The organism is Dehalobacterium formicoaceticum (assembly GCF_002224645.1).
Lineage (GTDB): Bacteria > Bacillota > Dehalobacteriia > Dehalobacteriales > Dehalobacteriaceae > Dehalobacterium > Dehalobacterium formicoaceticum.
In genome coordinates this window covers 459,222-516,892 of record NZ_CP022121.1, presented here as the reverse complement: position 1 = coordinate 516,892, position 57,671 = coordinate 459,222, and the positions used below count along the sequence as shown (strand labels likewise).

Below are 57,671 nucleotides of genomic sequence, written 5' to 3'. Positions count from 1 at the left end.
TATATATTATTGATGAAGTTCATATGCTTACTACAGAAGCCTTTAATGCTCTCTTAAAGACCTTGGAAGAGCCGCCCAAGCATGTTATATTTATTTTAGCGACAACAGAACCTCATAAGGTACCGATCACTGTACTTTCCCGATGTCAGCGTTTTGATTTTAAACGTATTGGCATGCGTTTTATTATTGACCGATTGCAGCATATTTGTACGGTTGAAGGATTAAAAGTAAATGATGCGGCTCTGCAGATGATTGCTAAAAAGGCGGAGGGCAGTATGCGGGATGCCTTAAGTTTATTGGATCAATGTTTAAGTTTTTCGGAAGAAATGATTACGGAAGAGACCATTGCTTCCCTATTGGGCGCGGTAGATAATGAATTTATTAAAAATATTGTTTTGTCTATGGCAGAAAGAGATTATGGCCGCATGATTTCCTTGATTGATAGCTTAATCCAGGAAGGTAAGGATATCCGGCTTTTTCATCATGATTTAACGGAGTATTTCAGAAATTTAATTTTGGTTAAACTATCGAATAAAGCGGTTGAAAAATTAGATGTGCCGGATTTTTTACATCGGGACTTGGCGGAGCAAAGCAAGATCTTTACTGTGGAGGTATTGTTTAATATCCTGGATGTTTTAAGTGAAGGAGAAGCTCAACTTAAAAACAGCACTCAACCCCGCATTACCTTAGAACTCTCTTTAATCAGAGCGGCAAGGATACCGGAAAAAAACGATCAAGAGAATGTACAACCGGTGCAATCAGCACAACATAAAGAGCATAAAGGGCATCAACAACCGGTACAACATAAACAACCAAAAGAACCCGTAAAAAAGGAGAATGTGCCACCGGCCATACAGGTGAATATAAAATCTGTTCAAGCACATTGGCCTCAAGTGATGGAGTTGGTGAATAAAAAAAATAAAAGCACCGGAGCATTTTTAAAAGAAGGGACACCTGTGGAATTAAGACAGAATAAGATAATTATGCAGTATCTGCAACAGTTTAAGCTTCATGCAGAAACGATCGAAAAGATTGAGCATAAAAAAATTATCGAAGAGGCCTTAGGCACTGTTTTTAGACAGGAGCTGACTGTACAGAGTACGACTGATGATCTCTCCCCGGAAAAAGAGGACGAAATTGAGGCTGGGGTTCAAAAATTTTTAGGCAATGAGGTAAAAGTGGAGATCGTAGATTAGGTGATCAGAAACGATATTGAAGGAGGATTTAAAATGGGTATGGGAAATATGCAAAAAATGATGAAACAGGTTCAGAAGATGCAAGCCGATATGGCGCGCATGCAAGAAGAGTTGGCTTCGAAGGAAATTGAAGCCAGTGCCGGCGGCGGGATGGTCACAGTGGTGGCAAATGGAAAACAAGAGCTTATGTCTATTCGGATTAAGCCGGAAGCGGTAGATCCGGAAGATGTAGAGATGCTGGAGGATTTGATGCTCGCTGCAGTTAATGAAGCCTTGCGAAAATCTCAGGAGATGGTTTCGGAAGAAATGAATAAGATTACCGGAGGGATGAAGATTCCCGGTTTGTTTTAATGGAAATGGATTCAGGAAAAGAGTTCTTACTATGAATAAGGAGCGGAACAATGTTTAATTACTACCCGGCACCGGTGGCCAGATTAATTGATGAGCTGATGAAACTTCCTGGTGTTGGTCCGAAATCCGCCCAAAGGTTGGCCTTTCATTTATTAAATGCCCCGGATCGGGATGCTTTGGGTTTATCCCAATCCATCATTGATGCTCGTCAAAAGATTAAACAATGTTCCATCTGCGCCAATCTGACAGATCAGGAACCTTGCGCTTTTTGTCAGGATCAGAATCGAGATGACAAGGTGCTGTGTATTGTGGAACAGCCTCGGGATGTTATTGCTATGGAAAAGACCAGAGAATTTAGGGGTAGATATCATGTTCTTCATGGGGCAATATCCCCTATTGAGGGGATTGGTCCGGAGCAATTAACGGTGACGCAGTTATTGTCTCGTTTGAGGGAATCACCGGTGGCAGAGGTGGTCGTGGCTACTAACCTCAATGTGGAAGGAGAGGCGACAGCGCTTTATTTATCCCGACTTTTAAAGCCATTAGGGGTTAAGGTAACACGAATCGCTCATGGCCTGCCTGTAGGTGGGGATTTGGAATATGCAGATGAAGTAACCTTAGCTAAGGCCTTCGAAGGAAGAAAAGAAATTTAAGGAGACAGACCGATTGGTCTGTCTTGCTTCATGCCTGGAGAAAATAATTATGCTAAGAGATTCTTAAATATTTTAAATAAAGTTCTTGAAATTATGATATAATTGTTCTGATTTTGTGATAAGGTTTAAGTGTGTCCCAGGGTGGGAAGTATTGCTCATATTTGGGACAATTCCCCCATATAATGGTAAAAACATTAGGGGGAAAAGAGATGGAGAAAAAAATCTTTCATTTCATAAAATCTTTGAGATTTCATATGATGATTTTATTTGAACGGTTAAGGAATTTATTTTTGAAACCGGGGCCGGGGGATCCTGCACGGCAGTATGTCCTTCTGGTCAATAAGGTGCGTCAGGAATGGCAATGGGCAGAGAAGACCTACCATGAAGTAACGGAAACGGATTTAGTGGACCAAGTGATTTATTGGCAGAGCGCCGCGGAAAGAAAGTATATTCATCTATTAAAAAAGCCCGTCAAGAAGGCATAACTGCAGATTTTGAAACGATCGCATATTTGGCGTTGATTGCCCGTAATAAGAGTTATTAGGGGGTGGGCATATGAATGGGGAGACCTGGCAAATCATTTTGATTGGTATCATTGCCTTACTTTTATTGCTTCCGGCCTTGAAGTTCTTATTGACACCGGTACGATTGATCTTCAAAATATTAGTGAATGGGTTAATGGGTTTTTTGATCTTGTGGTTGATCAATATCTTTGCCGAACCTTGGGGGTTTTTTCTGCCCATTAATACTGTGACGGTATTGGTAGCTGGTTTTTTGGGGATTCCAGGAATTATTTTATTGTCATTGCTTAAATTTTTTTTGATTTACTAAGGAGCATCAAAAACGGCATCATGATAATGAGGTAAAAATTACTTTCATTATAAATATTCTGTGTATACGGAACAAAAATTATTAAAAAGGAGAACAAGTTATATGACAAAACATATGAAAACGATGGATGGAAACAAAGCAGCAGCCTATGTATCTTATGCTTTTACAGAAGTCGCTGCCATCTATCCCATTACGCCGTCATCGACCATGGCGGAGTATGCAGATGAATGGAGTGCCCTTAAGCAAAAGAATATTTTTGGACAAGTAGTAGATGTGGTTGAAATGCAATCTGAGGCCGGAGCAGCGGGAGCTGTACACGGATCTTTATCCGCAGGGGCTCTCACCACCACCTATACTGCTTCCCAGGGTTTGTTGCTGATGATTCCTAACATGTATAAAATTGCCGGGGAGTTTTTACCCGGGGTGATGCATGTGAGTGCCCGATCACTGGCTACCCATGCCTTGAATATATTCGGAGATCATTCTGATGTGATGGCCTGCAACCAGACGGGCTGGGCGATGCTCGCCTCCAACAGCGTACAGGAAGTTATTGATTTGGGAGGAATTGCCCATTTGGCAGCTATTAAATCCCGCGTTCCTTTTCTGCACTTTTTTGATGGCTTCCGCACCTCCCATGAGCAGCAAAAGGTTGAAGTTATTGAATATGAAGACTTTGCCAAGCTGGTAGATCAGGACAGCATTAAAGCTTTTAAAGATCAGGCTTTAAATCCGGAACACCCTGTGATCAGGGGTACAAACCAAAACCCGGACATCTTTTTCCAATGCCGGGAAGCCAGCAATACTCATTATGAAAATGTACCTGATACAGTAGCTGCCTATATGAAAGAGATCAGCAAACTTACCGGCAGAGAATACAAGCCTTTTGTTTACTATGGCGCACCGGATGCGGAGCATATTATTGTTGCCATGGGCTCTGCGTGTGACACCATTGAAACGGTGGTGGACTACCTGGTAGCTCAGGGAGAAAAGGTTGGTTTAATAAAAGTTCATCTTTATCGACCTTTCTCCGCCAAATATTTCTTTGATGTTTTACCGGAGACGGTCAAGAAAATTGCTGTTTTAGACCGGGTAAAAACCATCGGAGCACCTGGTGAGCCACTTTATATGGATGTTTTAAGCATGTTTTACGGAAAAGTTAATGCTCCTCTGATTGTGGGGGGACGGTATGGGTTAGGCTCCAAAGACACGGTGCCGGCAGATATTATCGCAGTTTTCGATAATCTTAAGGAACAAGAGCCCAAACACAATTTCACACTAAGTATTATTGATGATGTAACCAATACTTCTTTGATCAGCAGTCAGAATATTGACATGACCCCGGAGGGTACCATCCAATGTAAATTCTGGGGATTAGGATCGGATGGGACCGTAGGAGCTAATAAACAAGCGGTGGAAATTATCGGAGACAAAACAGATTTGTATGCTCAGGCTTATTTCTCCTATGATTCCAAAAAATCCGGCGGGATTACCATTTCCCACCTGCGTTTTGGGAAAAAACCTATTAAAGCACCTTATCTTATAACCAATTCGGATTTTGTTTCCTGCAGCAATCCGGCTTATGTTCATAAATATGATCTTTTATCCGGATTAAAAGAAGGAGGAACCTTCCTCTTAAATTGCGTGTGGCGGCAGGAAGAATTGGAAGAAAAACTTCCGGCGTCTTTAAAGAAAGATCTTGCCGAAAAGAAAATCAACTTCTATACGGTGGATGCAGTGGACATTGCTCAGGAATTAGGCCTGGGAAATCGCACCAATATGATTATGCAGTCGGCCTTCTTTAAGCTGGCTCAAGTGATTCCCATGGACAAAGCAGTGGAATATTTGAAAGAATCTGTGGAACATGCCTATGGTAAGAAGGGGCAAAAAATAGTAGACATGAATAATGCCGCTATCGATCAAGGGATTGCTGCATTGGTTAAAGTGGAGGTCCCCGCTTCGTGGAAGGATGCGGTGGATGAAGCAGCGGCAGCCCAGGATGTACCTGCCTTTGTTACCGATATCTTAGAACCCATGAATCGCAATGAAGGGGACAAATTGCCCGTCAGCGTGTTTATGAAACATGGCTGCGAAAGCGGCACCTATCCCACCCAAACTAGCAGATATGAAAAACGGGGCGTGGCTTCCTTTGTTCCCCAATGGCATCAGGAAAATTGTATTCAGTGTAACCGCTGCTCTTTTGTCTGCCCTCATGCCTCCATCCGTCCGGTGCTGTTAAACGAAGAAGAATTAGCGCAAGCTCCCGAAGGCTTTAACACCTTAGCTGCCTTGGGCAAGGAATTAAAAGGTCTTGCTTATCGGATCCAGGTCAGCCCTATGGATTGTCAGGGTTGCGGCAGCTGTGCAGCAGTTTGCCCGGCCAAGGTCAAGGCATTAACCATGGAATCTATTGAATCTCAAGCGGAAGATCAAGTGCCCAATTGGAACTATAGCACCACTGTGAGCATTAAAGATGATCTCATGAATAAGTATTCCATCAAAGGCAGTCAGTTTGCTCAGCCATTAGTGGAATTTACCGGGGCCTGTGCCGGATGCGGCGAAACCCCTTATCTCAAGCTGATCACCCAGCTCTTTGGAGATCGCATGATGATTGCCAATGCCACCGGTTGTTCCTCCATTTGGGGGGGAGCGGCGCCTTCCATGCCTTTCTGTGTCAATAAAGAAGGAAAAGGACCCAGCTGGTCTAACTCCCTTTTTGAGGACAATGCGGAATTTGGTTTTGGTATGTTCTTGGGTGCTCGGCAAATCAGAAATAAGGTTACGGATTTAATAAATGAAGCCATCACCTTAGAAATATCTCCTGAATTGAAGGACGCCTTTAGTCAATGGCTGGCTGGGAAAGACCAGGCCGAAGCGTCAAAAGAAGCAGCGGCCAAGATTATTCCTTTATTAGAAGGTCAGGATCATCCTGTTTTGAAACAAATCAGGGAAAGAGCCGACTTCCTAGTGAAAAAATCCCAATGGGCGTTCGGTGGGGATGGCTGGGCCTACGATATCGGCTTTGGCGGTGTGGATCATGTCCTGGCTTCCGGTGAAGATGTAAATATCTTTGTTTACGATACAGAAGTTTATTCCAATACAGGGGGACAATCCTCCAAGTCCACCCCAGCGGCAGCCATTGCCAAATTTGCTGCCTCCGGAAAAAAGACTAAGAAAAAAGATCTGGGTATGATGGCCATGTCCTATGGTTATGTTTATGTAGCACAGATTGCTATGGGTGCCGATTATAATCAAGCTATTAAAGCAATTCAAGAAGCGGAAAACTATCCCGGACCTTCCCTGATCATCGCCTATAGTCCTTGCATCAACCATGGTATTAAGGGCGGCATGTCCCATGCTATGGAAGAAATGAAAAAGGCGGTTGAGTGTGGATACTGGCATCTGTATCGCTACAACCCCCTCTTGAAGCAAGAAGGAAAGAACCCCTTCTCCCTTGATTCCAAGGAACCTACGGGAAGCTTTAAAGACTTCATCATGAGTGAAGTGCGTTATTCCGCTTTGGCCAAACTCTATCCTGAAATAGCGGAAGAGATGTTTAAAAAGACATCAGATGATGCAGAAGAAAGATATCAGTCTTATCTGCGTTTGGCAAATCTTAAGTAAATTTTTGTGCTTGAAACCTCTTTTTAAAGAATTATCAAATTAAGATAATGAAGGAACTATCATAAAACGGAAGAAATGTTTTGTGATAGTTCCTTCTTTTTTTTATGCTCCGTATATAAAACATTTCGATAATGAAAGAAACGATATCAATAATGAAAATATAAAGGTAACCCTTGGCATGAACGGTCTTGTTTGGCAAGAAAATCAGGATCCTTCAAATGTGAAATAAATAAGTAAATTAATTAGCTAATCAATTATTTAACATGACTATCAATTTTCTCAGGAATTCTATTCTTTTTCTGTCATTTCGAACGCAGCGAAGGGAAGTGAAGAATTTTGCCTTTTTTCCTTTAAGGGTTTAAACAATTAAACAATAGATCTTCGCTATCGCTTAGGATAACAACAATTACCTATCCAGAGCTAGTTGGATAGTCATGCTATTTAATTATTTAATTAATCAAAATATTAAACAAAACTTAAGCAAAAAAGCAAAATTTTGAATCTGGCATAAATATTGCTTATAAATAATATTTCAAACGTATGATAAAATTATGACACGGATTTCGATTTTCGGAATCAACTTACGAATTCCGGGGCAAATGATCAAGGAAACGAAAAGGGGGGCAGTTCTGGCGACGAAAGACAAGAATGCATCGTGAAAAACAATCAATAGGTTCGGGAGAATTGCGTTTGTTTAAACTTTTAAAGGGGGAAAGATGTATGGTGCAGTTTTGGGTGAATGAACAGGAAATAAATATTCAGGATGATGAAAAACGCACGTATCTTTTGGATTATTTAAGAGATGTACTAAAGCTAACAGGAACAAAAAGAGGCTGTGAAGAGGCTGTTTGCGGAGCATGTACAGTCCTGATAGACAATGAAGCCAAAAGGTCATGCCGGGCCAAACTGTCAGATCTTCAGGGAAAACACATTGTGACCGTTGAAGGCTTAGTAAAAGACGGAGAAATGGATCCTGTGCAAAAAGCTTTTGTGGAATGCAGTGCCGTGCAATGCGGGTTTTGCACCCCCGGTATGATTATGACAGCAAAAGCACTGTTATTAAAAAATCCCGATCCTTCGGAGGAAGAAATTAAGAAGGCCTTAAAGCTGAATTTGTGCAGATGCGGCACTTATCCCCGGGTGATCAAAGCCATTCAAAGAGCGGCAGTGGTAGTAAGGGGTGAGACTCCTGAACCATATGTGGCGGAAGATGCAGCAGAAAATAACGTAATCGGCAAGTCTGTGCGCCGGATTGATGTGGAAGATAAGGTCACGGGGAAAACAGTATTCTATGGGGATTATTATTTTGATAATATGTTGTACGGTAAAATGGTTTTAAGCCAATATCCCCATGCGAAGATTCTTTCGATCGATACCACCGCAGCTGAGCAAATTCCTGGTGTGCAGCTGGTCTTAACAGCCAAGGATATCCCGGGGAATAACATTCACGGCGTATTGGCCAAAGATCAACCGGTTCTGGCTGTGGACAAGGTACGTTATATTGGCGAACCCATTGTAGTGGTTTTTGCTGAGGATGAAGAAACGGCCCAAAAAGGGGCGGATGCAGTTCAGATAACTTATAAAGAATTGCCCGGCATTTTTACCATTGAAGAAGCCTTGGCTCCTGACGCACCATTGATTCCTAATCCGGAATTGGGCCCCTTCTGGAATGCTTATGCAGGGGAGAAAGGCAATATCTGTAAAGAGGTCCATATGTATCGGGGGAATATAGAGGAAGCATTTGCCCAAGCGGATGTGGTGGTAGAAGAGGAATTTGTTGTTCCGCCGGAAGAGCATGCCTGGATGGAAACAGACGGTGCTGTATCTCGCATGGGGGAAAACGGCAAGGTCCTTATTTATGCACCTAATCAAAGTCCCTTTGCGGACAGAGATCAACTAGCCCCTATTTTAAACATGGATGTTGACAAAATTGAAGTGGTTCATATGCCGGCAGGCGGAGCCTTTGGCGGCAAAACCGAGCTTACAACTCACGCTTATGTAGCAATCGCCTCTCTAAAAACAGGCCGCCCGGCTAAGATGGTGCTCACCAGAAAAGAGACTTTGCGTTTTCATCCCAAGCGCCATAGCTACAAGATGAAGTATCGGGTTGCTGCCAACAAAGATGGTAAAATTCAAGGTATGGATATTCAGATTCTTGCCGACGGCGGCGCTTACATTTCATGGAGCCCTCGTGTGGTCGAGCAATCAGTTTCCTTTAGCACAGGCCCATATTATATTCCCAACTTGAATGTCCAAGCAACCTGTGTTTACACCAACAATTTAATTGCCGGAGCCATGAGAGGATTCGGTGCCGGACAGTCTCACTTTGCCGCAGAATCCACCCTGGATATTTTAAGCAGAAAATTGAATATGGACCCTATTACCTTGCGGGAAATCAACGCTTTGGAAGTGGGCGTACCGGCAGCTACGGGACAGATATTTACCACCGGGGTTGGTTACAAGGACACTATTCAAGCCATCAAAAAAGTGGTAGAAGAGGAATTGCTGCCTTTAAAACAAAAAGGCGATCATATTGGTATTGGTGTGGCCAGCGCTTGGCGCTCTGTGGCAGGGGGCTTAGGACCGGATGAATTAGCCGGTGCGGCATTGGATCTGTTAGAGGGCGGTAAATTTATCCTAAGGGTTGCCTGCACCGAAATGGGGCAAGGATCCCATACCTCCCTTTGCCAGATGGTTTCCGAAATTTTAGATATAGATATTACGGACATTGAAGTAGATGCCGGAAATACCGGCACAGTTCCTTACGGGGGCGGGGTAATGGCTTCCAGGGGCGTTTATTTGTGGGGACATCCTACCATTGAAGCAAGCAAAAAGATGCGCAAGCTGATCCTGGAAAAAGGCGCAGCGATATTGGGTGTAGATGAGGATCGTTTATCACTCCGAAATGGCTTTATTGTGGATAAAGAAACAGGAAATCAAAGATTAAGTTTTGGGGAATTAGCAGCCCAAAGTACCGAACCTTTGAAAATATGGGTAGATTTTATGATGCCCAAATCATGTCCCGTGTCAGAGAATACCAATGAAGACCACGCCATCGACCCCAAGGATTACAATGTGCACCATACAGTAGCGTATAATACCACAGCGGTAGCTGTAGCTGTGGATCCGGAAACGGGTAATGTAACCGTGCTGAATTGTACCATGGCTTTGGATGGGGGACAGATCATCAATCCGGAAGCAGCCCGGACTCAAATTGAGGGTGCGATCATCATGGGCATGGGTTACGGCATGACCAATGATTTTGAGATTGAAAAAGGAATCAATAAAACGGACACCCTGGGCAAATGCAAAGTGCCTCGTATTAATGATATGCCGGATAGTATGAAGATCATTTTCGTCGGCGATCAGGATCTCACCGGACCTTTCGGTTCCAAAGGGGTAGCGGAAATCGGTGTACTGTCTGTAGCTCCGGCGATTACCAATGCCATCTATGATGCTGTAGGTGTCAGAGTCAACAAACTGCCTGTAAAAAAATATTTGGGGGGGTTGCTAAAAAAATAATGAAAAATTAAGGTTCTAAGATTAAAATAATAGAAGGAGGATGAACTAATTTGGAAACAGCAACTTCTCAGTCAGATGGGAGAATGGTTATTGCCAGAATGGAACGACTGCCTGTCAGTAAGTTTCATAAAAAAATGCTCGTCATTAACGGTATTGCCTGGGCTTTTGATTCCTTTGATATTGCATTGGTAACTTTTGTTGTTGCCGCCCTGAAAGGCTATTGGAACCTAACCCCGGCGGAAAGTGGGGTTTTGCTAAGTGTAGGATTGTTGGGGATGTTTTTCGGCTCGTTAGTTGCCGGTTATGCGGCAGATAAGTGGGGACGAAAATTCGTCTTTCAATGGACGATGCTGATCTTTTCTCTGGCATCACTAGCTTGCGCCTTCGCTCCTTCCTTTGCACTTTTACTGGTTTTCCGTTTTCTGGTGGGTATTGGCTTAGGCGGGGAATCTCCGGTCGTGCCTGCTCTTCTTGGGGAGTTTGCCCCTTCGCTTCATAGAGGAAAAATTCAGGGCCTGGTCAATGTTTTCTGGGGCGCGGGCTGGGCAACAGCTGCAGCTTTGTCCTTCTTTGTTATCCCCAGCCTGGGATGGCGGGCGGCCTTTGTATTCGGTGCTTTACCTGCTTTCTTTATCTTTGTTGTACGCAGACACTTGCCGGAATCACCCCGTTGGTTAATTACCAAGGGACGTGTGCAAGAAGCGGATGACATTGTGACGAAATTAGAAGCAGAGATTATTAAAGAACACGGCAAAGAATTGCCCGCTGTTGACCCGGAAGTTGTCAATAACGTTGTGGTGAAAGCGGCAACTGAGAAGGTTAAAATCAGCACCTTATTTACAGGGAAATATAGGAAAAACACGATCGTGTTATGGTGCACCTGGTTCCTGATTATGTTTGCTTATTACGGACTGTTTTCGTGGCTGCCCACTGTTTTTGTTGAGGCGGGACACACGATGCAAAAATCATTTCTCTATGTGTTGATTATGCAAATCGCTTATATGCCTAATGAAGTTATCGCCTCTTTCATGATGGACAAGGTAGGCCGCAAGAAGACCATTATTCCAAACCTGTTTGTTGCTGCCTTATGTGCTTTGGCTTACGGCTATGCCTTATCCCATAATGCATCCATGAGTATTATCCTTGTGATTGGGATTGTGACCTCATTGGCTGTTTCCGCATCAATTTGTGTCATGTATACCTATACTCCGGAATTGTATCCTACCGATGTTAGAATTACGGCGGCGGGAGCTTCCACAGCGGTGTCCCGGATTGGTTCTATGCTTGGCCCTATGATTATTGGTTTTTTCCTGGCCAGTATCGGCTTTATGGGCGTTTTCACCATTCTTGCCAGCGCCTTTATTTTATCCGCACTGATCTTCATCTTCTTCGCTGTAGAAACAAAAGGGAAGGTGCTGGAGAATTAATTCGCTGTTTTTGCCATATAGTCCCAAGTCAATGATAAAAAGATATGCAGGTAGGTTTTTCCTGGGGAAAATCTACCTGTTTTCATTTTATCAAGAAAAAAATTTGTATTAAAATGTCGAATTAGTTAAAATGTTAATATGAGATAACGATTTCTAAGCTATAGGTGGAATAGAGCTCCACCAGATTTCAAGAATGCTGTGCATTGCAGCAAATTTTAGGAGAATGCATTATGGAGATAAATGAAAAGACTTTGCTCAATACTTTGCTGGAAAGCCTTGCACCACTCGCCGGCGTAACTGGGGGTTATGCAACATTAACGGATATTGATGGGCGAAGAATTAAAACCGTAAACTCTAAAGGTGAAGAATTGCAGGATATGAAAGGTAAGATTTATGATTTAGCTCAAAAAGGTGGTCAAGAAAATAAGCCATTTATCGGGCCTTCACAGATTGAAGACGGAGCGGAGGCCTGGGTGATTCCCATCGGTTCCTATGTACTCTGTTGCAGCAATGTGGAACGGGTGCAGAGGGAAGGCAATCTGCGCAACGCTTTGGAAAAGGCTTTGCCATTGATTGCTAAGGTGGTAGGTGGGGAGGCGGTTATTTTTGATAAGCAGGGTAAGCGTATCTCCAGTTATAATCCGGACGGAAGCGTGAATCGTAAATTTATTAATAAGATCAGCAAAGCCGCTTTGAAAGCGATGCAGACGAATGAACCTGTCGTTGGGGATTCTATTTCTTTTGAAGAAGCATTGGCAGTGCGCATTCCTATTACATCCAATTTTGGGTTTGGTTTTAATAATGAGGTAGCGACGCAAAAAAACAAGCTGTTAATGGATGAAGTGAAAAAGTTTCAATTTGCCCGTTATAATTTTTCCGATATTATCGGGCAAAACGAGGCATTTTTAAAAGTAGTGGATCAGGCTAAGCACATTGCTTCCAGTAACTCCACTGTCCTAATCTATGGAGAAACAGGGACGGGGAAGGAGCTATTTGCTCAATCTATTCATAATGCCAGTGAGCGCAGAAACAAACCATTTGTTGCCATCAACTGCGGTGCTTTACCCGCTACATTAATTGAGAGCAGCCTATTTGGCTATGATGAAGGTGCTTTCACCGGAGCAAAAAAAGGAGGTGCGCCCGGGGCTTTTGAGCAGGCAGATGGTGGGACAATTTTTTTAGATGAGATCAGCGAGATGGAACTAAATTTGCAGATCAAAATTCTCAGGGTTTTGCAGGAAAGAGAAATAACGCGCATCGGCGGAAAAAAACCGCTGCGTATAAATGTGCGTGTTATATCTTCGACAAACAAGGATCTGGTGAAGATGATTTCAGAAAATAAATTTCGCAGCGACTTGTTTTTCAGGTTAAACGTGCTGCAAATTAAGGTAACCCCTTTAAGGGAAAGACCAGATGATATTTCTTTATTGGCTCGTTATTTTATTCGAAAACATAATAATTTGTTAGGAAAGTATGTTGAGGGCATCAGCAAGGAAGCGCTTAACATTTTAAAGGAATATCCATGGCCGGGCAATGTCAGGGAACTGCAAAATTGTGTGGAGTATGCCCTGAATATGATGGGAAAAGAAGAGCATCTGATTTTGCCGCAACATTTGCCCCCCGTATTTCGTCCTGATGATCAGTCTATGGAAATTATTAATCAGTTGACAGATCAAGTGGGCACATTAACCTTAGGGCAAATAGTTATGGAAACAGAGAAAATTGCCATTGAAAAAGCATTGGTCGCCGCTAAATACAAAAAAAAGGAAGCTGCTGAAATGCTGGGTATCAGTACGATTACCTTATGGCGCAAGATGCAACAGTACAATGATCAACAATGAATGATTTCGTTTCATAATTGAAAAGAGGCTCTTTTAGGTCAAGTGATTGATGGAGAAAGATTTGTTGAGGCAGACGAAGGAAAGATTTCATAAATGAAATATTCTTCTTTCAATCTTGTTTTTCGAAACAAATCTTTTTATTTATTATATGGGAAGATAAATTGAAGATGACAGCAAAATGGCCGATTTGCAAACAAAATAGGAAGGATTCAATAAAATAAATATAACAAATTCATATTGGCATAGAATTTGCTACTAACTATAGACTAGGAACACCTTTTAGTGAAGGTGATCAAATCATTACAGCAAAAGAAATCAGGAAAGCGAGGATTTGATTGGAGGAAAATAAATAAAATAATTCAAACAAATTATTTATTTAAATTAAAACATATTAATAATAAGGAGGAGTAACAAGCATGGCAAAAGGAATTAAAGCAAAAGCATTAAACGAACAGGAATTGGCATTTCTTAAGGAAAAGATGGAATGGTTGTTGGCGAACAAAGGAATTAAAGTAGAACATGATGAGGTATTAGAGATTTTGGCAGGAGCCGGGGCAGAAGTGAACGGCCAGTATGTGAAATTTCCCCAGGCTGTCATCGACAAAGCTCTGAAGGATGTACCCCGGGAATTTACCTTAGCGGGTGTGGATCCCCAGTATGATCTGAAGTTCCCCCATCCGGAAGGATCCTTCTACACCAGAACCAATACCGGGGGCATGTTCTATTTATCAGAAAACGACACTTACAACCATATCACCCTGGACCAGGTGGCGGAGTATACCAGACTGATGCAGGCTCTGGACAATATTAATTATTATTCACTGCCTTCCACCAATCCCGGGACTGATTTTCCTTCGGAGTGTATTGATATTCATACCTTTGATACCGTGATCAGAAACACGAGGAAGCATGGCTGGCTGCAGCCTTATGAATCAGAAAACGTGAACTATCTAATTGAAATGGCTGCCGCCGTAGCCGGGGGTAAAGAAGAATTAAGAAAGAGACCCATTGTCAGCCTGATCTGTTGCTCCGTTCCTTTTCTGACTTACAAGCATATGGATGCCAATATTATTTTACAGGGTGCACGGGCCGGCGTTCCTCTCCAACCCTGCTCCTTACCGGCAGCCGGAGCCAACGCGCCCATCACACCGGACGGTATAGCACTACTTGCCTGTGCGGAAGTAATGGCGATGATCATTATGGCGCAATTAATTGCGCCGGGCACCCCATGTGTGGCAACTCCTTTGCTCTTTGAAATGGATATGATGTCCACAAATACGACTCAATCTGCCATGTCCACCACCATTGGCCGGATGATTGCCATGGAACTTTTCCAGGACGGTTATGGCATTCCCGCTCATACCTATGCGACGGGCTCGGATTCCCCCATCCTTGATAGCCAAGCCGGTATTGAGCAAGCAACCCTGGCTATTATGGTTGCCCTTTCCGGCGGTTCGGTCCTGGGCGGCGCCGGACAGATTGAAACAGCGAAAACCATCAGCCCCGTTCAATTGATGATTGACAATGATCTTTTCGGGATGGTGCGTCAATTGAAAGCCGGTGTCACGGTGGATGAAGAACATGTGGGCTGGAATGAACTAGTGAACTTAAAAGAAAACGAAGCCTTTATTACCCTGGATCACACCTTTAACCATTTCAGAGACGGTTACCGGTCCAATCTTTTCACCCGTGATGCTAAGGCCACCTGGGAAGGAAAAGGAGGTAAAACCTTGGCTGAACGGGCGAAGGAAGCTTATCTGGCCATGAAGGATGATTTGAAACCTGTCAGTTTGCCGGAGAATGTGGTTAAGGAATTAGATGCCATTGTGGCTCGGGCTGATAAAGAATTAAAAGTGAGCAAATAATAAGAAAGTTGCTGCAAATCATGTATGAGGGAAAATGCTGCGGTGTTTGTGGTATTGCTGCCATAAACACCGGGCTGCTCTCTGTTATACATGAAAGGCGGGAAAAAGCAATGTTTCTGCTGACACCGATGGATCGATGTAAGCAGATTATTTTCTAAAGACGATATAATTAAGGAGGCGAAATGAATGGCTAAGAAACCTTATCAGAAAACAGAGAAATGGTGGCTGATCTCCGTAGTTCTATTTTATGTCTTGTACAACTTCCCTGGAATTCCTGCATATGGTGATGCCAATGGTGCCTTTTTGCATGGTGCATTAACATTGATTCCGCTATGGATTTGTATTTATGCAGGCCTACATTTAACGACAAAACAAAGAAAATTGGTTGATGCTGATCAAATACAAAAAGCCAGTGACCAGGAGGGAAATTAACATGTTAAGTGGCAGCACTGTTTGGATCATATTTCTTACCTATATGGCAGCCCTTCTTGGGTTAGGATTTTATGCGAACTGGAAAGAAAAAAACCGCAGCGCCAAGGACTACTTTACCGCCGGCGGTCAAATTAATTGGTTTGTTTTAGTTATGACTTACGTTGCCGCTTTGATGAGCACCTGGGTTTTCTTTGCCGGACCCGGGGGATATTACCGCGGCGGGTTGACCTTCTTTCTTTCAGAATTAAGTTATATTCCGTTATATCCTATCATCATGTATTTTGTGATGAACAAGGTATGGCTCTTAAACACGCAAAGGGGATATACCACCCCTGCTGATTTGTATGACGACAGGTTCCGGAGTCCGGCATTAAGGGTTATTTTAGGGCTATTATTTTTCTTTGTTTCCCTTCCTTATGTAAGTTCCATTTTTATAGCTTGCGCTAAGGCAGCTCAGGTAGCAAGCGGAGGAGCTGTTTCTTATAATGCCGTCATTATTGTCGTGGGTATCGGCACCTTGATCTTTGTTTCCGTAGGCGGAATGAAATCTGTTGCCTGGGCGGATACAGCCCAGGGCTGGTTATTTATCATTGCTTTATGGGCCATTGGCATCAGTGCTTTAAGTGTTGGTTTTGGCGGCTCTGTCACTAACTTGGTTTCTGCGGTATGGCAAAGTACGCCTTCATGGTTTTCCTATCCGGGGCCGAATGAATGGGTGCCCTATGCTGCTCGTTTAGGTTATCCTCTTTCTTGTGCCATAGGCTGGACCATTATGCTGCCCCACGTCTTTATTCGATCCGGATATTCCGGAGAAAACCTGAAGAGTCAGCAGAGACTGCAATATTTAGTTCCGATACTGCAGACTGTTGTTTGGACCGGGGTTATGTTTATTGGTTTATTGGCCGTAGGCTTGGTGCCTGGGCTTTCAGGTTCCGATACGGAGTTGATTATTCCTTATTTGATTAACACCGTAGTAGCTTCCCAGGGTGCTGGATTTGCCCAAGTGTTAATGACCCTCTTCATTTTAGGGGCACTGGCAGTGGGCTTGTCGACAGCAAACGGTTTCTTGCTGGTATCCGGCTCCATCATCTCTCATGATATTTTAGGTAAAACCTTTAAATTACAAGCAGATCCGAAAAAACAAATGCTGATCAGCCGGATTGTCATTGTGGTGCTTGGTTTGGCCTGTATGTGGATTGCCATGGATCCCCCTGAACTGATCTGGACGCTGATTATGTTTGCCATTGCTATGGTGATGCCCATCTTCCCGATCCTGATCTGCGCCATCTATTGGAAAAGGGCTACTGCTCCGGCTGCTGTGATTGCTTCTGTTGCCGGTATTATTACCGTACTTCTCACCTATAAATTAGGTTTCGGCGGTAACTGGTATGGATTCTTTGGCATGGTTGTGGCTGCGGTATTGATGTTTGTGGTCAGTTTGATGACCAAGCCGACTGATGATAAGGTTCTGGATGAATTCTACGGATCATTGAAGAAAGCTGAAAAAATACACTATGTTGATTGAATAGGTTGATAAGTTTGGTCAAGACTAAATAACAATTGAGGCAACCGACTTCTCTCGGAAAATATAAAAGGGCTAAAGCAGTTTTTAAGACAAGAACTGCTTTAGCACCTCAATTGTTTTAAAATCGAAAAAAACTCTTTAAGACATTTTAACTTGTTCTAAAGATGAATAATTAGATAATTGTCTATGGTAATCTAATAGTAGGCCACCGTAGTCATTGAAAAACCGGCCACAATAGATTAACCTACTTGAGAGGAAATTCAACAGGTAGGGGCTGGGAGAGATGATCACAATGAACATCAAGCAACAAATTTTAATGATGCATATTCATGAAGGGAAATCGCGCCGGGAAATTGCGAAAATAACAGGGATCAATCGGGACACCGTAGGAAAGTACATTGGACAATATGAGGAAGGGAGACAGCAATTATTGTCGAGCGGGTCGGCAGATATCCAGGCACTAGTCGACACCCTCACTTCTGCCCCCAAGTATACTGTGGGCATTCGACCCAAAAGAAAAATGACTGACGAGGTTGTGAACAGGATCCAGTTCTATCTTGACGAGAATGAAACTAAGCGAAATCAGGGGCGGCACAAGCAGCAAAAAAAAGCCATTGATATCTTTGAAGCACTGGAAGCCGAGGGTACTCAACTAAGTTACAGTACCGTTCTTCGAACCATTAGAAGCTTGGAACGGAAACCAAAGGAAGCGTTTATTAAGGCTCTGTATGAACTTGGAGACATTTGCGAATTTGATTGGGGTGAGGTTAAACTAAAAATTAATGGAAAATTTCAAGTTTTTCAGATGGCCGTATTCACAACGGCTTACGGGAACTATCGCTTTGCTTATCTGTTCACCAAACAAACAACAGAGTGTTTTCAGGAAGCACACGCCCTGTTTTTCCAGCATATCGGCCAAGTGTATCGTACCATGGTGTACGATAACATGAAAGTCGCGGTGAAAAGGTTTATTGGAACGGAGAAGGAGCCGACGCAAGGATTGCTTCAATTGTCGCTCTACTATGGTTTTCAGTATCGGTTTTGCAATATTCGCAAGGGCAACGAAAAAGGTCATGTGGAGCGAAGCGTCGAGGTCGTTCGCCGAAAAGCCTTCGCTTTTCGGGACGAATTTGAATCCCTGGAGGAGGCAAATCAATATTTGCAGGATGTGTGCACTAAGCGTAATCGTAAGTCCCATGATGAGTACAACGGCCAGACGGCGGAGGAACGATTGGAAGAAGAGCGCCCCGCATTGCTGCCCACCCTTCCACCATTTGATGCAGCTCGCGTGATTTATGGACGGGTGAACAAATATTCCACCATCATCGTTGATCAGAATCGTTACTCAGTACCGGATCATTTGGTAGGTGAATCGATCATGATTAAAGCATATGCGACCCGGGTGCGATGCTTCCATCAGGAATCCTTGGTAGCGGAGCATGTGCGATTAACCGGCAACCACGAGTGGCGGCTTGATCTGAATCATTATTTGGATACGCTAAGGAAAAAACCTGGTGCATTTGCCGGTAGTGCGGCATGGCAGCAGGCTCCTAAAAGGATAAAAGAAATATACGAAACATATTATACCAAACAAGACAAGGAATTTATACAGCTATTGCAATATATTCGAGACGATGTCCCATTTGCGGAAGTCGAGCAAGCTATTCGGGAGCTGGAGAAAATTCATCCGGCTCAAGTGACTACGGATAAAATTAAAGTGCTTTGTGCTAGGAATCGTGACGCGATGCCTGTTGTTCAACCAAATCTCTCGAAAACGGGAAAAGAGATTGTAGAGCGGTCAGCACAGCAGCTTCGCATGTACGATGACATGTTTGATACCCATACACCAAAAGCAAAGGAGGACGTTGCATGAGTAACGCGCCGCGCAAGGCGTTTAAGGAAGCGATATTGGAATATAGCAAAGAACTGAGACTCCCTATGATTCGTAAGCATTTGGATGAGCAAGTTCGGGAGTCAACGCAGCAGGATGCCAGTTATGAAGCATTTCTGGCGCAGTTACTGGAGAAGGAATGTGATGCTCGTCGGGAAGCCTCGCGGCATAATCGCATTCGTCTGGCTGAATTTACACATAAAAAGTACCTTGAAGATTTGGTCATCGCGGATTTGCCAGATGATGCCCAAAAGAAGTTAAAGCAGCTGAAAACATTAGAGTTTATTCAGGAGGGGCGCAACATTATTCTGGCGGGGAACCCGGGAACAGGCAAGACGCATGTGAGTATTGGGCTAGGCTTAAAGGCCTGCCTGGAGGGATATAAAGTATGGTTTACAACTGTTCCCCTCCTCATTAACCGGATTAAAGAATGCCGAGCAGAGCAAACTCTTCGAGCCTTCCAGAACCGCTTTGAAAAATATGATTTGGTTATTGCCGATGAAATGGGTTATATATCTTTTGATAAGGAAGGATCTGAATTATTGTTTACCCATTTGTCGCTGAGGGCTGGTCGCAAATCGACAATCATCACAACCAACTTATCCTTCGAACGATGGGGTGAAATTTTTCAGGATCCCGTGATGACGGCGGCCATGATTGACCGGTTGACGCATCAGTCATACATCGTCAACATGAATGGAAACTCGTACCGCATGAAAGAAACGAAGGAGTGGTTACAACAACAGCAACTGGCATGAAGAAAAAAACAATAACCCTGTATAAAGGTTTATCATGTTTTTGATAAACATTTATACAGGATGTAACAAGCGATAGCGCGTTAGCATTCATCGTGAAACAATGCTCTTTGAAAACTAAATATGCTTATGAAACGACTAAATTTTTTTTCTTAGTGGCCGAAAATTAAATGACTATATGGCCTAATTTTAAGTTGACAAATACATAGATAATCCTTAATCTTTATTAATGAACCTAAATGGAGTCATATATTTTGGTATAGGAGGTGGCCAAGTGTTGCACATGGAAGCATATTTTAGACCAGGGACCATAGAAGAAGCATTGAACTTATTAGCAGAAAACAAGGGGAAGATACTGGCCGGCGGGACAGATTTAATTTTGGATTTACAAAAAAAGGAGATGCCGGGCACCATTGTGGATGTGGGTGGGATCAGAGATCTTTGCCAAATTAAAGAAACAGAAGATCAGGTGATCATGGGCAGCGGAGTTACCTTTACCCAGGCGGAAACTTCCCCCATCATTAAAAAGCATTTAAGTAAGTGTATCCTAAGGTCGATACATCAGGCTGAAGTACTGTTTGGTTTTCAGGGACCGGAGTTCCTGAGAATGCAAGAATGCGAGAAAAAATTGTTCTTTGAAAATTACACAGTGAAGCAGTAAAAGGTAACTCAGCGAGAGCTGAGTATTACAAAGAAATGCTTAGGATTCATCATCTAAGAGTAATCAGTAGGTTATTTGGTCAGTAGTCATGAAAAGATGAAAACCAAAGACCAAAAGAAGAAAGCAGTGCAAACATGCATTGCAAAGCAAGGTCAAGGTAAAAAGAGCGTACGGTGGATGCCTTGGCGCCAAGAGTCGAAGAAGGACGTGGTAAGCTGCGAAAAGCTTCGGTAAGCCGCAAGCAGGCGAAGAACCGGAGATGTCCGAATGGGGAAACCCGGCTGGAGTAGTATCCAGTCATCAAGCACTGAATAAATAGGTGTTTGAAGACAACCTGGGGAACTGAAACATCTAAGTACCCAGAGGAAGAGAAAGAAAACTCGATTCCCCGAGTAGCGGCGAGCGAAACGGGAAGAGCCTAAACCGGTTGCTTAGGCAACCGGGGTTGCGGGACTTTCATGAGAAGTATGGAAACCTAGCCGAAGAGGTCTGGAAAGACCCATCACAGAGGGTAACAATCCTGTAGGCGAAAGGCGGAAATGCTCGAAAGTATCCCAAGTACCGCGGGACACGAGAAACCCCGTGGGAATCAGGGGGGACCACCCCCCAAGGCTAAATACTCCTTGGCGACCGATAGTGAACCAGTACCGTGAGGGAAAGGTGAAAAGAACCCCGGGAGGGGAGTGAAAAAGAACCTGAAACCGTATGCTTACAAACTGTCAGAGCACTTTAAATGTGTGATGGCGTACCTTTTGTAGAATGGACCGGCGAGTTACGATAACGAGCGAGGTTAAGTCGAGAAGTGTATTTGTCAACTTAAAATTAGGCCATATAGTCATTTAATTTTCGGCCACTAAGAAAAAAAAATTTAGTCGTTTCATAAGCATATTTAGTTTTCAAAGAGCATTGTTTCACGATGAATGCTAACGCGCTATCGCTTGTTACATCCTGTATAAATGTTTATCAAAAACATGATAAACCTTTATACAGGGTTATTGTTTTTTTCTTCATGCCAGTTGCTGTTGTTGTAACCACTCCTTCGTTTCTTTCATGCGGTACGAGTTTCCATTCATGTTGACGATGTATGACTGATGCGTCAACCGGTCAATCATGGCCGCCGTCATCACGGGATCCTGAAAAATTTCACCCCATCGTTCGAAGGATAAGTTGGTTGTGATGATTGTCGATTTGCGACCAGCCCTCAGCGACAAATGGGTAAACAATAATTCAGATCCTTCCTTATCAAAAGATATATAACCCATTTCATCGGCAATAACCAAATCATATTTTTCAAAGCGGTTCTGGAAGGCTCGAAGAGTTTGCTCTGCTCGGCATTCTTTAATCCGGTTAATGAGGAGGGGAACAGTTGTAAACCATACTTTATATCCCTCCAGGCAGGCCTTTAAGCCTAGCCCAATACTCACATGCGTCTTGCCTGTTCCCGGGTTCCCCGCCAGAATAATGTTGCGCCCCTCCTGAATAAACTCTAATGTTTTCAGCTGCTTTAACTTCTTTTGGGCATCATCTGGCAAATCCGCGATGACCAAATCTTCAAGGTACTTTTTATGTGTAAATTCAGCCAGACGAATGCGATTATGCCGCGAGGCTTCCCGACGAGCATCACATTCCTTCTCCAGTAACTGCGCCAGAAATGCTTCATAACTGGCATCCTGCTGCGTTGACTCCCGAACTTGCTCATCCAAATGCTTACGAATCATAGGGAGTCTCAGTTCTTTGCTATATTCCAATATCGCTTCCTTAAACGCCTTGCGCGGCGCGTTACTCATGCAACGTCCTCCTTTGCTTTTGGTGTATGGGTATCAAACATGTCATCGTACATGCGAAGCTGCTGTGCTGACCGCTCTACAATCTCTTTTCCCGTTTTCGAGAGATTTGGTTGAACAACAGGCATCGCGTCACGATTCCTAGCACAAAGCACTTTAATTTTATCCGTAGTCACTTGAGCCGGATGAATTTTCTCCAGCTCCCGAATAGCTTGCTCGACTTCCGCAAATGGGACATCGTCTCGAATATATTGCAATAGCTGTATAAATTCCTTGTCTTGTTTGGTATAATATGTTTCGTATATTTCTTTTATCCTTTTAGGAGCCTGCTGCCATGCCGCACTACCGGCAAATGCACCAGGTTTTTTCCTTAGCGTATCCAAATAATGATTCAGATCAAGCCGCCACTCGTGGTTGCCGGTTAATCGCACATGCTCCGCTACCAAGGATTCCTGATGGAAGCATCGCACCCGGGTCGCATATGCTTTAATCATGATCGATTCACCTACCAAATGATCCGGTACTGAGTAACGATTCTGATCAACGATGATGGTGGAATATTTGTTCACCCGTCCATAAATCACGCGAGCTGCATCAAATGGTGGAAGGGTGGGCAGCAATGCGGGGCGCTCTTCTTCCAATCGTTCCTCCGCCGTCTGGCCGTTGTACTCATCATGGGACTTACGATTACGCTTAGTGCACACATCCTGCAAATATTGATTTGCCTCCTCCAGGGATTCAAATTCGTCCCGAAAAGCGAAGGCTTTTCGGCGAACGACCTCGACGCTTCGCTCCACATGACCTTTTTCGTTGCCCTTGCGAATATTGCAAAACCGATACTGAAAACCATAGTAGAGCGACAATTGAAGCAATCCTTGCGTCGGCTCCTTCTCCGTTCCAATAAACCTTTTCACCGCGACTTTCATGTTATCGTACACCATGGTACGATACACTTGGCCGATATGCTGGAAAAACAGGGCGTGTGCTTCCTGAAAACACTCTGTTGTTTGTTTGGTGAACAGATAAGCAAAGCGATAGTTCCCGTAAGCCGTTGTGAATACGGCCATCTGAAAAACTTGAAATTTTCCATTAATTTTTAGTTTAACCTCACCCCAATCAAATTCGCAAATGTCTCCAAGTTCATACAGAGCCTTAATAAACGCTTCCTTTGGTTTCCGTTCCAAGCTTCTAATGGTTCGAAGAACGGTACTGTAACTTAGTTGAGTACCCTCGGCTTCCAGTGCTTCAAAGATATCAATGGCTTTTTTTTGCTGCTTGTGCCGCCCCTGATTTCGCTTAGTTTCATTCTCGTCAAGATAGAACTGGATCCTGTTCACAACCTCGTCAGTCATTTTTCTTTTGGGTCGAATGCCCACAGTATACTTGGGGGCAGAAGTGAGGGTGTCGACTAGTGCCTGGATATCTGCCGACCCGCTCGACAATAATTGCTGTCTCCCTTCCTCATATTGTCCAATGTACTTTCCTACGGTGTCCCGATTGATCCCTGTTATTTTCGCAATTTCCCGGCGCGATTTCCCTTCATGAATATGCATCATTAAAATTTGTTGCTTGATGTTCATTGTGATCATCTCTCCCAGCCCCTACCTGTTGAATTTCCTCTCAAGTAGGTTAATCTATTGTGGCCGGTTTTTCAATGACTACGGTGGCCTACTATTAGATTACCATAGACAGAGAAGACGGAGCCGAAGCGAAAGCGAGTCTTAATAGGGCGGAAAGTTCGTTGTTGTAGACCCGAAACTTGGTGATCTACCCATGGTCAGGGTGAAGCTCAGGTAAGACTGAGTGGAGGCCCGAACCGACTTACGTTGAAAAGTGAGCGGATGAATTGTGGGTAGGGGTGAAATGCCAATCGAACCAAGAGATAGCTGGTTCTCCCCGAAATAGCTTTAGGGCTAGCCTCAAGAGATGATTTATGGCGGTAGAGCACTGTTCGAGCTAGGGGCCTAACCAGGTTACCGAACTCTCACAAACTGCGAATGCCATAAATTTATCTTGGGAGTCAGACTGTGGGGGATAAGCTTCATAGTCGAAAGGGAAACAGCCCAGATCGACAGCTAAGGTCCCAAAGTGTGTGCTAAGTGGAAAAGGATGTAGAGTTGCTAAAACAACCAGGATGTTGGCTTAGAAGCAGCCACCATTTAAAGAGTGCGTAATAGCTCACTGGTCGAGTGACCCTGCGCCGAAAATGTAACGGGGCTCAAGCACACCACCGAAGCTTCGGATTCAAGAAGCTTCTTGCTTCTTGAGTGGTAGGGGAGCGTACTGAACACGAAGAAGGTTTACCGGAAGGAGAGCTGGAGAGTTCAGTAGTGAGAATGCCGGTATGAGTAAGCGAAAAGGCAGGTGAGAATCCTGCCCGCCAAAAACCTAAGGGTTCCTGGGGAAGGCTCGTCCGCCCAGGGTAAGTCAGGACCTAAGTCGAGGCGAAAAGCGTAGATGATGGACAATCGGTAAAGATTCCGATACCACCTGGATCCGTTTGAAGGAAGGGGTGACACAGGAGGGTAGGTCAAGCGCACGGTTGGTAGAGTGCGTCCAAGCCTGTAGGGAGAAAGATAGGAAAAACCGTCTTTCAAAGATCCTGAGAGGTGATGGGGAGCGAAAATAAGTAGCGAACTGACTGATCCCACACTGTCAAGAAAAGCCTCTAACGAGGAGCCAGGTGCCTGTACCGAAAACCGACACAGGTAGGTGGGGTGAGAATCCTAAGGCGCGCGAGAGAACCCTTGTTAAGGAACTCGGCAAAATGACCCCGTAACTTCGGGAGAAGGGGTGCCTTTGTAATGTGAAGTTTATAACAGACTGAGCATGAAGAGGCCGCAGAGAAAAGGCCCAAGCGACTGTTTAGCAAAAACACAGGTGCCTGCAAAGTCGAAAGACGACGTATAGGTGCTGACGCCTGCCCGGTGCTGGAAGGTTAAGAGGAGAGGTCAGTCGAAAGACGAAGCTTTGAATTGAAGCCCCAGTAAACGGCGGCCGTAACTATAACGGTCCTAAGGTAGCGAAATTCCTTGTCGGGTAAGTTCCGACCCGCACGAAAGGCGTAACGATTTGGGCACTGTCTCAACAAGGGACTCGGCGAAATTGTAATACCGGTGAAGATACCGGTTACCTGCGACAGGACAGAAAGACCCCGTGGAGCTTTACTGCAGCCTGACATTGGATTTTGGTATATCACGTACAGGATAGGTGGGAGACTAAGAAGATGGGACGCCAGTCTCATTGGAGTCGCTGGTGGGATACCACTCTTGATGTGCTGAAATTCTAACTTCAAGCCGTAAGCCGGCTGAAGGACATTGTCAGGTGGGCAGTTTGACTGGGGCGGTCGCCTCCCAAAGAGTAACGGAGGCGCCCAAAGGTTCCCTCAGCGCGGATGGAAATCGCGCGAAGAGTGTAAAGGCAGAAGGGAGCTTGACTGCGAGAGAGACATTTCGAGCAGGGACGAAAGTCGGGCTTAGTGATCCGGCGGTACCGAGTGGAAGGGCCGTCGCTCAACGGATAAAAGCTACCCCGGGGATAACAGGCTTATCTCCCCCAAGAGTCCACATCGACGGGGAGGTTTGGCACCTCGATGTCGGCTCATCGCATCCTGGGGCTGTAGTAGGTCCCAAGGGTTGGGCTGTTCGCCCATTAAAGCGGTACGTGAGCTGGGTTCAGAACGTCGTGAGACAGTTCGGTCCCTATCCGTCGCAGGCGGAGGAAATTTGAGAGGCACTGTCCCTAGTACGAGAGGACCGGGATGGACAGACCACTGGTGTACCAGTTATCCTGCCAAGGGTACAGCTGGGTAGCTAAGTCTGGCAGGGATAAGCGCTGAAAGCATCTAAGCGCGAAGCCCCCCTTAAGATAAGATTTCCCACAGCGCAAGCTGATAAGACCCCAGAAAGACGAACTGGTAGATAGGCCGGGTGTGGAAGGGCAGTAATGTCCGGAGCTGACCGGTACTAATAGGTCGAGGACTTGACCTTAAAAAACAGTAAACAGTTGGACAGTAGACAGTGGATTGGAAAAGCCAATGTCTACAAAGACTGGAGACTGAATGAAACCTAAGCATAAAAGACTTCACTGTGTAGTTTTGAGAGAACAGTTGTAGATTGTTCCAGGTAGTTGATGGTTAGCTAATTATTTTCCTAACCACTAACCAACTAACAAACTAACCAACTGAATACTTTTTCCTGGTGATGATGGCGGAGAGGCCCCACCTGTATCCATTCCGAACACAGAAGTTAAGCTCTCCAGCGCCGATAGTACTTGGGACGCAGGTCCCTGGGAGGGTAGGTCGTTGCCAGGTTCTAATTTATAAAAGCACACTATTTGGTGTGCTTTTTGGCTATATCAGAAGGTATAAGTTTAGGGGACCAGGTAGGTTCCCTTTTTTGTTTTATTTAGCAAGGAATATAATGGCAGTTGCTTATTGAATAAACAAATGTGGTAAATAATCCAAAATCATGATAAACTTATATGTAAATTATGTAATAATGCCAAGGGATTGGAATATTTTATACCTTGAATACAAAAAAGCCAGAGAAGGTATGCTTAATACCATCATCATAAGAAAGCATAAACTGCTTTTGAGGATCTGAAGGCTATTCAAAAGAAGGTGATTAGTTTGATTAATAAGAAATATACGATTTCGACTGACTTACAGAAATACATATATGAAACTTATTTTAATCAGGTTTTTAAAATCGCATTATCTATTACTCAGGATATTTCATTAAGTGAGGAAATATGCCAAGAGACATTTATAACTTGTTTTCAAAAGTATTACCAGTTTAAGGATCCTCTAAAAATGGGTCCTTGGTTATCGACAATAACATTAAATATAGCTAGATCCATGTTAAAGAAAAAAAGCAAAATCATCCCGATGGCATTAGAAGAAATTGCTGAAAAAAATAATGTAGAATATAATACACCCGAAAGCATATATCAAACTTATGAATTACAAGAAGAATTATTATATGTAGTTGGGAAATTATCCATTGAGTTGCAAGAAGTAGTGATTTTAAAATATTACCATGATCTTGAAATAACAGAAATTGCTGAAATGATTGGGGTACCCGACGGCACCGTCAAATCCCGATTATTCCGTGCCCGAAAAAAATTAAAAGAAATAATTGATAAGAGTGAAACTTTATTAAGTTTAAAATTGAGGGAGGGATGAGAATGAATAAGGACATTAGAAATGATATAGAAATAGATAATTTTATCCAAGATAATTTAAAAGTAGCGATTAATAATCAACGGGTACCGGATGAAGCCAAAGATAGAATAATGCAGGAAATAGGTATAGAGTGCAAGACTATCCGACACGTTTTCGTGAAACGGTTTACGGCGTGTGCTGCTGCAGCTTTATTAATTTTTTTTCTGGCTTCAATATTATCCCCTAATATTGGAGCTGCTTTAAATATACGGTTATTTACAAGGGTGGAAACTTTTTTGGAAAATACAATATTTAATATTTCTGAGGTATATCGCCAAGATACAACTATTACGAATAACAAGATGAATCCGCCTCCAATAAATAAGGAGACAGAAATTCAAAAAACATTAGAAGATGCTAAAAGAAAACTGCCATTTAAGCCCTTTATGCCAGGATGGCTCCCGGAAGGAGTTACCCTAAAAGATGTTGAGGTTATTGGTGAAGAAGATATTGTAAAGATTATTTTAAAATATTCTGATAAACAGCTAATGATATCTGAAATGGGCTTATGTGATAATGTCTCTTTGGGAGTAAGTTTTGATATAGAGGATACTGTTGTTGAAAATACAATGGTTAGGGGGATAGAGGGCACTATTATAAAGCTTAAAAATGATATGGTAATACTAAAATGGGCTGATCAAGGGGTATTTTATAGTATAGAAGGTTACTTAACACCCGATGAAATAAAAAAAATTGCAAATAATCTTCAAAATTAGTGAACCTAACATGGGGGTTAATTATCTAATATATAGAAACTAATTTTGAAGGATGATGATCATGTTCAAAAAAACAATTGCTTTAGGAATTTCTGTATGTGTCTTTATGTTACTTTACACGAGCAATGTAATAGCTGCACAACCAAGAACAGTTCCCCCTCCACATCATGATTTTGTAGAAAATTCAATAGATTTAAGGTCACTGAGATTATTAGGTCTTGGAGATTGTTTAGTGATACAGAATGGTTCTGCAGCCAGTGTTGTTGTGAATGGAATTACTACCGCGTTGTTTTCAGTAGATGAATTATCAGTTAGACCATATTTGCAAAGATGGACCGGGTCCTCCTGGGTTGATGTTACATCAAGAACCTTTAAGCAAAATAATACAAGCCAAGTGGAAGGAATGTATTCTTATTCAGTTTCACGAGGATACTATTATAGAGTTAAATGTCACCATTCTGCCTCTGATAACGGCATCGACGAATCAATCTATTCATACTCAAATAATATTTTAATTGAATAAATTTACATTTTCTTCGAAATAATATACGATCTCCAGGAAGACGGAAAGGGGTGAGAGTATTCTATTTTGATCAGCTAATTGTTATGAACAGGTCACGTTTTTCTTTCGCATCTTTAATTTGTAATATAACCAGTTTATGGATGCGAAAGACCGGAAACATTATTTTCTTTCATGGAGGTAAGGGCCTTTTTTTAGAAGTATAACATAATAAACGACCTCCAGGAGGACAGAAAGGGGGGGAAAATTCTGTAATATTAGTTGTTTTGGCTAAATTAAGTGAATATACCGTTGCGGCGGAGCCGCGATTCCGGTGTGGCGGGAGCCACCTGTCCGGGATGAAAAGCCAACCAGCGTTTATGCCGCGAAAGCCTCTTGACAATGAGTTCCGGCATGTTAGGCTGATGCGCCAGGCATCAACCATGCTCGCATGGGGGATGCCTCTGATGCCTGAAAATATGCCGGTGGAGGCTCGTTGTCAAGAGGATCGTGGAATAAATGCGGCAACTGGTTTTCTTATTCCGGAATAGTGGCTCAGTCAAAAACAGAAAGGTGGCTCACTTTGACCGGACAGGTGGCTCAAAACAGTCCAGATTACTCAATTAAGATAAAAAGATTAATTAGGGAGGTAAATTTAAAATGTTAAGAATTATGTCTAAAAAAATTCAAATCTTGTATTAATTATGTTTTTAGTGAGTGTCTTATTTACCGTCGTTTTTGTTCCAAATGTCTTTGCATCTGAAGATCAAACATATGATGAAATTTTTGAGGCATATGGTTTGAAGACTGTATCTGAAATTCCGAATGGTGTTAATCCAATAGAAATTAAAAATGAAAAAGAACTGGTTTATTTTTTAGAATTAATTAACAAAAGTATAGACGACCATGCTAAGAAAGAAAAGAAACCGATTGTTATTGATTTATCAAAAAATATAAATTCAGATGCTTCGACATTTGCCACGAGAACTTATACAGTTGACTCTTACCAAATTGGGGTTCCTTTATATGGTAAAGTAGATTTAAAGGTAACAGTTACAGATGATGGCTACCGAGTTACGAGAGCTTTAGCATTCACAAATATAACAGGATTTACCTTGGGGTTTGACTGGGATGAGACGACTCGTGGCGCAGAAATTTATTCAAATGGTAGGGATGTTTACGCTTGGGCTGAAGGGGAATTAGAATACTATCTTTTAGTTAATGGGACAGTAAGATTATATTCAAAAACAATAAGTCTGGATGGTTATTTAATGATATTCCACTAAAATTAGTTTTAATACATTTTAACCGATTATAATGGATAAAGATTTAAAATACCTTCTCAGTTAAAATTGTGCTGGGAAGGTATTAATATTAAAAGCTAATCATAACAGGGAGGTTAAATAGGTGACAATTAACATTAGTGAATTACTATGGGCTTTAATAAATATATTCTTAATTGCTTTTATCGGGCTCCTAATATATAATATTTACAAAAATAGTAAAAAGAGAGATGAGAATCAGCGTCTGCAAAATGAAATAATCATTAAGCAATTAGATGAGGTTATTGAGGCAAACAAACAAATTATACAGATATTATCCGATAGAAAAAATAATTCTGCATCATAGCTGATTACTGATTAAAAACAACGGTAGTCCTTGATATCAATTTCATACGAGGTGATCTTAAGAGCTGTTGCATCGGCGGTTGAATAATCGCTGGGGTACAGCTTATTTTTCTTGCCTATTCATACATATTCCCTGCAAATCTGCATAAATATTAGTGATGAAGCGTGGGAGGGAGATTTCTATGATTGTAATCGATATGAGGGGAAAACGTAAATATAAATGGCTGGCAGGGACAATATTACTGGTGATGATGGCGGGCGTTGTTTTGGCGCCAGCACAATTAACGGGCAGGAATTATCTGGTAAGTATGGTTTCAAAAACTATTCGTTTATTGCCGATTTATAGTGTAGATGTGCCGGACAAAAGGATTGCCATAAGTTTTGATGCCACCTGGGGAATTGAGAATACGGAAAAACTATTGACGATCATGGAAGAGCACAAGATCAAGACCACCTTCTTTTTGGTAAATATTTGGCTGGAAAAATATCCTGATGTAGCACGCACAATTGCTTCTAAGGGTCATGAAATCGGGATGCACTCCGCTACCCATCCCCATTTTACTCAGCTTTCAGAAGCGCAGATGGAAAAAGAACTACAAGATAACTTTCAAATGATTTATGATGCCACAGAACAAAAGCCGGTACTTTTTCGGCCGCCCTATGGAGACTATAATAACAATGTGATCCGCACCGTAGATCGATTGGGTTTTAAGGCGATCCAATGGAGTGTGGATTCCTTGGACTGGAAGGATTTGTCCGCTAATGAAATTCAAAATCGAATTTTAACCAAAATCAAGCCGGGGGATATTATTTTATTTCATAATGCAGGAAAATACACGCCGGATGCATTAGATCCTATGTTAACAGCCTTGGAGAAGGATGGCTATCAGGTGGTTCCCATCTCGGAATTGCTGCTGACAGGGGATACCTATATTGATTATGCCGGGATACAAAGAAAAAATAAAAAAGTTTGCTTGCTCAGGGAATTTTGTGCAAGCTTTTTTCCTCAAAATTATGGTACAAGCTCAAAGATCATGCTTTAAGGGGAAAATAATTAGCTGCCAGACACAGGCGGGAGCAGTTTTAATAATATAGTTTATAAGGGTAGAATACACATAGAAAGGGAATGGCCGCTCATGATGAAAATAAGGTGTTTAGTTTGCAGCGAGATCGTGCCTCTGCATGCGAGAGGTATGATTATCCAGGGGAACTTTATTTGCCCATATTGTGAGGAGATGATTGCCACACTAAATCCGGAGGATATTTATTATCCTTATGTACAGAATTGTTTAAAAAAAATATGGATTGGAAGGGCAGAAATACGCAGTTAGCTGAGAAGAGTGTGGGATACTCTTCTCAGTGCTTTTAGGGATAAATTCTGATATAATCTAAGATAGATATTTTCGAAAAAAATGCATCTTGTATCGAGACGAAAATATGATTAAGATAACAGCAGGTTCAATGACTATGAAGCAAGTAAAGAAAATTAGCCAAAGGACAGCTCCTCTTTTGGAGGAACTGATAAAATATCAATGCAAGAAATTTCATCCCTTCCATGTCCCCGGTCATAAAGGGGGAAGAGGACTTCTTCCCCAATGGCAGGCGTATTTGGGACAAGGGGTTTTTTCTTTAGACCTGACAGAGATTGAGGGTTTGGATGATCTGCACCATCCTACAGGCCCTATAGAATCGGCGCAAAATTTAGCGGCTTCTTTGATGGGTGCCCAAAAAGCATATTTTTTGGTAAACGGGGTGACCGCGGGAATTCATGCAGCCATTATGGCCTTGTGCCGGCCGGGAGATACGATTATAATTCCGCGTCATGCTCATCGGAGTGTGTATGAAGGGGTGATGCTGGCGGGAGCTAAGCCGGTCTATCTTCAGCCTGAGATGGATGAAAATTGGGGTATGCCTTTGGGAGTGACACCGGAACAAGCAGCAGAAGCGATCAGGACTTATCCTCAGGGGAAAGCTTTGGTGATGGTGCACCCTACTTACCAGGGGTTGATATCAGATATAAATGGAATTGGTAGTATTGCCAAGGAGGCAGGTATTCCTTTAATTGCAGATGAAGCTCATGGGGCTCATTTCAAATTCTCTCCCTCTTTTCCCCCCGCAGCTTTGGAATGCGGAGCAGCAATTGCGGTGCAAGGATGGCATAAAACCATGGGCTCCTTCACCCAATCCGGTCTATTGTTGCTTCAGGATCAGAATCTCCCTCTGAAAAATTATTTGTCACTGCTCCAATCCACCAGCCCCTCTTATCTATTAATGGCTTCCCTTGATGCTCAACGGAAGCAGTGGGCGGAAAAGGGATCCCAGATGGCTGAGCAAATCTTAGACCTTTCCCGGTGGTTTCGCCGCAAAGTGGCACAGCTTAAAGGGATGGAATGCTTAGATGAGGAATCTTTGAATACATCCTGCTGTACAAGCTTTGACTCCAGTAAAATCCTGTTAAACAGCGCGGATTTAGGTTTAAACGGATATCAACTGGCAGAGGAATTAAGGAATACCTACCGTATTCAACCGGAAATGGCTTCTTTAAAGGGAGTACTTTTAATCGTGACTATAGGAGATGGCAAAGAAGAGATTGAGTATTTATGGGGAGCTTTACAAGACTTAGCAGCCCGTTTTCCCATAAGAAAGAGGAAAAGGACTTCTTCAAATTTCAGGTATCAAATGGGGAAAATGGTCCTTTTGCCGGGAGAGGCAATGCATGCCCCTAAAATGAGAATTCCCTTGTGGGAGGCGGCAGGCTATATCTCCGGTGAGTTCATTTGTCCTTATCCGCCGGGCATTCCGCTGGTAGTACCAGGGGAAATCATCACCCGAGAGGTTTTGGATCAGATAGATCAAATTAAGAGCTGGGGCGGCCATATTCAGGGGCCGGGGGATGCGTCGGGAAAAATCTTGGCGGTGTTGAAAGAATAGGATCAGGATGGGGAGATTGAGCGATGAAAGGTAAATTAATTATTATTGAGAGCGGTGCGGATAGCAGCGGGAAAGCGACTCAAACCCAATTGTTATTTCAAAGATTGGAGCAAGAGTCTTATCCGGTAAAAAAGGTAGAGTTCCCCAACTATCAAAGCCCTTCTTCTGCTTTAGTAAAAATGTATTTAAACGGTGATTTTGGCAAAAATCCTGGGGATGTGGATCCCTATATATCTTCTACCTTCTATACCGTGGATCGCTATGCTTCCTATAAAACAATCTGGGAGGATTTTTATACCCAGGGAGGCATTATCTTAGCGGATCGTTATGCCACCTCCAATATGGTGCACCAGGGGGCGAAGCTGGAAGGTAAAGACAAGGACCGCTATCTGGAATGGTTATGGAATTTTGAATTTAACATCTATAAGCTGCCGGTTCCGGATGGAGTGATCTTTCTGGATATGCCGACGGAATTTAGTAATCGCTTGATGGAAGAAAGAAAAAATAAATACACCGGCGGGGTAAAACAGGATATTCATGAGAGAAATAAATTATATCTGAAAAGCTCCTATGAGAATTCCCTTTATGTAGCGGCCAAATACGGTTGGAAGCAGGTTTCCTGTATACAGGGAAATCAATTGCGTTCCATTCCGGAGATTCACGAGGATGTTTATCGAGAGGTCAAAGATATTATTAATGGTTAGGAATTATCCTTATTTTAATTTAAGTTGGTGATGAAATGCTCCCTCAATTACAGCAAGCCGTTAAATCAAATCTAATGGTTCATGCTTATCTGTTTTTGGGACCACGAAAGATAACCCTGGCAAACGCTGTCGATCTGGCCAAGGCAGTCAATTGCCTCTCCCCTATTGAAGGGAGGGCATGCGGGGTCTGCCTAAGCTGCCGCAAGATTGAACATGACAATCATCCTGATGTCACGATCATAGAGCCCTTAGGAACCAGCTTTAAAATAGAGCAGGGACGGGAATTGCATAAATTAATCAGTTATCAGAATTACGAAGGGAAATATAAGGTGCTGATCTTGACCGGTGGTGATCTGATGACTCATTCTGCAGCGAACAGTATGTTAAAGATGTTGGAAGAACCCCCGGAAGGAACAATTTTTATTCTTCTGGCGGAAAACGGAGATGAGATTTTACCAACTGTACTTTCCCGCTGCCAGGTGATAAAATTTGGGGAAGAAGTCCTGGAGGATCCTTCGGTAGAAGGGGAAAAGCAGGATGAATATGTGAATCAAGTGGTTACCCTGGTTCAAAGTCTTCCACAAATGGATTATGCTCAGCTGCTGAAAATATCTGAGACGTGGGAAAAAAATAAAGAATATGTCCCGAGATTATTGGAGGGTTTGGTAACCTGGTTTCGGGATATTGGAGTGGCCAAGCTCATCGAGGAAAAGGGTATGGTGCACCATAAAGATTATTGGGATCTGTTGCTAACCAGCCCATTATCACCGGATCAGGCTTTCCGGGCGGCGCAAGAGGTGGCACAAAGTCAGCAGCTCCTAAGACAAAACGTCAACTTTAGATTGGCGATCGATGTGTTATTATTAAGAATACAAGTTTATTTTCAGTCAGAAGCGGAGGAATAAGATGGAAAAGGTTGTTGGAGTACGGTTTAAAAAAGCCGGAAAAATATATTATTTCAGTCCCGAAGAGTTGGATTTAACCGTCGGAGACGGGGTGGTAGTTGAAACAGCCCGGGGTATAGAGTATGGTCTCGTGGTGGTGGCACCCAAAATGGTACCGGAAGAAGAAGTGGTTTCTCCATTAAAAAGCGTTTTAAGAAAGGCAACTGAGGAGGACACCTGTGTCTATCAGGAAAATAAAGAAAAGGAAAAGGAAGCTTTTAAACTGTGTCAGCAGAAGATACAAGAACATGAACTGCCTATGAAGCTGGTAGATGTGGAATATACCTTTGATGTCAGTAAAATTATCTTCTATTTTACTGCTGAGGGCAGGGTGGATTTTCGCAATTTGGTGAAGGATTTGGCGGCAGTTTTTCGAACACGCATTGAGTTAAGGCAAATTGGGGTGCGGGATGAGGCGAAAATGTTGGGCGGTTTGGCGTCCTGCGGCCGCATTCTCTGCTGTCATTCCATATTGGGGGATTTTCAGCCTGTATCTATTCGTATGGCCAAGCAACAGCATTTATCATTGAATCCTACGAAAATTTCCGGCATTTGCGGAAGATTAATGTGCTGTTTGAAATATGAAAGCGATGATTATGAAAATAGAGAATGCGGACGGAAGAAATCCGGGGCCCCGGTGGCAGAAGATGGTGAATTTGAAACACATGAGGAGTGATGACGGTGGAGTTATCTCAAGCTCTTCGGGAAATGGAAGAAAAGGTACAAAAATTTATTGAGGAAATTCGAACCATACAGCGGCACGTTCATCATTTGGAAGAGCAGAATGAATTTTTGCGCGCCCAGCTCTATGCCAAAAAAGATCAAGGGGCAGGCTTTGAAAATCTGATTCGTTTATATGAGGAAGGATATCACGTTTGCCCTGCCCATTTTGCGCGGGCACGTACCGAGGATTGTCTTTTTTGCGTTAGTTTTTTAAATAAAGAAAACCAGTCTTCTGGAGAGATATAGGGTGGGTGTGGTGAGTCAGTCTGAGGAGCGCATAGATGACTTGTTGTGGCGCAATTTAAAAATAATTCAAAATCCCAATTGGTTTTGTTTTTCTTTGGATGCCGTCCTTTTAGCGGATTTCCTGCTTTTGAGACCGGGGGATCGGGTGGTAGATTTAGGGACCGGCACAGGAGTGATTCCATTGTTGTTAGCTGCCCGACTGCGTAATGCCAGCATTATCGGTCTGGAGCTGAAAGAGGAAGTAGCGCACATGGCCGAAAGGAGTGTGTCATTAAACAATCTTAACCAACAGATTACTATTAAAGTTGGCGACATTAAAGAGGCTTCAGCTCAATTGGGGAAAGGTTCATTTGACTTGGTGGTGAGCAATCCCCCTTATGCCCCTATGGGAACTGGAAAAATCAGTCTGTCCCCTGTTAAGGCGGCAGCCCGCACGGAGGTTTATTGTTCTCTGAAGGATGTGATCCGAGAAGGAGCCGCCCTTCTTAACTCTGAAGGTCGCTTTGCTCTGGTGCATCGACCTGCCAGGTTGGGGGAAATTATATCCCTGATGCGGGACTATCGTTTGGAGCCTAAACGCATGAGGTTCGTACACCCTATGCTGGGCAGAGAACCCAATATTTTAATGATTGAAGGCATTAAAAACGGAAAAAGAGATGTACATATTTTGCCGCCTCTTTTTATCTATCAAAAAACAGGTGTTTATTCAGAGGAAATGGCAGCAATTTTTCAAGGAAAAATATTAAAGGAAGAATGGTAATAGCTTATGGAACAAGGAATCTTGTACTTGGTGGGGACACCCATCGGCAATTTGGAGGACATTTCCTTAAGGGCCTTAAGAACCTTGAAAGAAGTAGACTTGATTGCGGCGGAAGATACTCGCCATACAAGAAAGCTGCTTAGTTTCTATGATATTCACACCCCTTTAACCAGTTATTTTGAACATAACAAAATGGTCAAAGGGGATTATCTGATTTCATTGTTATTACAAGGGAAATCTCTTGCCCTTGTTTCCGATGCGGGAATGCCGGGGATCTCCGATCCCGGTGAAGAAATTGTCCGGGATGCCATCTCCCGGGGGGTCACAGTATGCCCGATCCCGGGGCCCAGCGCTTCCTTATCCCTTTTAGTCGTTTCAGGACTCCCTACCGCTCAATTTGTCTTTGAAGGCTTTTTGCCCCGAGGTAAGCGGGAAAGGCAGGTACGGTTGGCCAGATTGAAGGAAGAAACCCGTACTATGATTTTTTATGAATCTCCTTATCGTATTATCGATACCTTAGAGACGCTAAAGGATTACCTGGGAGATGATCGTCAAGGGGCAGTGGGACGGGAACTTACCAAAAAATTTGAAGAGGTGATCCGGGGATCTTTAGGGGAAATCATCGGACACTTTAAAGAGCATTCCCCCAAGGGGGAATTTACTTTAATCCTGGCAGGAGGCGAGGAAAAAGTGCCCGAAAAGCCGGAAAGAGCAGAAATTAAGGAAGAATTAAACCGTTTGCTTGAAGAGGGCATGACAAAAAAAGAGGGGATTAAAGTACTGGCTCAAAAATACAAAATCCCCAAGAATGAGGTTTATACCATCAGTTTGGAGGAATCATAATAAAAAAGGACAGGCTTATGAGCCTGTCCTCATTCTTTCCATTAAAATGCATTTGCCTCATTAAATAACTTAAACAAGACACCGCATTAGACTTTAGCTGTAAAAAATTCCCTATCATGGTTATATCTTTAGAGAGGAAGTTTAATTATACAGCTTCAGCATTCATGGAAGCTGCACATTCGCGGCAAACGTTTTTACCTTTGAAATGTTGTATGTCTTCAGCACTCCCGCAGAAAATACAAGCAGGCTCATACTTTTTCAAGATTATTTTTTCGTTGTCAACATAGATTTCCAAAGCATCCTTTTCATCAATACCTAGGGTTCTTCTGAGTTCGATGGGCAAAACAACCCGACCCAGTTCGTCTACTTTTCTAACAATACCTGTGGATTTAATCATTTCAAAACACCTCTCCTTTTATAACAAATTTCGACATTATTCGCCTCGCCTAAATAATACCAAGCATTCCAGCTAAAGTCAACCTTTTTTTGATATTTTTGTCTCCAGTCAGGTAATTATTTTTTAGGAGGGATTTTATGGTTCCTGAGGATAATTCAATTATAACAAAAATTACCAAGATATCAACCTAAATATTCGTTTTTATGACAAATTTTATAATATCTATAATTAAGTCCCATAATATGTTGGCTTTATCCGATAGATAACGCCTACTGATACTAAGAAATCTTTTTATGTTTTATATAGATACAGGAAAAGGTACCTTGAGAAAAGTTGTTTGGGGAAACTTGACAAAATTTTAAATGATCAATATAATTAGCTAAAAGTCATATGAAAGCTGCAATGATGGGGAAGAGTAGCAGGTAAAGCCATTCACAGAGAGCGGGATCAGGTGTAAGCCCGTAATGACTTTTTTACGAAGATGGCCCCGGAGCGGGTTAAGTGAAAGGAGAAGCCCTTAAGTGGCCTCTTATTAGCTTAAAACCGGGTTAAATACCCGTTATCAAAGCATACAGGTATAAATTTTACCTGGTGAGGTCTGTATTGCGAAATACAGACGAATTAGGGTGGTACCACGATTACCTTCGTCCCTTGCAATGGGTGAAGGTTTTTTTATTTTGCTATCTGAAATAATAAGACGAATGATTGGAGGTTTATTATGACCAAGAAAAGCTTTTATCTGACGACACCTATTTATTATCCCAGCGGTAATTTACATATTGGACACGCTTATACCACCGTAGCAGCAGATGCATTGGCTCGTTATAAAAGGATGCAGGGTTATGAGGTGCGCTTTTTGACAGGCACGGATGAACACGGGCAAAAGATAGAACGTAAAGCCAAGGAGGCAGGAAAGGCACCCTTGGAGTTTGTCGATACGATTGTAGCGGGCATTAGAAATTTATGGGACAAGTTACTCATCTCTCATGACGATTTTATTAGAACTACTGAGGAAAGACATAAAAAGGTCGTGCAGGAGATCTTCAAAAGAATATATGATCAAGGGGATATTTATAAGTCGGAGTACGAGGGATGGTATTGCACCCCTTGTGAAACCTTTTTTACCCAGCGTCAGCTGGCAGAAAATCAGACCTGTCCTGATTGCGGTCGTCCTGTGGAACTGGTCAAAGAAGAGAGCTACTTCTTTAAGATGAGCAAATATGCCGATCAGTTGCTACAATATATTGAAGAGCATCCGGATTTTATTCAGCCGGTCACCCGAAAACATGAGATGGTCAATTTTGTTAAGCAAGGTCTGGAAGATTTATGTGTTTCCCGAACAACTTTTTCCTGGGGGATTCCAGTACCTATTGACGGGAAGCATGTGATTTATGTATGGTTTGATGCTTTAACCAACTATATTTCTGCTTTAGGCTATGGCATGGAGGATGATTCCTTATTCCGGAAGTTCTGGCCGGCGGATGTTCATTTAGTAGGTAAGGACATTATGCGTTTCCATACCATTATTTGGCCAATTATTCTAATGGCGGCCGGAATTGAGCTGCCCAAAAAGGTCTTTGGCCATGGCTGGGTGCTCCTGGACAGCGGCAAAATGTCCAAATCAAAAGGAAATGTAATTGATCCCTTGGTGCTGATTGACAAGTACGGTGTGGATGCCGTCCGTTATTTCTTATTAAGGGAAGTACCCTTTGGTCAGGATGGCTATTACTCTGAGGAGGCATTGGTGAATCGTATTAACATCGATTTGGCCAATGATTTTGGTAATCTCATCAGCCGTTCCACGGCAATGGTGAACAAATTTTTAGGGGGGACAGTAGCTGCTCCCGGAGCAGGAACTGAATTTGATCAGGAACTGATTGATTTGGCCCAAGCAACCCCGGCCCAAGTGGAAAAACTCATGGATAAGCTGGAATTTAGCAATGCATTGGCAGAAATTTGGAAATTGGTCAATAAAGCCAATAAGTATATCGATGATGCGGCCCCCTGGAGTTTGAACAAAGATCCCCAAGGAAGAGAAAAGTTAGAAACGGTCCTTTACAATCTGGCCGAAGTCATTCGTTTATGCACCGTGATGTGCACGCCGATGATGCCTTCTCTCCCGGAAAAAGTATGGGTTCAAATGGGTATAGAGGGACAGGAAGAAATTATGGGCTGGGACAGCTTGCTTTGGGGCAAATTCCCTGCCGGTACCAAGATTCATCGGGGAGATCCTATTTTCCCCCGCATTGACCTTAAAGAACTGGAAAAGGACTCTGAGGCTTTAGAGGTCTCTGAAGCCTCTGTACCGGAAGAGTCGGCACAGGCAGAAGAAAAAGAGGAAGCTATTGAAGAAATCATGCCGGAAATCACCATTGAGGATTTTGCCAAGATTGATCTGCGAGTGGCGGAAGTATTATCCTGTGAGAAGGTGAAAAAAGCGGATAAACTCCTCCAACTTAGCGTAAAGGTAGGAGATGAGGTGCGCACAGTTGTGTCCGGGATTGCAGAACATTATCAGCCGGAGGAATTGGTAGGGAAAAAGGTGATTGTGGTAGCCAATCTGAAACCGGCAAAACTCCGGGGCATAGAATCCCGGGGGATGATTTTGGCTGCCTCCCACGATGGCAAATTAGAAGTGGTTACAATAGATGAAATCACACCCGGCGGGACGGTAAGGTAGGTGAATACAGTCGTGCTCTTTGATACCCATGCTCATTTAAATGATCCGGCATTTGCCGGAGATCTGGAGGCAGTGATTGAGCAGGCGGGCGAAGCGGGGGTTAAAAGAATCGCTACGGTAGGCTACGATCTGCCCTCCTCTGTGCAGGCTATCAAGCTTGCTAAAAGGTTTAAGGGGATTTATGCGGTAATTGGGTTGCATCCCCATGATGCCACCGCCCTTGATGAGGATTCCTTATATCAACTTGAAGTTTATGCCCGGGAACCGGAAGTAGTGGCTATTGGGGAAATCGGTCTCGATTATTATCGGGATCATTCCCCCCGGGATGTACAGCAGGAAGCTTTTCGCAAACAGATTCGCTTGGCGAAAAAATTGGGAAAGCCAATTGTGATTCATGATCGGGAAGCCCATGGTGACACTATGCAGATCATCAAAGAAGAAAAGGGCGGAATCAATGGGGGAATATTCCATTGTTTTTCCGGCAGTTGGGAGATGGCTCGGCAGTGTATCACTTTAGGGTTTCATATTTCTATGGCCGGACCGGTAACCTTTAAGAATGCCAATAAATTGTTGGAAGTGGCCAAGATGGTACCTCTGGACCGACTGCTGGTGGAAACAGACTGTCCTTACCTGACACCTCACCCTTATCGGGGCAAAAGAAATGAACCGGCTAGGGTGCGTCTGGTAGCAGAGAGAATTGCCGAGCTACGGGGAATATCTCTGGAAAAGCTGGCGGAAGCAACGACGAAAAATGCCATGGAGGTATATCAGATTGCCCCGGAGCTTAGTTTATGTCATGACTAAAGGTCTGGTATTCTTGCGTTGTCCATTTGTCCCTGACAAGATAGACCAGATCTTCTTTTTTGGCATACACCGCCGGATAAAAATTGATAAAGAGTGGAGATAAGCTCTTCGTATAACTACCTATCTTTTAAAGATGGATCAGAATTAAATCTCTTCCGGATATGCAATGGAAACAAAGGGGGAATATGGATGAATATTTTGTTAACAGCCGTCGGTCGGCGAAGTTATCTGGTTCATTATTTCAAAGAAGTTTTGGGAAGAAATGGACAAGTTCATGCTGCCAACAGCAACTTAGATTCCATTGCTTTACAGGATGCGGATAAAGCTGTCATTACTCCTTTATCTTTTGATGATGAGTATATCCCCTTTCTAATGGAATATTGTCGAAAACATCATATCAGAGCAATTATCCCTCGCTTGGATATTGATTTGCCGATATTATCAAAAAGGAAAAAGGAGTTTGAATCAATTGGCGTGAAGGTTATTGTTTCCAACGAGGAAGTTATTGCAGTATGTAATGATAAGTGGGCAACATATCAATTTTTATTAAAACATGGTTTCCATACTCCCCGTACTTTTCTCTCCATTCAAGATGCCTTGGAGGCTGTTAAATGCCATGAGCTATCTTTTCCTATAATGATTAAACCAAGATGGGGCGCTGGATCCTTGGGAATCTTTGAAGCAGATAACCAGGAAGAATTATATGTATTGCATCAGAAGACGAAAAAAAAGATTGCCGAAAACTATATTAAGGTTGTTTCCCAGCAAGATCCCAAGAGATCTGTTATTATCCAGGAAAAACTAAACGGAGAGGAATATGGATTGGATATCATTAACGATTTGGAAGGAAATTTTCAGAGTGTTTCTATTAAAAAGAAATATGAAATGCGCGGTGGGGAAACGGATTTTGCTGAGATTGTGGAGCATAAAGATTTAGAAGAAACGGGGCAAAAAATTAGCAGGGATTTAGGTCATATTTCGATTATTGATGTGGATGCTTTCCTTGTAGAGGGTGTTCCTTTTGTGCTGGAGATGAACCCAAGATTTGGCGGGGGATATCCTTTTAGTCATATTGGTGGCGTCGATCTGCCCAAGGCAATTATAAGCTGGCTTAAGGGAGAGCAGGTGGCAGTGTCCTCTTTACAAGCTAAACCCGGTGTGATTGGTATCAAAGATATGACTACGGTAAGGTTAAAGTCTTGCCAATAAATAAAGGGGTGTTTGTTGTGAGGGAAAAAGTCGGTATTATGCAGCCTTATTTTTTTCCGTATATTGGATATTGGCAATTAATTAATGCTGTAGACAGATACGTAATCCGAAATGACGTAAATTTCATCAAAGGTGGCTGGATCCACAGAAATAAAATTTTGATTAACGGAGAAGGTCATTTTATAAATTTGCCGTTGCGCAAAGCAAGTTCAAATAAATACATCAATGAAATTGAAATTTTAAACGATGCTTCCAATATTAATAAAATTCTGAGAAAGATTGAATCTGCATATAGAAAAGCACCATATTATCAAGATGTTTTCCCTGTCCTGGAAAAGATTATTACTCAGGATGAAGAAAACCTGGCGAAATATCTGCAATACTTAATCAAAGAGATTTGCAGATATTTATCTATTGAAACTAAAATTTACGTTGCTTCGGAGATAGAAATGACGCCAGGATTAAAAGGACAAGACAGGGTTATAGATATATGCAAGATCTTACAAGCAGAATTATATATTAATGCAATTGGTGGAAAGGAATTATACAGTCATGAGGAATTTAATAACCAAGGGATGCAGCTTAGATTCTTAAAAACCAGTGATATCATGTATCACCAGGCCAAGGATGAATTTGTTCCCAACCTATCCATAATTGACGTGATGATGTTTAATGAGCAAAAGAAAATTAAAGAAATGCTTAACAAATATGAATTAGTTGAATAACGATTAAAAATAAAAACGCCTGTAAAGAAGCGTTCACATAGGGATTTACGAAACATGTGAATTTTAACCGACTCTCTTCAAGCGGAGACTTGAAAGAAAAGACTGCACCGAAGGATAAAACCTTTAGTGCAGTCTTTGTTTTACTGTTTATGACAATGATGATGAACTGTTCACCTTAAAGACGGAACTGGGATTCTGGCATTAGAAAACTAAAATAGAAACTCCTCATCACGATTTTAGAAATTAGTGGTGAGGAGTTAATTATTATTTAAGCTATGCATGTATCGGAGTTTTCAACAAAGAAGTACCTTATTCCCCACATTCATCATGATGCTGATGCTCATGACAAACGGAACCAGTAGATTTAAGGGAGCCCTGCAAGTACGCTTCTACTGCTGCTTTAGCATCACCTTTTGCTCCTACAACAACTTCAACGTTCCTTTCATTAAAAATCTCAACCGCGCCTCCGCCCATACCACCGCTGATGATGACATTTACACCACGATCAGCAAGAAAGTTAGGTAAGAATCCAGGCCTATGCCCGGGGTTAGCAACGGTTTCGCTTTTGATGATTTGATTATTTTCAGTATCAAAAATCATGAAACCTTCGCAATGTCCAAAGTGCTCAGTCACCATTCCATTTTCGCTTGCTACTGCAATTTTCAGCATTTTAGTTTTCCTCCATTTTTTCTAAGATTTTTGCAACCGGCTCAAACCAATTGCCATCGAAAAGCTCTATCATACCCTTGTCACATGCAGCCGAAATTTTTGGGTCGATAGGTAACTTAGCAAGAACCTTTAAATTATGTTTTTCGGCAATTTCTTCAATATGACTTTCGCCAAATATCTGATAGTCCTTTCCATTATCAGGGCATTTAAAGTAGGACATGTTTTCCACCAGACCGATAATAGGGATATTCATCATCTCAGCCATTTTAACAGCCTTTGATACGATCATGGATACAAGCTCCTGTGGTGAGGTCACAACAATAATCCCATCAACAGCAATAGACTGAAATACCGTAAGGGGAACATCGCCGGTGCCCGGTGGCATATCAATAAACATAAAATCTACATCGCTCCAAATAACATCTGTCCAAAACTGCTTTACTGTGCCAGCAATAATTGGCCCTCTCCAGACAACCGGATCAGTGTCGTTTTCTAAAAGCAAATTGACAGACATAATATCAATCCCAGTCTTTGTTTTAACAGGGAATAGACCGAATTCACTGCCTGAGGCTTTCTCCCTGATACCAAATGCCTTAGGGATAGAAGGCCCGGTGACATCCGCATCAAGAATCGCAGTATGATAGTTCATCCTGTTCATGGTAACTGCAAGCATAGAGGTAACAAGTGATTTACCGACACCACCTTTGCCGCTGACAACACCAATAACCTTTTTTACACTGCTCATCTCATGCAGCTTCTCGGAGAAATCCGTTTTTTGTTCTTTTCGTTCTGCGCAGTCCTCCGAACAACTGCTACAGCTTTGATTGCAATTTTCGCTCATAATCTTGCTCCTTTTATTTAAAATACAATTTCACTGCCTGCTGACAGATAATTGATGCTATCACCCATAATAGCTTTCAGCCTTTTATAAGGCTCGATACCTGTGCAATGGCAGGTGTAAAACTTTGCTTGTGTACCCATCAGGTATTTACCAATTCTATCTATCATTTCAGAGTCCTCGTTTCCGCCTGAGCGGCTGGAAAGATGAAATCCACCTATCACATAGCCCGGCATTCGGCCTTTTAGCGTGTGAAAATGCTCAAGTATATTTATGATACCATTATGAGCGCAGCCTGTTACTAATAGGGTTTTCCCGTCTTCCTCTACCACGAGGTTTTGTTCATGTGCAAAGATATCAGCTATCGTTTGCCCCTTATATTCCTTGAGCAAACCACTGTTTGATTTTGGGCGTGGCTCTTTTTGGACGATATTAGAGAATACTTGGATTCCACTGTTAATAAAGAAACGGTCTGACGTGAGGATAATTTGTTTGTTTTGCTTCAGATCTTCATCAAGACCGACAAATTCCAATTCATCATTTGGACGAATAGCATAGTGCTTTTCAAAAGCGAGACGATGTAGAAATACCTCGGCTTTTGTGTTTTCTTTCAAAAAGGTTTTTAGCCCTCCGCCGTGGTCATAGTGTCCATGCGAAATCACAAGAAAGTCAACATCAGCAATATTCACATTAAGCTTTTTTGCATTTTGAAGAAACAAATCGCTTGCGCCCACATCAAACAATATTTTGTGTTTTTTTGTTTCTACATACAAGCTAAGGCCATGCTCGCTGCCAAAGTCTTTTGATATCGAGGTGTTTTCAACCAACGTTTTAATAAGCATGACTTTAGCCACCACCTTTTTCAAAGAGTAGATTCATTGTTTTGTGATAAACCTCTTTAACCGCCGTCCCCGATATGCAGTCTATATCTACAACGGTTTGACCATTATTAATCGCTTTCACGGCATTGGAGTCGAAAGGTATCCTACCGATAAAAGGCAGCCCTTGTTTTTTACAAAACCGTTCAATCTTTTCTGTGTTTTCAATGCTGGTATCATATTTGTTGATACATACCGCTGTCTTCGTCCCGAATTTCGCTGCTGTATTTATAATGCGCTCCATATCGCTGATACCTGATATAGAAGGTTCTGCGACTATCAAAACCATATCCACACCACTAAGTGATGCGATGACAGGACAGCCTATTCCGGGAGATCCATCAATAATGGCAAGTTCCGCATCGGCTGCCGCAGCCTTCATTTGCTTTTTCACCTCAGTTACAAGCATTCCGGAGGTACCACTGCCCATTTTTAGTTGCGCTGTTGAAAAAACTTTTTCTCCATCAGAATACAGCATCAATTCCCCGGCCACTGCCGGTTTCATAGTTATCGCTTCCACAGGACAAACATACTCACAAACGCCGCAGCCTTCACATGCGAAATGATCCACTTTGTATTTTTCATCTATTGAAATAGCATCAAATCGGCAGTTTTGCCTACACTGATCGCATTTAATGCAAAGTTCCGGATCTATCACTGCTTTTGGTAGCCCATAATAATCTTTTTTTGCAGGTTTAACACTCCATCCGGTAATGAGGTGCAGGTTAGGCGCATCTACATCACAATCCGCATATGCTTTGGCATCAGCAAGCTTTATAAACGCACTTGCTATTGTCGTTTTTCCGGTGCCGCCTTTACCGCTAAGGATTAGTAGTTGTTTCATGCTGCACCTCCTTTGTCACATTGTTAAGCAGAGAAGAAAACAATTCCCGGTATTCCTCATTTTTATTAACGGCGATTTCCGCATTTGAGTTCAAGGTTCCAAGTTCATTGTCAAATGGAATCCTGCCTAAAATCTTGATATTTTTTTCCAAGCAAAACTTCTCAGCAGGATTTTCTCCTTCCAAACATTTGTTAAGAAGCACCCCAAATGGCTTATTAAATAACTTGACCAGATCGTATACCATATTGAGGTTATGAACACCAAACAATGTCGGCTCAGCCACCAGTATGCAATAGTCCGCATCTTTGATGCTCTCCATCACGATACAAGCGCTTCCTGGTGGACAGTCGATAAATGTCTGCTTATTTACTTCCGAACTTTTCTCAAGTAGCTTTTTTATGATAGGAATACCCGTAGCTTCACCGGTGTTCAATACTCCTGTCCATACCGCCACTTCGCCAGAAACACCTTTTTTAATTTTGCCAATAACCTTTGCTTTCTCTGATAGTGCCCTTGCAGGACAAACCAAGATACAGCCACCGCAGGAGTGGCACACATCGTCAAAGACAATCAGTTTGTTTTTAATATAGGCAAGGGCGTTAAAGTTGCAAAAATCAACGCACTTTCGACATCCATTGCATAACTCATGATCAACTTCTGGAATCTTTACTGATATTTCTTCTTCTTGAATTCCTTCAGGCTTAAAAAACAGATGTCCATTCGGCTCTTCTACATCACAGTCTATATATGTGGATGCTTTCGCTATCGCTGCTAAATTCACCGATACCAGTGTTTTTCCTGTGCCGCCCTTGCCGCTTAGCACAGCTATTCTCATATTAATTGCCCCCGTGCCCGTGAAATCCGGCATGAAATTCATCCAACAAAGGTAATTTCCCATCGATAAAAGCATCAATATTATTTTTGGCTGAAGTAGTTGCCGTTTTATAGATTTTGATTTCAGCGGGTTTTAGCACGTCAGCAGCATTTGCACCTAAGCGGGGAGTGAGTAAAGCACTTGCTTTGTTATCTACTATTATTTGTGCAGCTTTAATCCCGGCACCTCCTGTGCTTGTTGCCGCACTGTTGTCAATAAATATACTTTCCTTAGTTTCTACATCATAAATAAGAAAATAGGGAGTACGTCCAAAGGATACACATACATTCGACTCCAAAGTTTTCTCATCTACTGGAATTGCTATTTTCATAAGAATCCTCCGTTCTATTTTTGTTTAAATAATTCTCAATTGCGCTGCGTAGCGCACTCACACCTAAATTTGAGCAATGAACCTTATTTTCAGGAAGTCCATCTAAAGCCTGGATAATATCTTCTTCCGTAATATTCAATGCTTCCTCTAAGGTTTTACCCTTTGCTAATACCGATGTCATACTGGATGTTGCAATTGAAGCACAACAACCAAATACAAGATAGCTGATTTCTTCTATGCGGTTATCTTTCACCTTTAAATAAACGGTCAGATAATCTCCGCAGGAAGGATCACCGTAGCTTCCTTCAGCATCTGCATCGGGCATACTATGGGCATTTTGCGGACACATAAAATGCTCGATTACTTTTTCTGAATATATGATCAACCACCTCTATCCTCATCAACAGTAAAGCGCCCTCCACGCCTATGCCTATGACAGCCACGACCACAACCATTCCCTAATCCTTTGCAAAGCCGGTATTCGCCACCCTCAATCAAAAGCACCTTTCCATTTACTAAAGATTCAGCCAGCTTTTTTCTGGCCTCGATATAAATGCCTTGAACGGTGCTACGAGCAATATTCATTTGCTTGGCGCACTCTTCTTGAGTGAAGCCTTCCAAGTCGATAAGTCTTATGGTTTCATATTCGTCAACAGTCATATTTACATGGTTTTCTGCGTCGGCAGGTGAATCAAGAGGCCCAAATCTATTACTTTCAGGCAAACAGCAAACTTTTCTCCACTTCATCGGTCTCGCCATAATTCATCACCTCCATTCTAATCAGAAATAACCAGAGCGTCCTCCGGTTATTTCTGATGCTCATTATAGGTTCTCCAATTGCTTATCAATAACTTCGAGTCGATCCTGCAAAATGGTTTTCTGTTCGTTCAGCAGCTCTTTTTGTGTTTTTGAGGAGGTATGGTTAAATGCAAATCCTCTACCAAAGCCACGACCGAAACCACGTCTGCAAGCAAGTCCAAGACCTAATCCCATTCCGAGACCAGCTCCGTACTTAACTGCATTAGCACCTGTGCAAAGCCCTAATCCTCTTCCAGTCATTGATCCCGCACCCATTGGACCGGTTCCGTCTCTTCTCGGCATGTTTTTCACCTCCTTTTAGTTTCCGGCATATGCCATCTATTCTTATTATACCCCTTTTATGGCATATGTCAATAACCTCTTCCCTTTTTTACACAAAAAAATAGCCGAGATTTCTCGACTTTTACCCTGCACACCCCTTTTTGAGTTTCCACGCCCCTAAGCACAATGTAATTAATTTGTATCAATCTCTGCAAAATTATATCAATATAAATACATTTAACTTGACGTGAATATGACTTCAAGAGATGCTTTAACCATCAAGATTATCTCCACTTATGTAGATATTTTCACTGTTCATATTTTCTGGTTTTGAGTTATGTTCCTCGTCTGCCATAACAAATGTTGTAGTATCAATTGAAGCTAGCAATCGAGCATAGTTTTTACCCAAAAACTTGAGTTCATAACCCTCTCCTGTGACAGCAATCTTATCACTTAAAAATTCCTTAAACCGTTCAATATCAAAGGACCCATCTGCCTTAAAACATGAGGGAAAATTAATCTCACATTATTTTTCATCTGTTTTAATCACAATTTTAATTTATGCATTTAATCAAAGGGGTTCAAATCAAGACTTTTAGACAAAAAAGTCGGAAAGTCTAATTGAAAAATCCAAAACTACAGCATTCAGCCTTCTTAAATTTAATACCACTTTCGCTCAAATTCGAGCAAAAGCATAAGCATTACAGCCGTCTTTACCTTAGAAAAAAGACAAGCTGTTTTTTTATTTTAGGGGTTCGAATCAATAGAATTCTTCGCTTATGAATGAGGAAGAAAAATATTTTTAGAAAATCCTCAACTAATGTGCTCTACCAAGGCTATAAGGTGAGAGGAAAAATAATCCCCCAATAAAAGCATAGTTTTTCTCTCACTGCTCCTTGACAACTGAATACCCCGAAATGCAAGAGATACTTCAAGCAGAATATGCCATGACGATAATTCCGAGCGTAATCCTTGTAAGATAACGAGGTTGTGTCAAACAAGGCAAACCCTCTGGAACAGTAGCGTTTCGGGTCATTTATAAAAGGCAAGGAGGTGAAATAACTGAAAACACAATATGATAACTTGCCGCAGATGCTTAAAGATAAGCCACAGTTTTGCTGTTGGAAATATGAAGAGCGAAGTGGTAAAAAGACCAAAGTTCCCTATAACCCAGTAACGAGAAAAAGGGCAAAACCAAATCAACGTGGTACATTTAAAGATTTTAGTTCGGCGATAGCTACTATAAGTGATTATGACGGTATGGGATTTTTGGTAGGTAATGACATTTGTGTTATCGACTTAGATGATTGCTTTGATAGCAGCGGTAAGCTTAAACCTATTGCCCAAAGTATTGTAGAGGCTTTTAGTGGTTGCTATATGGAACACAGTCCATCTGGGAGAGGGCTTCATATTTTCTTTAAGGCCACAGGCTTTAACTTTGACAAAACAAAATACTATATCAACAACAGAAAGCTGGGAGTTGAGGTCTATGTGGCTGGAGCAACAAACCGCTTTGTTACCGTAACGGGAAATATGTTTGCAGATGGTGATATAGCGGAGAAATCGTATGAGCTACAGATGATACTAGACAAGTATATGCTGCGTCCTACCCCTGTGAAGCAACTTCTGGATACAGAAAGTCAATCCTATCTGTCTGACAAGTCTGTTATTGAGAAGGGTTTAAAATCGGCAAATGGAGAAAGGTTCAAAGCATTATGGCAGGGGGATACATCAGGCTATGCTTCTGCCAGTGAAGCTGATTTGGCACTTTGCGGTATGCTGGCATTTTGGTGTGGCAGGGATATTGGGCAGATGGACAGACTTTTCCGGCAGAGCGGCCTAATGCGGGATAAATGGAATAGACCACAGTCCGGCAGTACTTATGGAATGATAACCATAGAAAAAGCTATCGCAAATGCTACTGAAATATACAAGCCAGGTGGTAAGCGTTCATCAGCTACAGAGGATTTTGGTGAATGTTCTCTTACTGACTTTAAGCCTGAGAGTAACGGTCGCTACCCTTGGACGGATATTGGGGCAAGCAGGCTGTTTGCTGATTATTATAAACCTTTTGCCCGCTTTGTTCCTGAAAGGAAGATGTGGTTTTGCTATGAGAATGGCATTTGGATTCCTGATATCGGTAATCTAAAAGTAATGGAAATGTGTAAATCATTGGCTAATCAACTGCTAACCTATGCTTTGACTATTCAGGATGAACATCAAAGAAAGGCATACATTGACTATTGCCGAAAGTGGCAGTCAAGAAGATACCGAGAAACGGTACTTAAGGATGCACAGAGCGTATACCCCATATCAATGGCTGAATTTGACCAAGACCCGCAGGTGCTCAACTGTTCCAATGGAACCTTGTTTTTAACATCCATGGATTTTCAACCCCACAACAGCGAGGACAGACTCACAAAGATATCTGGTGTTAAATATGACCCAGAAGCAAAAAGTAAGCGATGGGATAGATTTATTCATGAGATTATGAGCGGAGATGAGGAAAAGGCAAAATTCCTCCAAAAAGCCTTTGGCTACAGTATCAGCGGAGACACTCGGTATGAATGCCTGTTTGTTCTCTATGGTGCTACAACTCGAAACGGTAAAGGTACGCTATGTGAGAGCGTTCTTAAGGTATTGGGCAGTTATGGCTGTACCGCAAGGCCAGAGACTATCAGTCTGAAAAAGAACAATAACAGTTCAAGTCCAAGTGAAGATATTGCCCGGCTTGCAGGAGTACGCTTTGTGAATATCTCCGAACCTAGCAGAGGACTTGTCCTAAATGCTGCACAGGTAAAAAGCATGACGGGTGGTGACACCATCAACGCAAGGTTTCTACATGAGAATTCTTTTGACTTTTCTCCAAAGTTTAAGCTGTATATCAACACCAATTATCTGCCCGTTATTACGGATATGACGCTGTTTTCCAGTGGCAGAGTAGTGATCATCCCTTTTGAACGACACTTTGATGAAAGCGAGCAGGATAAAAACTTAAAACGCGAATTCGCCAAACCAAAGAATCAAAGTGCTATCCTCAACTGGCTAATTGAAGGCTATCAGCTGTTAAAGAAAGAAAGCTTGACTTTACCTGATTCCGTTAAGACAGCAACGGAGGCTTATAAGCGTGACAGCGATAAAATAGCATTATTTTTCGAGGATGCCTTGGAGGAAAGTCCTAATAGTGAGGTGCGGACATCCGAAGTGTATGCCCGGTATCAGCGTTGGTGCAGTGCCAATGGATGTTATTCGGAGAATGCAAGAAACTTTAAACAGGCATTAACAGCTATCGCTCGTGTAGAACGGAAACGACCACGTTCTGGTGGTGGAATGACCACAATGCTAATCGGATACAAGCTGACGGAAGAAGAATTTTTTCTTATTTAAACACAGTGTAGCAGCTTGTAGCAAGAAAAACAGGTTATATAAAAAATCGCTCTCGTATAGAGAGTTTAGTTTTTACCTGCTACATCTTGCTACAAAGCTTAAAACCACTAAAACCACTAAAACCACTGGATACAACTCCATGTCCCCCTAGGGGAGGTCAAATCTCCACACCTTTTCATCTGGACAACGGGCGTGGGGCAACGCGTAAAAAAACGCGGTTTCAAACGGGGTATATACCCCACAATCCATTTTAATTTAGGAGGTAAACGATTATGGCAACATCAACAACTTATAATAGAGCGTTTTGGAATGTTATGAAAGGAAAAGAAGAAAATAATCAAAATCTAAGTGAGGGCTTTGATAATGTAGGAGCCTATGTCGCACCAGATGAGTTCAGAGAAGGCTTTAACACTACTTTGGCAAAGGAAAATATATTCCGCAGATTTGCTACTGTTATCAATCTATCTTCTGCAGAAGGTAAAATTCAAGCGGTATCCTCAACGGGTACAGCAGATTGGGTTGAAGACGGAGATCCAATCCCCGAAAGTGCCGATACATTTACACAGTTTCTGGTGAAATCATATAAGCTGGCATCTCTTGTCAAGCTAAACCGCTCATTCGTCACCGATATGAACTTTAATCTTGAAAAATATCTGATGGGTGATTTTGCGAAGCGTTTTGGTAAGGCTGAGGAAAATGCATTGCTTAATGGAAATGGCACAACTCAGCCAACAGGTATCCTTACGGCAGACGCAGATGTAACTACAGCAGACAATAGTACCATCTCTTTTGATGAGATCATCTCTCTGTACTTTTCATTAAAAGATGAATACCGAAATAACGCTGTGTTTATTATGCACGATAATACAGCTATGCTTCTTAGAACCCTTAAGGATACAAGCGGCAGTTATCTGTGGAATCCTTCAGATAACACCATCTTCGGAAAGCCTGTAGTTACCTCTCCATATATGCCTACAGTATCAGCAGGAGCAAAAAGCATTGTATTTGGAGATTTATCATACTACTGGCTGATTGAACGTCAACCAATAACAATAAAAAAATTAAGTGAGTTATATGCATTGCAGGGGCAAATTGGCTTTTCTGCTTACGAAAGATTGGATGGCAAGCTAATTCAACCGGATGCTCTAAAAATATTACAAATAAAAGCTTAAATAATAAATTAGGCACTGAGTCATCAATTCTGCTCAGTGCCAGTTCCTTCAAAACATCGGACAGGAGGTCACGATATGGAGAATCAAAGTAACAGCCGCACAACCAAATCCGATATCGGAGGTACGGTCTATGTGGTGGAATCACGAGTAAGTGATTCAGCAAAGGAAAGTGCCTATTCCAAGCTGAAACGACTGATTACAGTCAACGCAAAAAGCCTTTCAAAGTTATCAGATAGTTCATATAAACCCACGGAAATCAACTCGACTTCTTCAAGGTAGTACGGTAATATACATAGTGCTAAACCGCTTGAAGACTGTCGGAAATGGAGGATAAAAATGAATAGACAGTCAACATTTAGCACTATACGTAAATCAAAATTAGCATTTGAAGAAGCAAAAATTACTGCTCTTTACTGCAGGCTTTCCCGTGATGATGAGCTTGCAGGAGACAGCAACAGTATAGTAAACCAGAAGGCAATTCTAAAGAAATATGCTGAGGACAACGGTTTTCTCAACATCGAATTTTATGTGGATGATGGGGTCAGCGGTACAACTTTTGATAGACCAGACTTTAACCGCATGATTGCAGATGTAGAGTCCGGTAGAATTGGAACGATTATCATTAAGGATATGTCCCGCTTCGGCAGGGATTACCTTAAAGTAGGATATTATACCGAGATTATGTTTCCTGAAGCAGATGTACGATTCATTGCTATTAACAACGGTATTGATAGTGCAAACCAAGCAGACAGTGACTTTACACCGTTTCTTAACATTATTAATGAATGGTATGCTAAGGATACTAGCAAGAAAATCCGTGCTGTGTTCAAATCCAAGGGACAGTCCGGTAAGCCACTCTGCACCAATCCGCCTTACGGTTATATTAAAGGCCCTGAAGATAAGTTGCACTGGATTATAGATGAGAAAGCCGCTGAGGTGGTCAGAGATATTTTCCGACTGTGCATGGCTGGCTTTGGACCCACGCAGATAGCAAAGCAACTTGAAAAGCGATGCATTGATACACCTACGGTTCATCTTCGCAAAATGGGTATTAACACTCCAGCAAGACCACCTGAAAACCCATATGCTTGGTCAGCTCGTACCGTAGCAGATATTCTGGCTAAAATGGAATATCTAGGCCACACAGTGAATTTCAAGACTTCTAAAAAGTCATATAAGAGCAAAGTCAAGATATTGAACAATCCAGAAGATTGGCTGGTTTTCAAAAATACCCATGAAGCAATTATTGATGAGGGCACTTGGGAAACAGTGCAGAAAATCAGAGATGGCAAGCGAAGACCATCGCGATTAGGTGAAATGGGAATGCTTTCTGGCATAATGTTTTGTGCCGACTGTGGGGCAAAGCTGTATCAGGTTAGAGGCAAGGGATGGACACACGATAAGGAATACTTCGTTTGTGCTACTTACCGCAAGAAAAAGGGTATGTGCAGTTCACATCAGATACGCAATGTTGTAGTGGAACAGCTTTTGTTAGAAGACTTAAGGCGTGTAACCTCCTTTGCCAAAGACCATGAACAGGAATTCATTCGTATAGTTATGAATAATTCAGAAAAGGAACTTGCCAAAGAACTCCGCCAAAGTCAAAAGGAGTACGAACAAGTACAGACTCGCATTGCTGACATAGACAAAATCATTCGGAAACTATATGAGGACAATGTGATGGGCAAAATTCCCGAAGAGCGTTTTTACAAGATGTCGGCTGAATATGAAGCCGAGCAGAAGACACTGGAAGAAAGGATAACCAAATTAAAGCATACCATTGATACAGCAAATGAACAGTCCCTCAATACCGACCGCTTTTTGGCACTAGTAAAAAAGTACACAGAAATTACAGAATTGGATGCAGAGATTATCCGAGAGTTCATTGATAAAATTATAGTATTTAAGGCTGAAAAGGTAGATAGCCACAGAACCCAGCGGATTCAAATTTTTTATAACTGCATTGGCGCTATCGATTTACCAAAATAAACGAAAAAACGGCATAGCCTAATATCAACGACTATGCCGAATTTTTCAGGAATTATAAATCCCTATCTGACCGCCCCTAATACAGGCGTTTTTTAATGTTTAGGGAGGAATAGATGGCTTTTAAATATAAGATTATCAATCAATAAAGGATGCTTCAATGATTTCTTTGGTGGCAGCAAGATCCGGCACCCAGTAAGAGATCTTTTTAATCGTTTGGGCATTACCTGGTACTGTGAAATAATTTACTCCTTCATTAGGGACTTTATTAGCAAATTTGGCCAGTGCAATCATCTGGGCCGGAGTCAGATTGGTACCCAGGCTATCTTTGTATCTCAAGAGCGTCCGGACACTTTCCACTAATTTGCCGGAATCTTTTTGCTGTTTAAATAAGGCTTTCAAGAATTTCTGTTGCCTTTTCATACGGTCAATATCCCCGTTGGCGGAATAGCGCCAATGGATGTAATCAAAAGCCTGTTGTCCGTTCAATACCTGCAGACCTTTGGACAGATCGGCACCGTGGGTTTTCATGTCGATTTCAACGTCTATCTCGACACCCCCAATTTCATCAACAATATCCGGTATGGGCCCCATATCGAGAGAAATATAGTAATCGATAGGTAAACCGGTAAACTGAGAGACCGCTTCGGAAATGCTTTCTACCCCTTGATCATTCATGCTTCCATAAGCATAAGCATGGTTAATCTTATCCTTTTTCCCTTCTACAGGAACATAGGTGTAGGTATCTCTTGGAATTGCTAATACATTGACATTATTATCATCTAAATCAAGTTTAATCAAAGAGATCATGTCGGAGCGAAATACCCCCATATATTCTTCTCTTTCCTCATTCCGGTCAATACCTAATAAAAGAATATTAATGGAATGGACATCTTGAAATTCCTCCGGATCTTTGCTTTCTGATCCATCAGAAGAAGCAGAGGGCGGCGCCGGATCATCGGGGAGCAGTAATGCTTTGGAATTGAAAGGATCTCCGGAAAGAAGTGCAGGTAATGTTAATCCAAACCTGGACATTATGAAGAATGATCCGGCCACAATGAGGAAAATGAGTGAGATGACGCCAATAATTCGCTTCTTTTTCAAGGTTACAAACTCCTTAAATTTTATTTATGTCAATTAAATCTGGGAATACATATTTACATTATATGATGTTGGGGGTAGGATTTGCAATACAAGAAACGAAGGTTCAAATGATGGTAAAATGTCTGAATAAAATTTAAGTTAAAGAAAAGCAATGATGCTTGTTTAAAAGCAAAATCAACAGTAAATTTACTAAAATTAACTTAAAACATGATAAACGATGTTGACGTAATAAATTTGTTGTGGTAAATTAACTACCGTGGGTAATTAAACCAATGAAATGAAAAAGGCGAGCCTATCAAAAGATAGGGACGCAAAGCTAACGAACCTTAAATCAAAAAAGATTGATAAGGTGGTCGGGTTACCAGGGTAATATTGAAAGCTGTGGTGATCCGCTGTATTTTATTGTCAGACGATATTTAACTCTAGCAAGACAATTGAAAAAGGCAAACCTACTGAAAGGTAGGGACGCAAAACCACGAGTCTAAGGTGTTTAGCTAAGATAGTCGGGTTACCAATTGCACGCGAAATTCTGTTAATTGCAGTATGATATTCTGTAGTCCGTCAACCTTTAAGTTGCCGATTGTACAAGTTGTTTCTTCTGTTAATGGATTCCATTTGCAATGGTAATTTCGACTCCAAAAAGGAGGAGAAATTATGAAGTCAAAAAAAATTTTGGGACTGGTAATTGTTTTGATTATTACCTTATTGGCAGGCACGATCAGTGCTTTTGCTGCTCCCAGGGTAAAAAAGAGCAGTATATCACGATTTGATATCAAGGCATATTACGCTGAGTTTCTTGAAAGGAACAGAAAACCGGCACCGGTATTACCAGAGCCAGAAGTATTACCAGAGCCGGAAGTAGTAACAGAGCCGGAAGTGGTGACGGAGCCGGAAGTGGTGACGGAGCCGGAAGTAGTAACGGAGCCGGAAGTGGTGACGGAGCCGGAAGTGGTGACGGAGCCGGAAGTGGTGACGGAGCCGGAAGTAGTAACGGAGCCAGAAGTAGTAACAGAACCGGAAGAGGTAAAAGATACCTATTTATTTTTAGATGGTTTTGAATCCGGAAGTATTGCAAGGGAATGGAACAAGGAAATTGCCCGTAATAGCTATGCAGCTAAAG

Annotated in this window: 49 protein-coding genes, 2 rRNA genes, 2 riboswitches and 1 other annotated feature (2 of these 54 cut by a window edge); of the genes, 40 read left to right on the top strand and 11 right to left on the bottom strand. The window is 42.3% G+C overall.

What is annotated here, in order from left to right:
• The 31 genes from dnaX to rsmI form a co-directional block, all read left to right on the top strand.
• Positions 1–1,196, top strand: partial view of a DNA polymerase III subunit gamma/tau gene (dnaX, locus tag CEQ75_RS02540; RefSeq protein WP_157677289.1) — the 3' portion only. 364 nt of this gene lie to the left of the window's left edge; 1,196 of the gene's 1,560 nt are visible here — the last part of the coding sequence; its start codon lies off the left edge, out of view; the stop codon is at positions 1,194–1,196.
• A gap of 33 nt (positions 1,197–1,229) precedes the next feature.
• A complete protein-coding gene (locus tag CEQ75_RS02535; RefSeq protein ID WP_089608946.1) occupies positions 1,230–1,547 on the top strand; it encodes a YbaB/EbfC family nucleoid-associated protein in 318 nt (105 codons plus the stop codon).
• 50 nt (positions 1,548–1,597) lie between these two features.
• On the top strand, positions 1,598–2,200 hold the full coding sequence (gene recR, locus CEQ75_RS02530; RefSeq protein WP_089608945.1) for a recombination mediator RecR: 603 nt from the start codon (positions 1,598–1,600) through the stop codon (positions 2,198–2,200).
• Positions 2,201–2,409: 209 nt separating this feature from the next.
• Positions 2,410–2,685 carry a DUF2508 family protein gene (locus tag CEQ75_RS02525; RefSeq protein ID WP_198306614.1) on the top strand — a complete coding sequence of 92 codons (276 nt, stop codon included), beginning with the start codon at positions 2,410–2,412 and terminating at the stop codon, positions 2,683–2,685.
• A gap of 70 nt (positions 2,686–2,755) precedes the next feature.
• Positions 2,756–3,031 (top strand): pro-sigmaK processing inhibitor BofA family protein, encoded by a 276-nt coding sequence (locus tag CEQ75_RS02520; RefSeq protein WP_089608944.1) that lies wholly within the window; start codon positions 2,756–2,758, stop codon positions 3,029–3,031.
• A 102-nt stretch (positions 3,032–3,133) separates the two neighbouring features.
• Positions 3,134–6,652 carry a pyruvate:ferredoxin (flavodoxin) oxidoreductase gene (nifJ, locus tag CEQ75_RS02515; protein WP_089608943.1) on the top strand — a complete coding sequence of 1,173 codons (3,519 nt, stop codon included), beginning with the start codon at positions 3,134–3,136 and terminating at the stop codon, positions 6,650–6,652.
• Positions 6,653–7,342: 690 nt separating this feature from the next.
• A complete protein-coding gene (locus CEQ75_RS02510) occupies positions 7,343–10,174 on the top strand; it encodes a molybdopterin-dependent oxidoreductase (RefSeq protein ID WP_198306613.1) in 2,832 nt (943 codons plus the stop codon).
• Between the two features lie 50 nt (positions 10,175–10,224).
• Positions 10,225–11,601 (top strand): MFS transporter, encoded by a 1,377-nt coding sequence (locus CEQ75_RS02505; RefSeq protein ID WP_089608941.1) that lies wholly within the window; start codon positions 10,225–10,227, stop codon positions 11,599–11,601.
• A gap of 230 nt (positions 11,602–11,831) precedes the next feature.
• Positions 11,832–13,442 (top strand): sigma-54 interaction domain-containing protein, encoded by a 1,611-nt coding sequence (locus CEQ75_RS02500; RefSeq protein ID WP_089608940.1) that lies wholly within the window; start codon positions 11,832–11,834, stop codon positions 13,440–13,442.
• A 416-nt stretch (positions 13,443–13,858) separates the two neighbouring features.
• Positions 13,859–15,307 carry a trimethylamine methyltransferase family protein gene (locus CEQ75_RS02495; RefSeq protein ID WP_089608939.1) on the top strand — a complete coding sequence of 483 codons (1,449 nt, stop codon included), beginning with the start codon at positions 13,859–13,861 and terminating at the stop codon, positions 15,305–15,307.
• A gap of 186 nt (positions 15,308–15,493) precedes the next feature.
• Positions 15,494–15,739, top strand: coding sequence for a hypothetical protein (locus CEQ75_RS02490; protein ID WP_089608938.1), 246 nt, complete (start codon positions 15,494–15,496; stop codon positions 15,737–15,739).
• A gap of 1 nt (position 15,740) precedes the next feature.
• On the top strand, positions 15,741–17,264 hold the full coding sequence (locus CEQ75_RS02485; protein WP_157677287.1) for a sodium:solute symporter family protein: 1,524 nt from the start codon (positions 15,741–15,743) through the stop codon (positions 17,262–17,264).
• 283 nt (positions 17,265–17,547) lie between these two features.
• The gene (istA, locus tag CEQ75_RS02480) at positions 17,548–19,137 is read left to right on the top strand and encodes an IS21 family transposase (RefSeq protein WP_089608934.1); all 1,590 of its coding nucleotides are present in this window, start codon (positions 17,548–17,550) and stop codon (positions 19,135–19,137) included.
• Positions 19,134–19,913, top strand: coding sequence for an IS21-like element helper ATPase IstB (gene istB, locus CEQ75_RS02475; RefSeq protein ID WP_089608935.1), 780 nt, complete (start codon positions 19,134–19,136; stop codon positions 19,911–19,913). The genes istA and istB overlap by 4 nt, the downstream gene beginning before the upstream one ends.
• A 280-nt stretch (positions 19,914–20,193) precedes the next feature.
• Entirely contained in the window at positions 20,194–20,571 is a 378-nt protein-coding gene (locus tag CEQ75_RS02470; RefSeq protein ID WP_242965440.1) for an FAD binding domain-containing protein, read from the top strand.
• A 150-nt stretch (positions 20,572–20,721) separates the two neighbouring features.
• Positions 20,722–26,344: ribosomal RNA gene (locus CEQ75_RS18565) — 23S ribosomal RNA — on the top strand.
• A gap of 206 nt (positions 26,345–26,550) precedes the next feature.
• A 5S ribosomal RNA gene (gene rrf / locus CEQ75_RS02450) occupies positions 26,551–26,667 on the top strand.
• A gap of 318 nt (positions 26,668–26,985) precedes the next feature.
• A complete protein-coding gene (locus tag CEQ75_RS02445) occupies positions 26,986–27,540 on the top strand; it encodes an RNA polymerase sigma factor (RefSeq protein WP_157677283.1) in 555 nt (184 codons plus the stop codon).
• Positions 27,541–27,542: 2 nt separating this feature from the next.
• Positions 27,543–28,295, top strand: a complete 753-nt coding sequence (locus CEQ75_RS02440; protein WP_157677281.1) for a DUF4367 domain-containing protein — start codon at positions 27,543–27,545, stop codon at positions 28,293–28,295.
• Positions 28,296–28,356: 61 nt separating this feature from the next.
• Complete coding sequence (locus tag CEQ75_RS18240; protein WP_157677279.1) at positions 28,357–28,818, top strand: DUF6147 family protein; 462 nt, start codon at positions 28,357–28,359, stop codon at positions 28,816–28,818.
• Positions 28,819–29,498: 680 nt separating this feature from the next.
• Positions 29,499–30,080: a hypothetical protein gene (locus tag CEQ75_RS02430; RefSeq protein ID WP_089608930.1), complete on the top strand. Its 582-nt coding sequence runs from the start codon at positions 29,499–29,501 to the stop codon at positions 30,078–30,080.
• A gap of 121 nt (positions 30,081–30,201) precedes the next feature.
• Complete coding sequence (locus CEQ75_RS02425; protein ID WP_089608929.1) at positions 30,202–30,423, top strand: hypothetical protein; 222 nt, start codon at positions 30,202–30,204, stop codon at positions 30,421–30,423.
• A 181-nt stretch (positions 30,424–30,604) separates the two neighbouring features.
• Positions 30,605–31,465 carry a polysaccharide deacetylase family protein gene (locus CEQ75_RS02420; protein WP_198306612.1) on the top strand — a complete coding sequence of 287 codons (861 nt, stop codon included), beginning with the start codon at positions 30,605–30,607 and terminating at the stop codon, positions 31,463–31,465.
• A gap of 93 nt (positions 31,466–31,558) precedes the next feature.
• Positions 31,559–31,753, top strand: coding sequence for a sigma factor G inhibitor Gin (locus CEQ75_RS19450; RefSeq protein WP_089608928.1), 195 nt, complete (start codon positions 31,559–31,561; stop codon positions 31,751–31,753).
• Between the two features lie 136 nt (positions 31,754–31,889).
• Positions 31,890–33,353, top strand: coding sequence for an aminotransferase class I/II-fold pyridoxal phosphate-dependent enzyme (locus tag CEQ75_RS02410; RefSeq protein WP_198306611.1), 1,464 nt, complete (start codon positions 31,890–31,892; stop codon positions 33,351–33,353).
• A gap of 23 nt (positions 33,354–33,376) precedes the next feature.
• Positions 33,377–34,057 (top strand): dTMP kinase, encoded by a 681-nt coding sequence (locus tag CEQ75_RS02405; RefSeq protein ID WP_089608926.1) that lies wholly within the window; start codon positions 33,377–33,379, stop codon positions 34,055–34,057.
• 35 nt (positions 34,058–34,092) lie between these two features.
• Positions 34,093–34,962, top strand: a complete 870-nt coding sequence (locus CEQ75_RS02400) for a DNA polymerase III subunit (RefSeq protein WP_089608925.1) — start codon at positions 34,093–34,095, stop codon at positions 34,960–34,962.
• Position 34,963: 1 nt separating this feature from the next.
• On the top strand, positions 34,964–35,677 hold the full coding sequence (locus CEQ75_RS02395) for a PSP1 domain-containing protein (RefSeq protein WP_089608924.1): 714 nt from the start codon (positions 34,964–34,966) through the stop codon (positions 35,675–35,677).
• Positions 35,678–35,682: 5 nt separating this feature from the next.
• The gene (locus CEQ75_RS02390; protein WP_198306610.1) at positions 35,683–35,970 is read left to right on the top strand and encodes an initiation control protein YabA; all 288 of its coding nucleotides are present in this window, start codon (positions 35,683–35,685) and stop codon (positions 35,968–35,970) included.
• Between the two features lies 1 nt (position 35,971).
• Complete coding sequence (locus tag CEQ75_RS02385) at positions 35,972–36,730, top strand: tRNA1(Val) (adenine(37)-N6)-methyltransferase (protein WP_089608922.1); 759 nt, start codon at positions 35,972–35,974, stop codon at positions 36,728–36,730.
• 6 nt (positions 36,731–36,736) lie between these two features.
• Positions 36,737–37,573, top strand: coding sequence for a 16S rRNA (cytidine(1402)-2'-O)-methyltransferase (gene rsmI / locus CEQ75_RS02380; RefSeq protein ID WP_089608921.1), 837 nt, complete (start codon positions 36,737–36,739; stop codon positions 37,571–37,573).
• 145 nt (positions 37,574–37,718) lie between these two features.
• Here the strand turns inward: rsmI and CEQ75_RS02375 are convergent, their stop codons facing one another.
• Positions 37,719–37,970, bottom strand: coding sequence for an AbrB/MazE/SpoVT family DNA-binding domain-containing protein (locus tag CEQ75_RS02375; RefSeq protein WP_089608920.1), 252 nt, complete (start codon positions 37,968–37,970; stop codon positions 37,719–37,721).
• Between the two features lie 393 nt (positions 37,971–38,363).
• Positions 38,364–38,625: a binding site (T-box leader), on the top strand.
• Positions 38,626–38,688: 63 nt separating this feature from the next.
• On the opposite strand from CEQ75_RS02375, the gene metG reads away from it, so the two are divergent.
• The 4 genes from metG to CEQ75_RS02355 all read left to right on the top strand — a co-directional run bounded on the left by metG (position 38,689) and on the right by CEQ75_RS02355 (position 43,388).
• Positions 38,689–40,650 carry a methionine--tRNA ligase gene (gene metG, locus CEQ75_RS02370; RefSeq protein WP_089608919.1) on the top strand — a complete coding sequence of 654 codons (1,962 nt, stop codon included), beginning with the start codon at positions 38,689–38,691 and terminating at the stop codon, positions 40,648–40,650.
• Positions 40,651–41,454: a TatD family hydrolase gene (locus CEQ75_RS02365; RefSeq protein WP_242965353.1), complete on the top strand. Its 804-nt coding sequence runs from the start codon at positions 40,651–40,653 to the stop codon at positions 41,452–41,454.
• Between the two features lie 189 nt (positions 41,455–41,643).
• A complete protein-coding gene (locus CEQ75_RS02360) occupies positions 41,644–42,663 on the top strand; it encodes an ATP-grasp domain-containing protein (protein WP_089608917.1) in 1,020 nt (339 codons plus the stop codon).
• Positions 42,664–42,680: 17 nt separating this feature from the next.
• Positions 42,681–43,388 (top strand): WbqC family protein, encoded by a 708-nt coding sequence (locus CEQ75_RS02355; protein ID WP_242965352.1) that lies wholly within the window; start codon positions 42,681–42,683, stop codon positions 43,386–43,388.
• A gap of 309 nt (positions 43,389–43,697) precedes the next feature.
• Here CEQ75_RS02355 and CEQ75_RS02350 read toward each other — a convergent pair whose 3' ends face one another.
• The 9 genes from CEQ75_RS02350 to CEQ75_RS02310 form a co-directional block, all read right to left on the bottom strand.
• Positions 43,698–44,057 carry a NifB/NifX family molybdenum-iron cluster-binding protein gene (locus CEQ75_RS02350; protein WP_089608916.1) on the bottom strand — a complete coding sequence of 120 codons (360 nt, stop codon included), beginning with the start codon at positions 44,055–44,057 and terminating at the stop codon, positions 43,698–43,700.
• A gap of 1 nt (position 44,058) precedes the next feature.
• Complete coding sequence (locus CEQ75_RS02345) at positions 44,059–44,898, bottom strand: Mrp/NBP35 family ATP-binding protein (RefSeq protein WP_089608915.1); 840 nt, start codon at positions 44,896–44,898, stop codon at positions 44,059–44,061.
• A 17-nt stretch (positions 44,899–44,915) separates the two neighbouring features.
• Positions 44,916–45,737, bottom strand: a complete 822-nt coding sequence (locus CEQ75_RS02340) for an MBL fold metallo-hydrolase (RefSeq protein ID WP_089608914.1) — start codon at positions 45,735–45,737, stop codon at positions 44,916–44,918.
• A 4-nt stretch (positions 45,738–45,741) separates the two neighbouring features.
• Entirely contained in the window at positions 45,742–46,617 is an 876-nt protein-coding gene (locus CEQ75_RS02335; RefSeq protein ID WP_015051398.1) for an ATP-binding protein, read from the bottom strand.
• Entirely contained in the window at positions 46,595–47,452 is an 858-nt protein-coding gene (locus CEQ75_RS02330; protein WP_089608913.1) for a nucleotide-binding protein, read from the bottom strand. Before CEQ75_RS02330 ends, CEQ75_RS02335 begins: the two co-directional genes overlap by 23 nt.
• Position 47,453: 1 nt before the next feature.
• Positions 47,454–47,822: a NifB/NifX family molybdenum-iron cluster-binding protein gene (locus tag CEQ75_RS02325; RefSeq protein WP_015051400.1), complete on the bottom strand. Its 369-nt coding sequence runs from the start codon at positions 47,820–47,822 to the stop codon at positions 47,454–47,456.
• Positions 47,797–48,207 (bottom strand): iron-sulfur cluster assembly scaffold protein, encoded by a 411-nt coding sequence (locus CEQ75_RS02320; RefSeq protein WP_089608912.1) that lies wholly within the window; start codon positions 48,205–48,207, stop codon positions 47,797–47,799. Before CEQ75_RS02320 ends, CEQ75_RS02325 begins: the two co-directional genes overlap by 26 nt.
• Positions 48,204–48,581 (bottom strand): DUF134 domain-containing protein, encoded by a 378-nt coding sequence (locus CEQ75_RS02315; RefSeq protein ID WP_089608911.1) that lies wholly within the window; start codon positions 48,579–48,581, stop codon positions 48,204–48,206. The genes CEQ75_RS02320 and CEQ75_RS02315 overlap by 4 nt, the downstream gene beginning before the upstream one ends.
• Positions 48,582–48,644: 63 nt before the next feature.
• The gene (locus CEQ75_RS02310; RefSeq protein WP_015051404.1) at positions 48,645–48,923 is read right to left on the bottom strand and encodes a DUF5320 domain-containing protein; all 279 of its coding nucleotides are present in this window, start codon (positions 48,921–48,923) and stop codon (positions 48,645–48,647) included.
• Positions 48,924–49,994: 1,071 nt separating this feature from the next.
• Between CEQ75_RS02310 and CEQ75_RS02300 the strand changes: the two genes are divergently transcribed.
• The 4 genes from CEQ75_RS02300 (at position 49,995) to CEQ75_RS02285 (ending at position 55,450) form a co-directional block, all read left to right on the top strand.
• Entirely contained in the window at positions 49,995–52,289 is a 2,295-nt protein-coding gene (locus CEQ75_RS02300; protein ID WP_198306609.1) for a phage/plasmid primase, P4 family, read from the top strand.
• 272 nt (positions 52,290–52,561) lie between these two features.
• Positions 52,562–53,461, top strand: coding sequence for a phage major capsid protein (locus CEQ75_RS02295; protein ID WP_021622755.1), 900 nt, complete (start codon positions 52,562–52,564; stop codon positions 53,459–53,461).
• Between the two features lie 75 nt (positions 53,462–53,536).
• Positions 53,537–53,740: a transposon-encoded TnpW family protein gene (locus tag CEQ75_RS02290; protein ID WP_024833073.1), complete on the top strand. Its 204-nt coding sequence runs from the start codon at positions 53,537–53,539 to the stop codon at positions 53,738–53,740.
• 57 nt (positions 53,741–53,797) lie between these two features.
• Positions 53,798–55,450: a recombinase family protein gene (locus CEQ75_RS02285; RefSeq protein WP_089608909.1), complete on the top strand. Its 1,653-nt coding sequence runs from the start codon at positions 53,798–53,800 to the stop codon at positions 55,448–55,450.
• A gap of 135 nt (positions 55,451–55,585) precedes the next feature.
• Here the strand turns inward: CEQ75_RS02285 and CEQ75_RS02280 are convergent, their stop codons facing one another.
• A complete protein-coding gene (locus CEQ75_RS02280; protein ID WP_242965351.1) occupies positions 55,586–56,551 on the bottom strand; it encodes an LCP family protein in 966 nt (321 codons plus the stop codon).
• A gap of 275 nt (positions 56,552–56,826) precedes the next feature.
• A riboswitch (cyclic di-GMP riboswitch) is annotated at positions 56,827–56,917 on the top strand.
• Between the two features lie 66 nt (positions 56,918–56,983).
• A riboswitch (cyclic di-GMP riboswitch) is annotated at positions 56,984–57,067 on the top strand.
• Between the two features lie 138 nt (positions 57,068–57,205).
• On the opposite strand from CEQ75_RS02280, the gene CEQ75_RS02275 reads away from it, so the two are divergent.
• Positions 57,206–57,671, top strand: the 5' end (the start) of a protein-coding gene (locus CEQ75_RS02275; RefSeq protein WP_089608908.1) for a polysaccharide lyase family 20 protein. The gene runs 635 nt beyond the window's last position; only the first 466 of its 1,101 coding nucleotides appear in the window; the start codon lies at positions 57,206–57,208; its stop codon lies off the right edge, out of view.

Bases quoted from the DNA above. Each gene is read 5' to 3' on its own strand.
- CEQ75_RS02500 (WP_089608940.1), top strand. From the start codon at position 11,832: ATGGAGATAAATGAAAAGACTTTGCTCAATACTTTGCTGGAAAGCCTT.
- CEQ75_RS02315 (WP_089608911.1), bottom strand. From the start codon at position 48,581: ATGGCGAGACCGATGAAGTGGAGAAAAGTTTGCTGTTTGCCTGAAAGT.
- CEQ75_RS02310 (WP_015051404.1), bottom strand. From the start codon at position 48,923: ATGCCGAGAAGAGACGGAACCGGTCCAATGGGTGCGGGATCAATGACT.
- rsmI (WP_089608921.1), top strand. From the start codon at position 36,737: ATGGAACAAGGAATCTTGTACTTGGTGGGGACACCCATCGGCAATTTG.
- nifJ (WP_089608943.1), top strand. From the start codon at position 3,134: ATGACAAAACATATGAAAACGATGGATGGAAACAAAGCAGCAGCCTAT.
- CEQ75_RS02350 (WP_089608916.1), bottom strand. From the start codon at position 44,057: ATGCTGAAAATTGCAGTAGCAAGCGAAAATGGAATGGTGACTGAGCAC.
- CEQ75_RS02525 (WP_198306614.1), top strand. From the start codon at position 2,410: ATGGAGAAAAAAATCTTTCATTTCATAAAATCTTTGAGATTTCATATG.
- CEQ75_RS02485 (WP_157677287.1), top strand. From the start codon at position 15,741: ATGTTAAGTGGCAGCACTGTTTGGATCATATTTCTTACCTATATGGCA.
- CEQ75_RS02290 (WP_024833073.1), top strand. From the start codon at position 53,537: ATGGAGAATCAAAGTAACAGCCGCACAACCAAATCCGATATCGGAGGT.
- recR (WP_089608945.1), top strand. From the start codon at position 1,598: ATGTTTAATTACTACCCGGCACCGGTGGCCAGATTAATTGATGAGCTG.
- istB (WP_089608935.1), top strand. From the start codon at position 19,134: ATGAGTAACGCGCCGCGCAAGGCGTTTAAGGAAGCGATATTGGAATAT.
- CEQ75_RS02440 (WP_157677281.1), top strand. From the start codon at position 27,543: ATGAATAAGGACATTAGAAATGATATAGAAATAGATAATTTTATCCAA.
- CEQ75_RS02520 (WP_089608944.1), top strand. From the start codon at position 2,756: ATGAATGGGGAGACCTGGCAAATCATTTTGATTGGTATCATTGCCTTA.
- CEQ75_RS02395 (WP_089608924.1), top strand. From the start codon at position 34,964: ATGGAAAAGGTTGTTGGAGTACGGTTTAAAAAAGCCGGAAAAATATAT.
- istA (WP_089608934.1), top strand. From the start codon at position 17,548: ATGATCACAATGAACATCAAGCAACAAATTTTAATGATGCATATTCAT.
- metG (WP_089608919.1), top strand. From the start codon at position 38,689: ATGACCAAGAAAAGCTTTTATCTGACGACACCTATTTATTATCCCAGC.
- CEQ75_RS02345 (WP_089608915.1), bottom strand. From the start codon at position 44,898: ATGAGCGAAAATTGCAATCAAAGCTGTAGCAGTTGTTCGGAGGACTGC.
- CEQ75_RS02535 (WP_089608946.1), top strand. From the start codon at position 1,230: ATGGGTATGGGAAATATGCAAAAAATGATGAAACAGGTTCAGAAGATG.
- CEQ75_RS02405 (WP_089608926.1), top strand. From the start codon at position 33,377: ATGAAAGGTAAATTAATTATTATTGAGAGCGGTGCGGATAGCAGCGGG.
- CEQ75_RS02400 (WP_089608925.1), top strand. From the start codon at position 34,093: ATGCTCCCTCAATTACAGCAAGCCGTTAAATCAAATCTAATGGTTCAT.
- CEQ75_RS02300 (WP_198306609.1), top strand. From the start codon at position 49,995: ATGCTTAAAGATAAGCCACAGTTTTGCTGTTGGAAATATGAAGAGCGA.
- CEQ75_RS02410 (WP_198306611.1), top strand. From the start codon at position 31,890: ATGAAGCAAGTAAAGAAAATTAGCCAAAGGACAGCTCCTCTTTTGGAG.
- CEQ75_RS19450 (WP_089608928.1), top strand. From the start codon at position 31,559: ATGATGAAAATAAGGTGTTTAGTTTGCAGCGAGATCGTGCCTCTGCAT.
- CEQ75_RS02490 (WP_089608938.1), top strand. From the start codon at position 15,494: ATGGCTAAGAAACCTTATCAGAAAACAGAGAAATGGTGGCTGATCTCC.
- CEQ75_RS02340 (WP_089608914.1), bottom strand. From the start codon at position 45,737: ATGCTTATTAAAACGTTGGTTGAAAACACCTCGATATCAAAAGACTTT.
- CEQ75_RS02420 (WP_198306612.1), top strand. From the start codon at position 30,605: ATGATTGTAATCGATATGAGGGGAAAACGTAAATATAAATGGCTGGCA.
- CEQ75_RS02430 (WP_089608930.1), top strand. From the start codon at position 29,499: ATGTTTTTAGTGAGTGTCTTATTTACCGTCGTTTTTGTTCCAAATGTC.
- CEQ75_RS02495 (WP_089608939.1), top strand. From the start codon at position 13,859: ATGGCAAAAGGAATTAAAGCAAAAGCATTAAACGAACAGGAATTGGCA.
- CEQ75_RS02375 (WP_089608920.1), bottom strand. From the start codon at position 37,970: ATGATTAAATCCACAGGTATTGTTAGAAAAGTAGACGAACTGGGTCGG.
- CEQ75_RS18240 (WP_157677279.1), top strand. From the start codon at position 28,357: ATGTTCAAAAAAACAATTGCTTTAGGAATTTCTGTATGTGTCTTTATG.
- CEQ75_RS02285 (WP_089608909.1), top strand. From the start codon at position 53,798: ATGAATAGACAGTCAACATTTAGCACTATACGTAAATCAAAATTAGCA.
- CEQ75_RS02295 (WP_021622755.1), top strand. From the start codon at position 52,562: ATGGCAACATCAACAACTTATAATAGAGCGTTTTGGAATGTTATGAAA.
- CEQ75_RS02470 (WP_242965440.1), top strand. From the start codon at position 20,194: ATGGAAGCATATTTTAGACCAGGGACCATAGAAGAAGCATTGAACTTA.
- CEQ75_RS02360 (WP_089608917.1), top strand. From the start codon at position 41,644: ATGAATATTTTGTTAACAGCCGTCGGTCGGCGAAGTTATCTGGTTCAT.
- CEQ75_RS02335 (WP_015051398.1), bottom strand. From the start codon at position 46,617: ATGAAACAACTACTAATCCTTAGCGGTAAAGGCGGCACCGGAAAAACG.
- CEQ75_RS02330 (WP_089608913.1), bottom strand. From the start codon at position 47,452: ATGAGAATAGCTGTGCTAAGCGGCAAGGGCGGCACAGGAAAAACACTG.
- CEQ75_RS02325 (WP_015051400.1), bottom strand. From the start codon at position 47,822: ATGAAAATAGCAATTCCAGTAGATGAGAAAACTTTGGAGTCGAATGTA.